Origin of the sequence: Duganella qianjiadongensis (genome assembly GCF_009857915.1) — a bacterium.
GTDB classification, from domain to species: domain Bacteria; phylum Pseudomonadota; class Gammaproteobacteria; order Burkholderiales; family Burkholderiaceae_D; genus Rugamonas; species Rugamonas qianjiadongensis.
On sequence record NZ_WWCM01000008.1, the window covers coordinates 169,727 to 227,103 of the forward strand.

Below are 57,377 nucleotides of genomic sequence, written 5' to 3' on the forward strand. Positions count from 1 at the left end.
TACTCGCAAGTGACGGCCCGCATCCTGCTGCACACCATCCGTAAGGAAGTCTTCGGCAAGGAAGTGGCACAGGCTGCCGCTGCCGCCGAGTACGTGAGCTACTTCCCGCAATACATCGCCAAAGGTATCGCTGCCGACCTGCTCGACACCAAACTGGCCGAATTCGACCTGGCCCGTCTGGCCAAGGCTCTGGTGGCCGACCGCGACCTGCAGTTCGGCTACATCGGCCTGCAGACCCTGTACGACCGCTACTTCCTCCACGTGCGCGACATCCGCATCGAAATGCCGCAGGCTTTCTATATGCGTGTCGCCATGGGTCTGGCCCTGAACGAAACCGACCGCGAAGCGCGCGCCATCGAGTTCTACAACCTGCTGTCGACCTTCGACTTCATGTCGTCCACCCCGACCCTGTTCAACTCGGGCACCCAGCGTTCGCAGCTGTCGTCGTGCTACCTGACCACCGTTTCCGACGATCTGGAAGGCATCTACGACGCCATCAAGGAAAACGCACTGCTGGCCAAATTCGCCGGCGGTCTGGGCAACGACTGGACGCCGGTACGTGCACTGGGCGCCCACATCAAGGGTACCAACGGCAAATCGCAGGGCGTGGTGCCGTTCCTGAAAGTGGTCAACGACACCGCTGTAGCGGTCAATCAGGGCGGCAAGCGTAAGGGTGCTGTCTGCGCTTACCTCGAAACCTGGCACATGGACATCGAGGAATTCCTCGACCTGCGCAAGAACACCGGCGACGACCGCCGCCGTACCCACGACATGAACACCGCCAACTGGATTCCGGACCTGTTCATGAAGCGTGTGATGGAAAAAGGCGACTGGACCCTGTTCTCGCCTTCGGACACCCCGGACCTGCACGATCTGGTCGGCAAAGCCTTCGAAAAAGCCTATCTGGCCTATGAAGCCAAGGCCGCTGCCGGCGAAATCCGCGTCTCCAAGAAAGTGGCTGCGCTGGACCTGTGGCGCAAGATGCTGTCCATGCTGTTCGAAACCGGCCACCCATGGATCACCTTCAAAGACCCATGCAACATCCGTTCGCCACAGCAGCACGTGGGCATGGTACACAGCTCCAACCTGTGCACCGAGATCACCCTGAATACCAATGCCGACGAAATCGCCGTCTGCAATCTGGGCTCGGTCAACATGCCAGCCCACATGAAAGAGGGCAAGCTCGATCACGTCAAGCTGAAGAAGACCATCCGCACCGCCATGCGCATGCTGGATAACGTGATCGACATCAATTACTACGCCGTCGACAAAGCCCGCAACGCCAATATGCGTCACCGTCCGGTCGGTCTGGGCGTGATGGGCTTCCAGGACTGCCTGCACATGATGCGCATTCCTTACTCGTCCAACGAAGCCGTGGCTTTTGCCGATACCTCGATGGAAGCGGTGTGCTACTACGCCTATCTGGCTTCGACCGAGCTGGCCGAAGAACGCGGCCAGTACCAGTCGTACAAAGGCTCGCTGTGGGACCGTGGCATCCTGCCACAGGATTCCGTCAAGCTGCTGGCCGAAGAGCGCGGCGGCTATCTGGAGCAGGATCTGTCGTCCAGCATGGACTGGGCACCGGTACGCGAACGCATCCAGAAATTCGGTATGCGTAACTCGAACTGCGTGGCGATTGCGCCAACCGCCACCATTTCGAATATTATCGGTGTGTCGGCCTGTATCGAGCCGACCTTCCAGAATCTGTACGTGAAGTCCAACCTGTCGGGCGAATTCACCGAGATCAACGCCTATCTGGTACGTGACCTGAAAGCACGCGACCTGTGGGATGAAGTGATGATCTCCGACCTGAAGTACTTCGACGGCTCGCTGGCCAAGATCGACCGCATCCCGCAAGATCTGCGTGATATTTATGCAACCGCCTTCGAAGTCTCGCCGACCTGGCTGGTGGAAGCGGCTTCGCGTCGTCAGAAATGGATCGATCAGGCGCAATCGCTGAATATCTACATGGCAGGCGCGTCCGGTAAGAAGCTCGATGAGACCTACAAGCTGGCATGGCTGCGTGGCCTGAAAACCACCTACTACCTGCGTACCATTGCAGCGACCCACCTGGAGAAATCCACCAGCCGTACCGGCGTGCTGAACGCCGTGGCGGTCGATGGCGGTATTTCGGCCAGCGCGGCAGCAGCAGCGCCGGCAGCACCGGCACCGGTGGTGGCTGAAGGCGCGGCTTGCTACCTGCGTCCGGGCGACGACGGTTTCGAGGAATGCGAAGCCTGCCAGTAAAAACTCTGCGGCCGGCCCATCGTGCGATGGCCGGCTGCTCCGATTTAATTAGAAACTTAATTAATCCAACCGAATTCTGAAGGAAAACACTATGTCGCTGTCCTGGGACGATGAGGCCACTACGGCCGTACCACAAGCTGTAGGTCAATCTGTAACTCAAGCTGCACTGGAGTCGGGCGAAGCGAGCGCCGAGCAGGTAGCCCTGCGCGTGAATGCCGACGACAAGCGCATCATCAACGGTAAAACCGACGTCAACCAGCTGGTACCGTTCAAATACAAATGGGCTTGGGATAAATACCTGGCCGGCTGCGCCAACCACTGGATGCCGCAGGAAGTGAATATGCAGCGCGATATCGAGCTGTGGAAGAACCCCAACGGCCTGACCGAAGACGAGCGCCGTCTGGTAAAACGCAATCTGGGCTTCTTCGTGACGGCCGATTCGCTGGCTGCCAACAACATCGTACTGGGCACCTACCGCCACATCACGGCACCGGAATGCCGCCAGTACCTGCTGCGTCAGGCCTTCGAAGAGGCGATTCACACCCACGCCTACCAGTACATCGTCGAGTCGCTGGGGCTGGACGAGGGCGAGATCTTCAATGCCTACAACGAGGTCAAGTCGATCCGCGACAAGGACGAGTTCCTGATCCCCTTCATCAACACCCTGACCGATCCTAAGTTCACCACCGGCACGGTGGAAAGCGACCAGACCCTGCTCAAGTCGCTGATCGTGTTCGCCTGCCTGATGGAAGGTCTGTTCTTCTACGTCGGCTTCACCCAGATTCTGGCGCTGGGCCGTCAGAACAAGATGATGGGCGCCGCCGAGCAGTATCAGTACATCCTGCGCGACGAATCGATGCATTGCAACTTCGGCATTGACCTGATCAACTCGATCAAGATGGAAAATCCGCTGCTGTGGACCCCAGCCTTCAAGGAAGAAATCAAGCAGCTGTTCCTGCGCGCCGTGGATCTGGAATACGCCTACGCCGAAGACACCATGCCACGCGGCGTGCTGGGTCTGAACGCTACCATGTTCAAAGGCTACCTGCGCTTCATCGCCAACCGTCGTGCTACCCAGATCGGTCTGGAGACGCTGTTCGATCAGGAAGACAATCCATTCCCATGGATGAGCGAGATGATCGACCTGAAGAAAGAGCGTAACTTCTTCGAGACCCGCGTCACCGAATACCAGACCGGTGGTGCGCTGAACTGGGACTAAATGTCCGGCCTTATGGTCACGCCGAAAAACGGATCCTGCGGGATCCGTTTTTTTTTGCGCGCGCGCTTCGATTGCGGCGCTTGCCATTCGCCGCGCTCTGTCTCATAATCGCGACGAATTTGAAAACGGTGTGCTGTACTTGCGTAGTGTCGCGGCGGTGGCGCTGCCGGAGCAGCAAACAGCAGCGAACGGAAACCGATCCGGCACCGGAGCTATACAAAGAAACCCTGATGGAATAAGGCGCGCTTTGAAGTGCGAAAATTCCGTCGGAGTTCTTCCGGCGCGCTTTCCGGCACGATGGAGTGCGCGTAGCGGCAAGCAGGCGAGGATGTGAAGCAGCAGTTTATGTGCCGGAAGGTGAGACGGATCGCAGTACGCAGAAAAAAATGCGCGTGATTCCGTATCGTGCCGGTTGCGCAACGACAAGGTTTTCGTGTACTTTACGAAATTGAAAAAGCGTGTTTGCAAATCGGCGGATTTTTTGATACGCGCGAGCTGCGAAACAGGACGCTAAACAGGATACAGAATCACTAAGATATGCTGACACCACACTGTTTTTGATCGACCGTCTTGCCTGAACCGGTTCAGGCCGGGCGGTTTTTTGTTTGAGAGTTAGACAGTAGTGGTCTGCGACGTAGGTCCCTGGAGCTGAGTACACGCCCGACCACCCGCAAAACGTCGCGACAAGATTTGTATCTGTACGCTGCGCCGGCCACGGACTGCGAACAGATCGATGGCTGAAGTGCTGCACTCGTGAGGAGGGGCAGCAGTTCAGCTAGTGCCGAATTCATTAGCGCAAACGGCTTTCGTTTGTGCCGATGAATAATTCGCCTAGCCTAATCCCGGGCTGGACGGGTTTAAATCTTGTAATGAATTTTCCCATCCCCGATGAAGGAGAACTAAAAATGGCAACCGCCGCAAAGAAACCAGCTGCCAAGAAGCCGGCAGCGAAAGCTGAAGCTCCAGCAAAAAAAGTCGCCGCCGCTAAACCGGCCGCAAAAGCCGCCGCCAAACCAGCTGCTAAACCAGCCGTGAAAAAAGCTGCTGCTAAACCAGCTGCCAAGCCAGCTGCAAAAGCTGCTGCAAAACCAGCCGTGAAAAAAGCCGCTGCTAAACCTGCCGCAAAACCAGTAGCGAAAAAAGCCGCTGCTAAACCAGCCGCTAAAGCAGCAGCTAAGCCAGCAGCAAAAGCCGCAGCCAAGCCAGCAGTGAAAAAAGCTGCAGCTAAACCAGCAGCCAAGCCAGCAGCAAAAGCCGCAGCTAAACCAGCCGTGAAAAAAGCTGCTGCCAAGCCAGCCGCTAAAAAAGCCGCTGCTAAACCAGCCGCCAAGAAAACCGTCGCTAAAGCCGCTGCTAAACCAGCTGCCAAAAAAGTCGCTGCCAAGCCAGCTGCTAAAAAGGCCGCCGCCAAGCCAGCCGCAAAAGTAGCCGCCAAGCCAGCAGCTAAAAAAGCTGCCGCCAAACCAGCTGCTAAACCAGCAGCCAAGAAAGCAGCTGCCAAGCCAGCCGCTAAAGCCGCCGCCAAACCAGCTGCTAAAGCCGCAGCCAAGCCAGCCGCCAAAAAAGCAGCTGCCAAAAAACCAGCGGTAAAAGCGGCAGCCAAACCGGCTGCAAAGGTGGCAGCTAAGCCTGCAGCAAAAAAGCCAGTTAAGGCTGCGGCTACCAAGCCAGCAGCCAAAGCAGCCGCTAAACCAGCTGCAGCAAAACCAGCCGCTAAGCCAGCAGCTAAGGCTGCAGCCAAGCCAGCCGCGAAAAAACCAGCTGCCAAGAAGGCTGCTCCAGCCGCTGCTCCGGTAGCTGCTGCGCCAGCTGCCGCACCAGCTGCTGCTGCCAAGCCAGCCGCTAAACCAGCTGCCAAAAAAGCTGCGCCGAAAAAAGCTGCTGCTAAACCAGCTGCCAAGCCTGCCGCTGCACCAGCCGCCGCTGCGCCTGCCGCTGCACCAGCTCCGGCACCAGCTGCTGCTCCGGCACCAGCTCCAGCCGCCGCTGCTCCAGCACCAGCACCAGCTGCTGCGCCAGCAGCAAAGACCGTGGTAGCTCCTGCAGCTGCCTGGCCTTTCCCGACCAGCACCCGTCCATCCTAAGCTTGATAAAAAGCTAGGTGGCCTGCTGAGGCAACCAGCCGCTGTGTGAGACAATCACACAGCGGTTTTTTTTTGGAGGAGTTCCGTGCTGAGTATCGTCATGTTGATCGTCGACGCCATCGCCACCTTGCTGGGCGGTGCGCTGCTGCTGCGCTTCTGGATGCAGGCTATTCGCGTGCGGCCACCGGCTTCGGTGGCGCAATTCACTTTCCAGTTGTCGGACTGGCTGGTGCGTCCGCTGCGCCGTATCGTGCCCGGTGTGGGCGGCTATGACTGGGCCAGCCTGATCGGCGCCTTCCTGATCGTGCTGCTGGCGACGTCGGTGCTGCTGCTGGCGGGCCTGACGCCGCAGATGGTGGCACTGGCGGCCCTGCAACGCTTTCTGAGCTGGATACTGTACGGCTTTATGGCCTTGCTGATCGTCGAAGCGATCTTCAGCTGGGTCAATCCCCACGCCCCGCTGGCGCCGTTCGTGCGCGCGCTTAACGAGCCGCTGCTGCGGCCTATCCGCCGCACCGTGCCGCTAGTCGGTAATCTCGATCTGTCGCTGCTGGTGGCCGTGATCCTGCTGCAGATCGCCCAGATTTTGCTGGGTATGCTGTTCAGCGGTCATTTCTAGAACTGAAAGGCGGCGCCGGACGCATGCCGGAGCCGCAGAGAACTATGCAGCGCACTGCGGCGCTGCATGTTAAACGACGGGGCGTGATTCTGCTTAGTAGCGGTAGCCGAAGGCAGCTTCGAAGCGGTCGGCGATTTGGGCCGGGGTGAACTTGTGGTTCTGCGCACCCTTGTGGGCGATCTTGATGGCGCCCAGCAGACTGGCCAGACGGCCCGTGGTTTCCCATTTCCAGCCCTGAGTAATCCCGTACAGCAGGCCGGCACGGTAGGCATCGCCGCAGCCGGTAGGATCGAGCACTGCTTCGGCCTGCACGGCCGGAATCACGATGCGTTCGCCCTTGGTGTAGATCTCGGAACCTTGCTCGCCACGGGTCACGATCAGCGCTTCCAGACGGCTGGCAATGTCCGGTATGGTCAGGCCGGTGCGCGACATCAGCAGTTCGATTTCGTAATCGTTGGCGGTGACGTAGGTGGCTTTGTTGATGAAATCGATGAGTTCATCGGCATTGAACATCGGTAGCTGCTGGCCCGGATCGAAGATGAACGGAATCTCCAGCTTGACCAGATCGGCGGCGTGTTTCTGCATGCCCAGATGGCCGTCCGGCGAAATGATGGCGATGCGGGCCGGACCAGCCTTGGCGATGTCGTTCTCGTGCGCGTACGACATGGCGCCCGGGTGGAAGGCGTTGATCTGGTTGTTGTCTTCGTCCGCCGTGACGAAGCACTGGGCGTTGTAGGCTTCCGGTTTGATCAGGATGTTCTCGGTCGACAGGCCCAGCTTGCGCAGGCGCTCGGTGTAGGCGCCGTGGTCCTGGCCCATCACGCCGACGATGCGCGGGTCGCCGCCAACCATCATCAGGTTGTAAGCGATGTTACCGGCGCAGCCACCGAATTCGGTGCGCATGGTCGGGGCGAGGAAGGACACATTCACCTTGTGCAGCTGGTCGGCCAGCAGCAGGCTGTCGAAACGGCCGGGGAATTGCAGGATGGTGTCGATTGCGATCGAGCCGCAAATCAGGGAAGTCTGGTTCATGGTGTGCTTTATGGGTAGAAGACGGCTATATGATAGCCGGAGGCTTTCAGCTGGTTCAGTTCGAAGAACAGTTTGACAGCTTGTTCGGTGTGCGGAGCGAAGCCCTTATCGAGCGGCACGTCGGGGCCGAGGTAGTCGCGCGGGCTGAATACGCGGCGCAGCACGGCCTTGTCGCTGGCATCGTCCAGCACCAGTTCTATGTGCGGCCAGCTTTGCGCGGTGGCGCTCTGGTTGCGCAGCAGGGTGTTGAACGAGAAGGTAGTGTCGCTCAGGGTTTGCAGCTCGCCCTGCTCGATATTCAGGTCGTCGATCTGGGCAGGCAGTTCGATCTTGCAGCCGAGCGCATTGCAGGCGGCCGTCAGCGCCGGTTTCAGCGGCGGCATGGCCGCTGCCAGCTGGTTGCGGAAAGTGGTGACGCCCTGTGCGCCCAGTGTTCCCACCAGTGCGACGCTGCCCAGCGCCATGGCGACGCTGATGGCTTTGCCGTACTTCTGGCGGCGCCGGTCGCGCTTGATGAAGCCCGGCTCTTCGCCCGCCGCTTGGTCGGCGTCGGCAGCGGCTTCCGTGGTGCGGGCCGGCTGCAGCAGCAGGTCGGTTTCGGCATCCGGCAGCGCAGACGCGCCGTTGCGGGCAGCCTGTTTGCTGGCCGAGGAGAGTTCGACCAGCGCATCGTCATCGTCGTCCAGCGCGTGCAGATCCGGCGCAGCACGGGCCGGCAGATTGAGGGCGGGCTCGGCATCCTGCGGGGCATCGAAGCTAGGTTCGATCCGCTCGCTGATGTCGGCGTTATCGGCAGGGGCGCCTATGCTGCGCTCCATCACGGCCAGTTCGGCGGCCAGCGCTGCTTCCAGCTCGGCGTCGGACATGGTTTCGATGGCCAGCTGCTCTTCCAGCGCGGGATCGGGCAGCGCCTCGGGAGCGGGGGCGGCCTGCGGCGCGGCAGGCGGCCAGTGGTCGGCCAACGCGGCGCTGGACTGTGCTGCCAGCGGCTCCGGCTCAGGTTCGAGCTCCGCTTCCAGCGCAGGCTCAGGCTCCAGATCGAGCATCAGTTCAGCTTCGGCAGGCGCAGGCGGCAGATCGTATTCTGCCGCTGCGTCCTGTGCCAGCGGCTGTGCGGCAGTGGTCGATTCGGACTCGATATCGAGATCGAGTTCTAGCGGCAGATCGATGGCGGCGGGCAGGCTGGCCGGTGCCGGTGGCAGTTCCAGCGGATCGGCTATCGCTGCGGACGTGTCGTCCGCACCAGCGCCATCCTCGCCACCATCGAGGTCGATAGCCGTGTCCAGTTCCAGCGCCGGCTCGGTATCGGCGATTTCGTCCTGCAAAACTTCTGCCGCATGCGAGTCGATCGCGTCCATCTTGGCATCGAACGGCGTTAGCTCCGGCAGCGGTGCAGGGCTAGGTTCCGGCTGATAGGTCGCCGGTGCGGCGGGTGTAGGTAGAACTTCAGGTTCCGGCTGGTACGGCGCCGCATGGTCATTCTCGGCCGGCAGAACGGGGAGATCGTCAAGGCCGCTCGCTGCCGGCGCGGCTGGCGCCGCAGAAGGCACAGGCGTAAACGCGGGAGCAGGAGCAGGAGCGGCAGGCAGGGGGGCGGCAGCGGGCGGCGCCAGTAGCGCCGCATTGCCGTCGAAGACTTCGTTACAGGAGCCGCAGCGTACTATGCCCCCACGTAATTTCAACTGGTCGTGCGCGACCCGAAATACCGTGTTGCAGTGGGGGCATTTAGTGGCGAGCGCCATTGCTGTGGTTAGCGTGCCGCAGGAACCACGTCACTGCCAAGGCGGCCATGCAGCGCCACCCAGCCATCCTGTTCTGCCCATACGCCCAGCTTGATGAACGGAGCGTAGGCAGCGGCCACTTCTTCGGCCTGACGTGCCAGCACGCCGGACAGAATCAGCGATCCGCCTTCCGCCACGCGGCCCGACAGCATAGGCGCCATCAGTTTCAGTGGGCTGGACAGAATGTTCGCCACCACGATATCGAAACGCTGCTGCGCATATTGCGAGGTAGCGAAGCTATCGGGCAGGAAGTAGTCGATTTCGCACTGGTTGCGCAGTGCGTTATCCTTGGCCGATTCGATGGCCTGCGGATCGATGTCCACACCGGCCACCGTGCCGGCACCGATCTTCTTGGCCACCATGGCCAGAATGCCGGAACCGCAACCGTAGTCGAGCACCGTTTTGCCCGGTGCCGGATGGGCTTCCAGCCATTCCATGCACAGACGGGTGGTGGGGTGGCTGCCCGTACCGAAAGCCAGACCGGGGTCCAGTTCCAGTATCAGGGCATCCGGATCCGGCGCTTCGTGCCAGCTAGGCACGACCCAGATGTTCTTGCCGATGTGGATAGGCGCAAACTGCGACTGGGTCAGACGCACCCAGTCCTGTTCCTCCACCTTGCGGGTGGTGAAGCGGGGCAGGGTTTGCAGGCCGATCTGCGCAGCGGCTGCGCCGACGATCAGGGCGTGATCATCGTCCTCGTTGGTCAGGGCGACCACGCGGCTGTGATCCCAGGCCGCTTCGGTCGGTTCCATGCCCGGCTCGCCGAACAGCGGTTTTTCCGCGTCGGTGCCTTCGTCTGCATCCTCGACGGAAACCGACAGGGCGCCGACATCCATCAGCGCTTCCGACAGGGTTTCCGCGTGGTCGCGGGCGATTTCGATGACGATTTCAGTCCAGCTCATGTTTATGCTTGTGCCTTGTTACTCAGACTCAGTTTGTGCAGATCAGGCATATCGGCCAGTTTCTGCTCCAGATAATGGATGTTGGTACCACCTTCGATGAAACGGGCATCGATCATCAGTTCGCGGTGCAGCGGGATGTTGGTCTGGATACCTTCAACCACCATTTCCGACAGCGCGATCTGCATGCGGCGGATCGCCTGTTCGCGGGTCGCGCCGTAGGTAATCACTTTGCCTATCATCGAATCGTAGTGCGGTGGTACATAATAACCTGCATACGAGTGCGAGTCGACGCGTACGCCCGGACCGCCCGGTACGTGCCAGGCTGTGATGCGGCCTGGCGACGGGGTGAACTTGAACGGATCTTCCGCGTTGATACGGCATTCTACCGCGTGACCGGACAGCATCACGTCGCGCTGACGGAAGCGCAGCTTCTCGCCGGCGGCAATACGGATCTGTTCCTGCACGATGTCGATGCCGGTAATCATTTCCGTCACAGGGTGTTCCACCTGCACGCGGGTATTCATTTCGATGAAGTAGAACTCGCCGTTTTCGTACAGGAACTCGAAAGTACCTGCGCCGCGGTAGCCGATCTTGCGGCAGGCTTCGGCGCAACGATCGCCGATTTTCTCGATCAGTTTGCGTGGAATGCCCGGTGCCGGTGCTTCCTCGATCACCTTCTGGTGGCGGCGCTGCATCGAGCAGTCGCGCTCGCCCAGCCAGACGGCGTTTTTGTGTTCGTCAGCCAGAATCTGGATTTCCACGTGACGGGGGTTTTCCAGATACTTCTCCATGTAGACTTCCGGATTGCCGAAAGCGCTACCGGCTTCTGCCTTGGTCATGGCCACGGCATTGATCAGGGCGGCTTCGGTGTGCACCACGCGCATACCGCGGCCACCACCACCACCGGCGGCCTTGATGATCACAGGGTAGCCCACTTTGCGGGCAATCTGCACGATCGTCTTGGGGTCGTCTGGCAAGGCGCCGTCCGAACCCGGCACGCAAGGCACCCCGGCGCGTATCATGGCCTGCTTGGCCGACACTTTGTCGCCCATCATGCGGATCGAATCCGAACGTGGACCGATGAAGACGAAGCCGGATTTTTCCACGCGCTCGGCGAAGTCGGCGTTTTCCGACAGGAAGCCGTAGCCCGGGTGGATAGCTTCCGCATCCGTTACTTCAGCGGCGCTGATAATCGCCGGCATGTTGAGGTAGCTCAGGGTCGATGGCGCGGGGCCGATACATACCGATTCATCGGCCAACTTCACGTATTTGGCGTCTTTGTCGGCTTCCGAGTGCACTACAACGGTTTTGATCCCCAGTTCGCGGCAAGCGCGCTGTATCCGGAGGGCGATTTCGCCACGATTGGCGATAAGGATTTTTTCAAACATGATAGGTTCGCTAGGTCTGTGAGTACCGGTCGCGCCGGTGACGTCAGGTAGAGGAGGGAGGGCGGACCAAGCCGGTCGGCCCGCCACCAGCAGGGGCGGGCAAGTACCGGTCTTAGCCTATCACAAACAGCGGTTGGCCGAATTCGACCGGTTGGCCGTTTTCGACCAGGATCTGGGTAATGGTGCCGGCTTTGTCGGCATCGATTTCGTTCAGCAGTTTCATCGCTTCGATGATGCACAGGGTGTCGCCTTCTTTGACCGTGGAACCCACTTCAACGTAGGCTGGCGAGCCCGGAGCGGAGGAACGGTAGAAGGTGCCGACCATAGGCGACTTGACCACGTGGCCAGTCGGTTCGGCGGCCACAGCGGCAACCGGTGCGGCGGCGGCAGCCGCCACCGGGGCAGCAGCAGGGGCAGCGTGGTATTGAGGCATGCTTTGCGGCTGCATCATGACCATCTGATTTTGTGGCATGGCGGACGACTTGACGATGCGAACTTTGCTTTCGCCTTCGGTCACTTCGAGCTCGGCGATGTCCGATTCTGCGACCAAATCAATCAAGGTCTTCAGCTTGCGTAGATCCATGTAACCCCCAGGAATGTCTTTGATTAGTGTAATGAGCGATCTGGCCTTGTGGGCTAAATCGCAGCGGTTGCGCGCAGATTGCGTAGGTTATCGCTTTTTAAGAACAAAGTCGATGGCAAACCGATATCCTTCGATACCCAGTCCGCAGATCGTACCTATTGCAATCGCGCTAAGAAAAGAGTGATGGCGGAACGATTCCCGCTGGTAGATATTCGAAATATGTACCTCAACAAACGGTATCGCCACGCCCGCCAGAGCGTCGCGCAAGGCCACGCTGGTATGTGTCAGTCCTCCCGGATTGATAACGATGGCATCCACCCCCTCGCTACGGGCCGCGTGGATACGGTCTATCAATGCGCCTTCGTGGTTGCTCTGAAAACAGGACAAGCTGGCACCGGCTGCCTGGGCCTGGGCCTGGGCAGCGCGTTCGATGTCGGCCAGCGTCTGCACGCCGTACACCTCAGGCTCGCGTGTGCCTAACAAATTCAGGTTAGGACCGTTGAGCAGTAACAGCTTTGTTGCCATGGTTTCAGGACCGTTTTCCGCGAAAGTTCCGCATTTTGCCGCCAACCGCCGGCAATGGCAAGAAAAAAAAACTCATGAAACTAGTTAAAGACTTGCTAAATCCTTGCGCAGCTCGTCGAATTTGAGGCGGCCCAGATAGGTCTTCTTGACCTGACCATCGGCCCCGATCAGCACCGTGTAGGGTAGCCCGCCAGCACCATTGCCGAACTGGCGCGACAGCTCGGTTCCGGCCATGCCGGCCACAAAGACCGGATAGCTGATTTTGAACTTGTTGCTAAAATCGGCGATATTTGTTGCCGAATCAATACCAATTCCGATAACTTGCAGCTTCTTGCCTTCTTCTCCCGCAGCCAGCGCCGACAGTTCCGGCATTTCCTGAACGCAAGGACCACACCATGGGGCCCAGAAATTCACCAGCATGGCCTTGCCCTGATACTCTGCCAGCGCATGGGTTTTACCGCCAGCATCAGGCAGGTTCTGTTTATATAGTTCTGCGACCGTACCGGAGACCCCGGCCGGCATGGTGGTGGTGATCGGCGGGGCCGGTTCTTTTTTATGCATGCCCACATAGGCACCGGAAGCACCAAATAACAAAGCAACAACGGTGTAGGCGGCGAGATGTTTTTGATTCATGATAAGTTTTATAGGTGAATGCTATTAATTAGTAGTCTGGTCGGTATCGGAACGGTCGTGGGTACTATTTATTAGCAGGGCACGCACGCTATCGAGGTCGGCACGCTGGATTTTGCCATCGGCACGGCTTTTCACGGCACCGCGCAAATCATCGAGCTCATACAATTGCGCGTGCACGCCTTCCTTGTGCCACATAAAGCTGACAGTTTCCACCATGCCGAAGCGGGGCCCTTTGAAGTGGGGCGTCTCGGAGATGTCAATTTGCAAATTTTTATTCAGCAGGAAGATTTCCACTTCCTTGGCGCTGTCGGCAAACAATTGCAGGTGGATATCGTCATGCGGGCCTGCCGTGCCATTTAATACAGCGCCGGTCAGGTGGGGCTGGTAGGCCGACAGCCTTTCCATGATTTCCACCGCCAGCGTGCGCAAACGGAATAGACGCGCCGGCTGGGTGTTGCTATGAAATAAAGAGTGGTAAAGCCGGACTTCGGCTTCGATCTGCGCGTGATCAGGTAATAAATTAGGCGGCGGCTGGGTATCGCCCAGAATCTGGCGCGCCGCCTTGCGTTTGGCGCTGTTGTAATCAGCGCCGTCCTGCGCGATCAGACGTGCTGCCGCAGCAGCAATCTCGGCACGCAAAAGCAGGACTTCGGGAATTCCATGTGCAGTCATGAACGTGATCATACTCTGAACCGGGAAAAGGGCGGCAGGTCGGGTAAAATCTCATCTTCTGTTCGCCTTCACATTAATTACTTTAGTTCCGGTTCTGGCTTTATGCACATTCACATACTTGGTATTTGCGGCACTTTCATGGGTGGTCTTGCCGTTCTGGCAAAAGAAGCGGGGCACCGCGTAACGGGCTGCGACGCCAACGTCTATCCGCCCATGAGTACCCAGCTCGAAGCGCAAGGCATAGAACTGATACAGGGCTTCGGTCCGGAACAGGTGGAACTCCAGCCCGATCTGTACGTCATCGGTAATGTGGTTTCGCGCGGTAATCCGCTGATCGAGGAAATCATGAACCGCGGCCTGCCCTTCGTTTCCGGCCCGCAGTGGATAGGCGAGCATATATTAAAGGACCGCTGGGTGCTGGCCGTGGCCGGTACGCACGGCAAAACCACCACCTCGTCCATGCTGACGTGGATACTGGAAGATGCCGGCTACGCGCCGGGCTTCCTGATCGGCGGCGTGCCGATGAACTTCGGCGTGTCTGCCCGTATGCAGGGCGATAAGGATTCCATCTTCTTCGTGATCGAAGCCGATGAATACGATACGGCCTTCTTCGACAAGCGCAGCAAGTTCGTGCACTACCGCGCCAAGACGGCCATTCTGAATAATCTGGAATACGACCACGCCGACATCTTCCCCGATCTGGCCGCCATCGAAACCCAGTTCCACCATCTGGTGCGCACCGTGCCCGGCATAGGCCGCGTCGTTGTGAATGCCGATCAGGACTCGCTGCAGCGCGTGATTCAGCGCGGCTGCTGGAGCGAGCGCGAAGGCTTTGGCGCCAGCGATGCGGCCGACTGGCGCATGAAGGAATACGACGACGGCAGTTTCGATGTGATCTTCCGTGGCGAAGTGGCGGGCCATGTACAGTGGCAGCTGACGGGGCAGCACAACCGCAACAATGCGCTGGCGGCCATCGCTGCAGCGCGCCATGTGGGCGTGCCGGTGGCGCAGGCTGCCGCTTCGCTGGCCCGCTTCGAAAACGTCAAACGCCGCATGGAAGTACGCGGTGTGGTGCATGGCGTGACCGTGTACGACGACTTTGCCCACCATCCTACGGCCATCGCAACGACGGTCGGCGGTCTGCGCCAGAAGGTGGGGCCGGTTACCCGCATCCTCGCCGTGCTGGAACCGCGTTCCAACACCATGAAACTGGGTGCCATGAAAGACGCGCTGCCGGGCAGCCTGCATGCGGCCGATCTGGTGTTCGGTTACGGTAGCGAAGCGGCGCTGGGCTGGAGTCTGGGCGAGACGCTGGCGCCGCTGGGCGAGAAAGCCAGCGCTTTTGACGACATCGACACGCTGGTGGCGGCCATCGTCAAGGCGGCCCGTCCCGGCGACCAGATACTGGTGATGAGTAACGGCGGCTTCGGCGGCATCCACGGCAAAATTCTCGCGGCGCTGCCTCAATGATGCTCTATCTGCACGGATTCCGTTCCTCGCCGCGCTCCATGAAAGCGCGCCTGATGGCCGAACGCATGGCGGCGCTGGGGCTGCAGCAGCAATGGCTATGCCCGCAATTGCCGGCTTCGCCCCGGCTGGCAATGGAGCAGGTGCTGGCGCTGATAGAGGGTGTGCCGGCCAGCGAACTGCGCATCGTCGGTTCTTCGCTGGGCGGTTATTACGCCACATGGCTGGCCGAGCGTCTGGGCTGCCCGGCCGTGCTGCTCAATCCTGCCGTGGTACCACTTAAGGATCTGGACAAACACGTGGGCGTGACCACGGCCTACCACTCGGACGAGCCGTTCGAGTTCAAGCGCGAATATATCGATGAACTGCGTGCGCTGGCGGTAGACAAGATCAGCCATCCGCAGCGCTATCTGCTGCTGGCCGCTACCGGCGACGAAGTGCTTGATTACCGCGATATGGTGGTCCACTATGCCGGCGCGCAGCAGCACATCATCGAAGGCAGCGACCATGGCATCAGCGAGTTTGCCGATTATCTGGATGAAGTACTGGCCTTCTGCGGCATCGGAGCACAGTCTTGAAGCATACCCTGACGCCTGCGCGCAGCGCCTCGCTGCGCCAGACCCGCTGGCAGCCGCATGTGCTGGCGCTGAACGCGCCGGCGGCGCTGCGCCCATGGCTGACGGAAGACGGCTCGCTCACGGCGCGCCTGAAAGCGCACAGCAGCAGCTTCCGCGTGCAGTGTCTGCACCAGCAGACGGCCCTGTGCCTGAACGACGAAGCAGCCAGCATAGGCATGCATAGAGCGGGGCGGGTGTGGGAGCGCGAGGTGCTGCTACGCTGCGATAATACGCCGGTGGTGTTTGCCCACACCGTGGTGCCGATGTCGGCCACGGCCAGCGACTGGCCTTTATTCAGTGCGCTGGGCGAACGCTCGCTGGGCACCACGCTGTTCGGCGATCCGCAGGTGCGCCGCGGCGAACTGGAATTTGCCCGTCTGCGCGCCGGCCATCCGCTGGCGCAGCGGGCCCGCAAGGCACTGGCGCTGGATGACCGCGCCGGCGCCGATGAACTGATACTGTATGCGCGGCGCTGCCTGTACCGGCGGCGCCAGGGCAGTCTGCTGGTGACGGAAGTGTTTCTGCCTTCCGTGCTGGCGCTGCTGCCGCAGCAGGCCGACAAGTAAGTCAATTAGTAACAACGAATTAACCCTACAGAAAAATAGCAATGAATTTATTCTTCGAAGAATCCGGCGATTTCAAGGTCGGCACCATGATGTCCCAAGCCGGCGAGGCCTATCAGGTTGAAATGGCCAGCGGCAAGCGCAACAAGGTCAAGGCCAAGGACGTGCTGCTGCAGTTCGAAAAGCCGGCACCGGCCGAACTGATGGAGCAGGCCAAAACCATCGCCGCCGAGATCGATCTCGATTTTCTGTGGGAAGTGGCCGGTGAAGAGGAATTCGGCTTTGCCGAGCTGGGCGCCGAGTACTTCGGCCATGCGCCGCTGGCAGCAGAAGCGGCAGGCCTGATCCTGTGCCTGCATTCCTCGCCCATCTATTTCTACAAAAAAGGCCGTGGCCGTTACAAGGCGGCGCCCGAGCAGTCGCTGCGCGCTGCACTGGCCGGCATCGAGAAGAAAAAGCAGCAGGCGCTGATACAGGCCGGCTATGTGGACCAGCTCAAAGCCCAGCAACTGCCGGAAGCCATGCAGAGCATGGTGTTGCAGCTGCTGTTCAAGCCGGACAAGAACACCATCGAATTCAAGGCGCTGGAAGCGGCTGCCAATGAACTGCACACCACGCCGCAGCGCCTGATGCTGGCCGTGGGCGGCGTGGCCTCGCCCAAAGCGCTGCATATGGCGCGCTTCCTGTTCGAGAACTTCCCCCGTGGCGCCGGTTTCCCTGAAGTGCCCGTGCCGCAGGCGCCAGCCGGTCTGCCGGTAGCCGATGTACAGGCCTTCTCGATCGACGACGTGACGACCACCGAAATCGACGATGCCTTCTCCGTCACCATGCTGGACGAGGGCAAAGTGAAGATCGGTATCCACATCGCGGCGCCGGGTCTGGGCATCAAGCCGGACGACGCAGTCGACAAGCTGGCACGTGCCCGCATGTCTACCGTGTATATGCCGGGCGATAAGATCACCATGCTGCCCGATGCCGTGGTGGAGGCGTTCACGCTGGCCGAAGGCAAAACCTGCCCGGCCCTGTCGCTGTATGCCACGCTGAATATGGCTGACTGGTCGGTGCTGGCGACGGAAACCCGCGCCGAGCTGGTGCCGATTGCGAACAATCTGCGCCACAACGATCTCGATGATCTGGTCAACGAAGAAACTCTGGCCAGCGGTGCGGGCGACTATCCGCACAAGGAATCGCTGTGCCTGATCTGGCAGTGGGCGCAGGTGCTGGAAGCTGCCCGCATGGTCAAGCGCGAAGCGTGGGGCCTGAAGCCTGAACAGAACAACCGCGTCGACTTTAACTTCTATGTGGAAGACGACGTCGTCACCGTGAGCCGCCGCAAGCGTGGCGCGCCGCTGGACAAGATCGTGGCCGAGCTGATGATCTTCGCCAATAGCACCTGGGGTAAGCTGATGCACGACCACGGCGTGCCCGGCATCTACCGCAGTCAGGGGCAGGGCGTGGGTGGCTGGGCTGCCAAGATGCAGGTGCGTATGCTGACCCATGCGGCACCCCATCAGGGTCTGGGCGTGGACCAGTATGCATGGAGCACTTCGCCGCTGCGCCGCTACACCGATCTGGTCAACCAGTGGCAGATACTGGCCTGCGCCGAGCATGGCGTGACGGCGCCGCTGGTGGCTAACTTCAAGCACAAGGATGCCAACCTGTTCGCCATCGTGTCGCAGTTCGACGCCGCCTATGCTGCCTACAACGATCACCAGTCCACTATGGAACGCTATTGGTGCTTGCGCTGGCTGGGACAGGAAAATGCCCGTCAGGTCGATGCCGTGGTGCTCAAGGACGAGGTGCTGCGTCTGGTCGATATTCCGCTGATTATCCGTCTGCCGGGCATGCCGCAGGTGGCGCGTGGCCTGCAGGTCAAGCTCGATATTCTGCGCTGGGATGAAGTGGACCTGAGCATCGAGGCGCGTATCCTCGAAATCCCGGCTGCCGATGCGGCACCGGCCGATGCCGATCTGGACTTCGAGGATGACGAAGCACCGGAAGAGGCGGTGGATGCGCCGGAGCTGGCAGTGGAAGCGCAGGCCGAAGCTGGTGCCGAGACCCCAGCCGATGGCGCGGGCGCCGCTGACGACAATGGCGCGAGCGATAGCGAGGGGACTACGCCAGCGGCCTAAAAAGCCGTTGCCGCCCGCCCGCTTTCACGTAAAATCAGTTTAAAACGTCAGCCCCAACCCTAGCTACCGGCCCTGTGTGAAGTCCTACCGAGAAAATCGCCTTCTGTATCTGGCCTGCGGCATTTCGCTGCTGGCCCATGGTGCATTGCTGGCTGTGCGGCTGGTGGCGCCGGTAGCGGCGCCCGTCAAACCGACCGATCCCGGGCTGGAAGTGATCCTGGTGAATGCCAAGCATAGCAAGGCGCCACTCAAGGCCGACGCGCTGGCGCAGGCCAATCTCGATGGCGGCGGCACGGTCGATCAGGGCCGCTCCAGGTCGCCCTTGCCCGATATGCGCAAGATGGAAACGGGCGACAGCATCAAAGCGGCCAGACGCCGCATCGCCCAGCTGGAAGAGCTGCAGCAAAAGCTGCTGACACAGGCAACTGCGGCGACCCCGTTCACGGCGCCGCCCGTGACGGAAAAGAACAAGCCCGATCCCACGCCGACGGGCGCCGACCTGCTCGACGCCAGCAAGGCGATTGCCCGCCGCGCTGCCGAAATCAGCGAGAGCATCGAAGACCAGAACAAGCGTCCCAGGAAGACCTTCATCACGCCCAGCACGCGCGGGGTGGGTTACGCCATGTACTACAAGGCGATCCAGAAGCGCATCGAGGATATCGGTACGCTTAACTTTCCCCAGTCGCACGGGCGCAAGCTGTATGGCCAGCTGGTGTTGTCCATTCCGGTTTTCCAGGATGGCACCATCTATATGGCGGATGGCGGCATCAAGGTAGACCGCAGTTCCGGCAATCCCGAGCTCGACGCCGCTGCCGTCAACATCGTGCGCCGCGCTGCGCCGTTCGGCAAATTCCCGCCGAATATGCTGTCGAATGAAAAAGACGATCTGTGGGTGATCGTCACCACTTTCAAATTTACCCGCGACGACAAATTACAAGCCGATTTAAGCGGCGGAGGACACTGATGGATCGCTACTGCGTGTTTGGCAACCCTATCGCTCACAGCAAATCGCCCGATATACACGCTGCGTTCGCCGCGCAGACCGGGCAAGAGCTCAGCTATGAACGCCGGCTGGCGCCGCTCGACGGTTTTGCCAACGCCGTGCAGGCCTTCATCGCCGAAGGCGGCAAGGGCGCCAATGTTACCGTGCCGTTCAAGCTGGAAGCCGTCAAGGTGGCGCAGGCACTGACCATACGTGCGCGCGCTGCCGGTGCCGTCAACACGCTGCACTTTACCGATGAAGGCATCATCGGCGACAACACCGACGGCGCAGGGCTGGTGGCCGACATCGTGCGCAATGCCGGTGTGCCGATTACCGGCAAGCGTGTGCTGCTGCTGGGCGCAGGCGGTGCCGCGCGCGGCGTGGTGCTGCCGATACTGGAGCACCGTCCGGCCCAGCTGGTAATCGCCAACCGTACCGTGGCCACCGCCGAGGCGCTGGTGGAGCAGTTTGCCGCGCTGGGCGGCGCGGGCGTGGTATCGGCCTGCGGCTATGCCGAAATTCAGGGCGCTTACGACATTATTATTAACGCCACTTCGGCCAGCCTGAGTGCGGAACTGCCGCCGGTAGCGGCCACTGTCTTCGCGCCCGGTGCGCTGGCGCTGGACATGATGTACGGCGCCCAGCCTACCGTGTTCCTGCAGTTCGCCGCCCAGCATGGTGCGCAACTGCGCGACGGGCTGGGCATGCTGGTGGAGCAGGCGGCCGAGGCGTTCAGCCTGTGGCGCGGCGTGCAGCCGGCAACGGCCGCCGTGCTGAAGACTTTGCGGGAGCAGCTGTGAGCACGGCCAGGCGTGGCGTGTGGCGCTGGCTGAAGTGGCTGATACTGGCGCCACTGCTGCTGTTCACGCTGATACAGCTGTATTTCTTCGTGCAGATCTGGTGGTGGGTCGACCATAACCCCGGCACTACCAGCTTTATGCGCGCCCAGCAGGCCGCCCTGCGCGAGAAAAATCCCTCGGCGAATATCCAGCAGCTGTGGGTGCCGTATGCGCGCATCTCGAATAATCTCAAGCGCGCCATTATCGCGTCGGAAGATGCCAACTTCTCCGATCACGACGGGGTGGACTGGGAAGCTCTGCAGAAGGCTTATGACAAGAACGCCAAAAAGCACAAGGTGGTGTCGGGCGGTTCCACCATCACCCAGCAGCTGGCCAAGAATCTGTTCCTGTCCGGCTCGCGCAGCTATCTGCGCAAGGGGCAGGAGCTGATCATCACCTATATGCTGGAAACCCTGATGGAAAAGGAGCGGATATTCGAAATCTACCTGAATGTGGTGGAATTCGGCACCGGCACCTTCGGCGCCGAGGCGGCGGCGCGCCATTACTACGGCGTGAGTGCGGCCAATCTGGGGCCGGCACAGGCGGCCAGGCTGGCCGTGATGCTGCCTAACCCGCGCTTTTTTGACAAGCACCGCGACTCCAACTATCTGGCCAAGCGCACGGAAGTGATTTTGCGCCGTATGAATTCGGCCGAGCTGCCCTAGTCAGGCGCCGGTCCGCCGGCATGAAACTAGTTGAAAACGGCCCGCCCCCTGCGGCGGGCTGCCCTATCGCCGAAAAAAAGCACGCTGCGTGCGGAAATTAGCCTATACAGGCTGGCTTAGGCAGGGGCTTTGCGGGTACACTTGCGCTGTTTCCAGAAGGCTCGCGCACCCATGATCAATGTTTTCGTACTCCAGAACGGCCGGCTCAACCAGGTACCTATCGACACGCGCGCCGATCTGGAGCATGCCGACCCGGTCTGGGTGGATCTGACCGACCCGACGGATGACGAGCGCACCTGGGTCAAGACCATCTACGGCGTGACGCTGCCGGGCGAAGACGAAGTCAAGGACATCGAAGCGTCGGCCCGCTACTACGAAGCGGAAAACGGCGATCTGCACCTGCGCACCGACTTCCTGCTAGAGGAAGAGGATGGCCCTTCGCGCATCGTGACGGTAGCCTTCATCCTCGCGCGCAAAATGCTGTTCTCCGTGCATACCGACGATCTGCCCGTGTTCCGGCTGGTGCGCATGCGCGCCCGTTCGCGGCCCGGTTCGATTGCCGACTACATGGACGTGCTGCTCGACCTGTACGCCACCGATGCCGAATATTCGGCCGATGCGCTGGAAGGCATCTACCAGAATCTGGAAGAGGTCAGCGGCCGCGTGCTGCAGGAAGAATTCACCGACCAGGACGCAGCGTCCGCGCTGAACGCCATCGCCCACGAGGAAGACCTGAACGGCCGTATCCGCCGCAATATGATGGATACCCGCCGCGCGGTCAGCTTCCTGATGCGTGGCCGCCTGCTCAATTCCGAGCAGTTCGAAGAGGCGCGCCAGATTCTGCGCGATATCGAATCGCTGGACGGCCACACTTCTTTCCTGTTCGATAAGATCAACTTCCTGATGGATGCCACCGTCGGTTTCATCAACATCAACCAGAACAAGATCATCAAGATCTTCTCGGTGGCCAGCGTGGCCTTCCTGCCGCCTACCCTGATTGCTTCGATCTACGGCATGAACTTCAAGTGGCTGCCGGAACTGGAATGGCCGCTCGGCTATCCGTTTGCCCTGCTGCTGATGGTCATTAGCGCGATTGCGCCGTTCTGGTACTTCCGCCGGCGCGGCTGGCTGAAATAAGCTCTCTGTTCGAACTTTCAGCATCGTAATAGAGTTAGCCGGTTTTATCGCTTAAAATCGCGCCAGTGTCACTTTCCGGTCAAACGCATCGGGTATGCTGGCGCCAGAAAGTGCGAATATGAACAAAAAACGGCAATTTTTCCCACGCCAGGTCGTGGAAGCTGGCGGTAACCGCTGGGACTGGGCTTTACTGCCCATCGTATTGGCAGTCTTTGTGCTGATGGCCTATGGCAGCCAGCAGATGTCGCGCCCCTTTGAACTGGGGCAGGCGCTGCCGCTGTCGCTAGATCCCAGTTATCTGCCTTATTATCTGCTGCGCACCACGCTGCGCATGTTTATCGCGCTGGGCGCCTCGATGGTGTTCAGCTGCGTGTTCGCGGCCCTCACTACCAAATACCGGCTGGCGGAAAAAGTGCTGGTGCCGCTGCTCGACATTCTGCAGTCGATCCCGATTCTGGGTTTCCTGTCGATTACCGTGACGGCCTTCATCGCCATGTTCCCCGGTAATCTGCTGGGAGTGGAGTGCGCGGCAATCTTCGCCATTTTCACTTCGCAGGCGTGGAATATGGCTTTCTCGGCCTATCAGGGCTTCCGCACCGTGCCGGCCGAGCTGTCCGAGGCGGCCATGGTGTACCAGCTGTCGGGCTGGCAGCGCTTCTGGCGGCTGGAGCTGCCGTTCGCCATGCCCGGCCTGCTGTGGAATATGATGATGTCGATGTCCGGCGGCTGGTTCTTCGTGGTGGCTTCGGAAGCGATCTCCGTGTCGGGGCAGGATATCAAGCTGCCCGGCATCGGCTCCTATATCGCGCTGGCGATTGCGCAAAGCGATATGCACGCCATCGGCTGGGCCATCGCTGCCATGTTCGTGGCCGTGCTGATGTACGACCAGCTGTTCTTCCGCCCCCTGCTGGCATGGGCCGACCGCTTCCGTTTCGAGGAAACCGGCAGCGACACGGCGCAGCAATCGTGGCTGCTGACGTGGCTGCGCCGTACCGAGCGTACCCAGGCTATCGTGGCATGGTTCGGCGATCTGCTGGGCCGTTCGATTGCCCTGTTCCGTCTCAGTCATGACGGCACCTCGATCCGCGCGCGGCGCGACCAGCCTTCGCTGGTGCCGCAGCGGGTGTGGGATGCGGTGATTGCCGCCGTGGTGTTCTATGCTCTGTGGAGTCTGGGCCACTTTATCAGCACCGAAGTGGGCTGGAGCGAAGTGGGCCATGTGTTCGTACTGGGACTATATACGCTGGCGCGGGTGGTATTGCTGCTGGCGCTAGCTGCGCTGATCTGGGTGCCGGTGGGCGTGTGGATAGGCATGAACCCGCGCTGGGCTTCGCGCACCCAGGCCGTGGCGCAGTTCCTGGCTGCCTTCCCCACCAATCTGGTGTTTCCGGTGGCTGTGGTGGCCATCGTGCGGTTCCACCTCAACCCGGATATCTGGCTGTCGCCGCTGATGATACTCGGCACCCAGTGGTATCTGCTGTTTAACGTGATTGCCGGCGCCTCCACCATCCCCACCGAATTGCGCCACGCGGCGCAGAATTTCGGCCTGTCGGGCTGGCTCAAATGGCGCCGCTATCTGTTGCCCGCCATCTTCCCCAGCTTTGTGACGGGGGCGATTACGGCTACCGGCGGTTCGTGGAATGCCAGCATCGTGGCCGAGTATGTGAGCTGGGGCCCGACTACGCTCAAAGCGCACGGCATCGGCAGCTATATCCAGGAGATGACCACCGCCGGCGACTTCCCGCGCATCGCGCTGGGCATAGGCGTGATGTGTATCTTCGTCATGGGCTTCAACCATTTTGTCTGGCGCCGCCTGTACACGCTGGCCGAGAGCCGCCTGCACTTCTAGTGCGCTAACAGTATCAGTATCGGAATCGAATTATGAGCACTCCTATCGTCGAATTGAAAGCCGTCGGCAAGCACTTCCGTGGCGCCGATGGTTCTGCCCGTGCGGTGCTGGAAGGCGTGGACTTTACCCTGCACGAAGGCGAGATCGTCGCGCTGCTGGGCCAGTCCGGCTCCGGCAAATCCACCATGCTGCGGATTATGGCGGGGCTGATACAGGCCGATGCCGGTCAGGTGCTGTATCGCGGCATGCCGCTGTATGGCACGGCGCGCGGTATCCGCATGGTGTTCCAGTCGTTCGCCCTGTTCCCTTGGCTGACGGTGCAGAAGAACGTGGAACTGGGAATGGAAGCGCAGGGCATGCCGGCCGAAGAACGGGCCCGCCGCGCGGAAAAAGTGATCGAACTGATAGGCCTGTCCGGCTTCGAAGGCGCGCTGCCGCGCGAGCTGTCCGGCGGCATGCGCCAGCGGGTCGGTATCGCCCGCGCGCTGGTGATGGAACCGGAAGTGCTGCTGATGGACGAAGCGTTTTCCGCGCTTGACGTGCTGACGGGCGAGCGCCTGCGCGAAGAAATTCTGGAACTGTGGCAGTCCGGCCAGATCCCCACCAAGGCCATACTGGTGGTATCGCATAACATCGAAGAAGCGGTGATGATGGCCGACCGTGTGCTGATTTTTGCCAGCGACCCGGGCCGCGTGCGTGCCGAACTGCCGATTTCGCTGTCGCAGCCGCGCAAGGCCGAGAGCAATGAAGTGCGTCAGCTGATCGACAAGGTTTACGAGCTGATGACGGCCGGTGCGGGACGCCGTGGCCTGATCAGCGAGAAGGAAGTCAAGCTGCAACTGGGCGACCGTCTGCCGCAAGCCGGCATCGCCCACATGGAAGGGATACTGGAGCTGCTGGCGGAAGAGCCGTTCCATGGCCGCGCCGACCTGCCGCAGCTGGCCGAAGAAACCGAGCTGACCGACGCCGAACTGCTGGAAGTGCTGAATGGCCTGATCCTGCTGGGCTTTGCCTACCTGACCAACGGCGACATCCTGCTCACCGATCTGGGCAGTAAGTATGCGGCGGCCAGCAATACCGAGCGGCAGGAACTGTTCGGTATACAGCTGCTGGAACACATCCCGCTGATCGCCTACATCTGCCACGGTCTGGAGCAGGACAAGTCGGGCGATCTGCCGGAGGATCTGTTCCTCAAGCTGCTGCGCTTTACCCTGAGTGCGGAAGAAGCGGAAAAGGCCTTGCGGGTGGCGATCGAATGGGGCCGTTACGGCGATCTGTTCGAATACAACTTCAACACCGGCGTGATCCAGATGGCCAAGGAAGACGAAGAGGACGAAATCTAGGCGCAGTAGCGCGCCTGTCAACGCCGGCGGGCAGTTGCAGCAAACCAGCGATGCACGCTATGCATCGCCGGTATTGCGCAACTGCCCGCCGTTTTTTTACGCCAGTTTTTTGAAGACGCGGGCGGCGGCGGCGATGGTTTCGTCGATCACGGCGTCGCTGTGCTGGGCCGAGACGAAGCCGGCCTCGAAGGCGGCCGGGGCGAAGTACACGCCTTCGTCCAGCATGGCGTGGAAGAATACGTTGAAGCGTTCGCGGTTACCGGCCATCATTTCGGCATAGTTGTTGGGCGGGGTAGCGCTGAAGTACAGGCCGAACATGCCGCCGATGGCGTCAGCGCAGAATTCGATGCCGGCGGCGCGGGCCGCTTCGGTCAGACCGGCAGCCAGACGGCTGGCCGTTGCGCTCAGCCGCTGGTAGAAGCCTTCTTCCTGAATCAGGCGCAGCGTGGTCATGCCGGCCGCCACCGCCACCGGATTGCCCGACAGCGTGCCGGCCTGATACACCGCGCCCAGCGGCGCCATTTTGCTCATCAGCTCTGCGCTACCGCCGAAGGCTGCCACCGGCAGGCCGCCGCCGATGACTTTGCCCAGTGCCGTCAGGTCCGGCTTGATGCCGTACAGCTGCTGGGCGCCGCCCAGCGCGACGCGGAAGCCGCACATCACTTCGTCGAAGATCAGGATGGCGCCGTGCTTGGTGCACAGATTGCGCAGCGCCTGCAGGAACTCCGGCGTGGCCTTGATCAGGTTCATATTGCCGGCGACCGGTTCGACGATCACGCAGGCGATTTCGTCGCCGTAGGAAGCGAAAGCGTCTTCGATCTGCTGCACGTTGTTATAGTCGAGCACCAGCGTGTGCTTGACGAAGTCTTCCGGCACGCCGGCCGAAGTGGGGTTGCCGAAGGTGAGCAGGCCGCTGCCCGCTTTGACCAGCAGGGCGTCGGCGTGGCCGTGGTAGCAGCCTTCGAATTTGATGATCTTGTCGCGTCCCGTGGCGCCGCGTGCCAGACGCAGGGCGCTCATGGTGGCTTCCGTGCCGGACGATACCAGACGTACCTGTTCGATCGATGGCATCAGACGGCAGATTTCTTCTGCCATCAGGATTTCGCCTTCGGTCGGTGCGCCGAACGACAGGCCGCGCGTGGCCGCTTCCTGTACCGCCTTGATGACTACCGGATGGGCGTGGCCGACGATGGCCGGACCCCACGAACCGATGTAGTCGATATAGCGCTTGTCGTCGGCATCCCAGAAGTACGGGCCTTCGGCGCGGGTGATGAAGCGCGGCGTGCCGCCCACCGAGCGGAAGGCGCGCACTGGCGAGTTGACACCGCCGGGCGTGGTTTTCTGGGCGCGTTCGAACAGCTGATCGTTCTTGGAAGTGGTAGTCATAGTGGCGTCGTCAAGGTCAAATGGGTAATGCTTGCTGGAGATGGAAAAAACGGTTGGGCACCAGTTTGCCCATACCGTAGCGCTGGGCATGGGCCAGCGCGCCGACAGTATATTCCTGCGCCGTGGCCACGGCGTCAACCGCGTCGGCGCCGCGCGCCATGAAGGCGGCGATGGCTGCCGACAGTGTGCCGCCGGCGCCGATGAAGGGCCCCGCCATGTGCTGCCAGGCGTCGTGGCTGAGCAGTCCTTCGCCGCCGTACAGAGTGTTGGCCAGCGTGTTCGGCACCGCGCTCTCGCCCTGTGTTGCGGCAGCGCTGGTGCCGGTGACCAGCACGAATTCGCAGCCCAGAGCCAGCAGATGGTCGACGTCCGATTCCATGCTGTCTTCGGCGCCTTCGCGCCAGGTTTCGGCTAGCCGGCCCAGTTCCACCTGCGACAGCATCAGCAGGGTAGCCTGCGGCACCAGCAGCTGGCGCACCGCTGTCATGACTTCTTCGGCATCGTCGTCGGACAGGGCGGGCAGGCGCGAGCTGAAAGGATCGAGGATCAGCGGCGCGTCGGGATAGTCGGACAGGATTTCCGCAATCGCGGCCACCTGTTCCACATTGGTCAGCGCGCCCACCTTGAAGGCGGCCACGGTCATATCTTCCAGCAGCACGCGGGCCTGATCGGAAACCCAGTCAGGATCGACTTCCTGCACGTCTTCGATGCGGGCACTGTCGCCGATCAGCAACGCGGTGGTGGTGCTCAGACCAGTGCAGGCCAGTGCGGAAAAAACCGCCAGATCGGCCTGCACGCCGGTGGCGCCAGCCGGATCGGCGGCGCCAAAGCTTAATATCAAGGGAGAAGTTTGGATTTGCACGGCGGGTAGATTAAGATACCTGATTCAGCATTTTACTAGATTGAAGGGTAAGCCAACGTGAGTAGCAATGAAACAACGCAGCCATACAAAACGTGGATGTGCCTGATCTGCGGCTGGATCTATGACGAGCAGGCCGGCCTGCCGGAAGAGGGCATTGCGCCCGGCACCCGCTGGGCCGATGTGCCGATGAACTGGAGCTGCCCGGAATGCGGCGCGCGCAAGGACGATTTCGAGATGGTTGCCATCTGATGCCGTGCGGCTGGCGCTCGCGCGATTTACGCCCATGGCGCCCTGCCTATGCTATGGTATGGCTATCCGTCCAGCGTATAGCGTGTAGCGTATGACAGCCCCTCCGTCTGCCCACAATCTGACCATTATGGTGATCGACGATAGCAACACGATCCGCCGGTCGGCCGAGATGTTTCTGACCCAGGCAGGCTATCAGGTGGTGCTAGCCGAAGACGGTTTCGATGCCCTCGCCAAAATCGCCGATCATCAGCCTGCGCTGGTGTTCTGCGACATCCTGATGCCGCGGCTGGATGGCTATCAGACCTGTGCGCTGATTAAGAAAAGTACAAAATTCCACGCTACGCCGGTGCTGCTGCTGTCCTCCAGGGACGGCCTGTTCGACCGCGCCCGCGGCAGCATGGTGGGCGCCGCCGCCTACCTGACCAAACCCTTTACCAAGGACAGCCTGCTGGCCGCAGTGCGCGAGCACAGCGGTGTTGCGCCTGCCGCCGGACCGACTGCCGGATAAACTGCCGAGAACCCAGCATGGCCATACATAACGTTCTGATTGTTGATGACTCGCCCACCGAGCGCTACTACCTGAGCGATATCCTGATCCGACAGGGTTATAGCGTCAGCACGGCGGAAACGGGCGAGGAAGCCATGCTGAAAATCCGTGCCAGCAAGCCGGACCTGATCCTGATGGATGTGGTGATGCCGGGTGCGAACGGCTTTCAGGTCACCCGCTCCATCGCTCGTGACCCGGAGTTGAAAGATGTGCCGGTCATTATCTGCTCAAGCAAGAATCAGGAAACCGACAAGATCTGGGGCCTGCGTCAGGGCGCCTGCGCGTATCTGGTCAAACCGGTGGCAGCGGGTGATCTGCTGGCACGGATCGCCGAACTGGGCTAGGCATGGACGCAACGACGCCGGAACGCCGCAGCCGTTTGCGCCAGTATCAGGTGCAGCTGCTCGAGCGCATGCAGGCGGCGAAAACGGGGCCGGCCAGCGGCGGCCGCGAACTGGGGGTAATGATAGGCGGCCGTCACTGTCTGCTGGACTTGACCCAGATCAGTGAAATCGTGCCGCTGCAGGCGCTGACGCCGGTGCCGCTCACGCAGCCGTGGTATCTGGGGCTGGCCAATATCCGCGGCCAGCTGACCGGCGTGGTGGAACTGGCCAGCTACCTGCATGGCCAGCCGCCTGCGCCGGCTGCGCCCGGCCAGCGCGATATTACGCTGGCACCGGCGCTGAAGCTGCATTGCGCGCTGCGGGTGGAGGCGCTGCTGGGGTTGCGCTATCTGGCCGACATGGAGGAGCGCGCGGCGGTAGCGGATGCGCCGCCATGGTGCCGCCAGCAGTATGACGATAGCGCGGGATGCCGCTGGCACCGGCTCGATCTGGCGCAGCTGGTGCGCGAGCCCGGTTTTCTGCAAGTGGGTTTATAGGGATATTCAGGGATCAGGGACGCCGTAGCGTCGCTGATGTGGAATGCAAGGAAAGGCGACCAAGATGGGGATATTCTCGCGCGGCACCCGGCCAGTCCAGCCAGAGGCGGAGCACGCTGATGGCGACACGCTGATGATGGGGCAGGAGCCGGCCGCGGCCAGCGAGGGCGATGCGCCGCTGCGTCTGCGCGATGCGCTGGTGCTGCGCGCACCGGCGGCCGCCGCGCCGCTCGATGCGGCGGGCGGTTTCCGTCTGCCGCTGATCGGCCATCTGCCGGCCCAGCGTCAGCTCAGCATACTATCGACTACGCTGGCCGTGAGCCTGCTGCTGAGTGCCGGCGCGGTGGCGCTGAACACCATCCACGGCGGCTACCGTTCGACCCAGACCCAGGTGGCCAGCGATGCGCTGATGCATTCGCAGCGTATCGGCAAGGCGGCGTCGAATGCGGTGCAGGGCAGCGAGGAGGGTTTCCGCCAGCTGGAACAGAGCCGCAGGGAACTCAATGGCGCTTTCAATCTCATGCTGCGTGGCGGCAGCTATCAGGGACGCGGACTGGGGGAGCCCATCGAAGCGCTGGCGCCCACGGTAGCGGCGGCACGCAGGCAGTGGCAGCCGTCCGATCTGGCGGCCGGCACTATCCTGCTGCTGAAAAAAGATCTGAGCGGAGTCGAAAAGACGCTCAAGGAACTCAATGCCATGTCGCCTGATCTGTTGCTGCACACCGAGGAAGTGCTGGCGCTGAAGGTGCAGCAGGGCGGTACGCCACGCGAGATCGCGGCACTGGGCAAACTCACCATGCTGACCCAGCGTATGAGCCGCAATGCCAGCGAATTCCTCACTATGGGCGGCGTCAGTTCGGAAACGGCGTTCCAGCTGGGGCGCGACACCACGGTCTTCCGCAATACGCTAGATGGCTTCCTGAATGGCAGTGCCACGCTGGGGCTGGGCGCCGTGCGGGCGCCGGAACTGCGCGAGAAGATCACCGGCCTGAAAGCCGACTTCGAAGATTACCAGAAGCTGGTCTCGGGCATCCTCGACAAGCTGGATAAATTCAGCGCAGCCAAGAATGCCGAACAGCTGATCTTCAACGACAACGAAGCATTGCGCCAGCGCCTGAGCGCTTTGCAGCAGGCCTACCGCGCCGAACAGGATGCACTGGGTCTGCCGTTCTGGCTGATGGTGGCGTGCGGTAGCATGACGCTGCTGCTGGCTGCCGCCATAGGCCGGGTACTGCTGCTCGATTCCTTGCAGCGCACGCGCGCTGCCGAACGGCGCCGGCGCGAAGCGGAAACCATGCGCCAGCAATCGCAGCAGCAGGAAGAACAGGCCAAGGCCGCCAATGCGCAGAATCAGGCCGCCATTCTGCGCCTGATGAACGAACTGCAGGAAGTGGCAGACGGCGACCTGACCGTGCAGGCCACGGTCTCGGAAGACATCACCGGCGCGATTGCCGATTCCGTCAACTATACGGTGGAAGAATTGCGCGGGCTGGTGGGGCGGGTGACGGAAACGGCGGAGCAGGTAACGCAGGCTTCCAGTCAGGCACAGAACATTTCCAGCGGCCTGCTGGCCGCTTCGCAGCAGCAGTCGCGTGAAATCATCGATGCTTCGGCGACGGTGGTGCAGATGGCCGACCAGATTAACGACGTGTCGCGTTCGGCCAGTGTATCGGCCGAGGTGGCGCGCCAGTCGGTGGCGGCGGCCCAGCAGGGGGCTACCGCGGTGGCCAATGCCATCAAGGGCATGCACGAAATCCGCGAGCAGATACAGGACACGTCCAAGCGCATCAAGCGGCTGGGTGAATCGTCGCAGGAAATCGGCGAGATTACCGAGCTGATCTCCGACATCACCGAGCAGACCAATGTGCTGGCGCTGAATGCGGCCATACAGGCGGCATCGGCGGGGGAAGCGGGGCGCGGTTTCTCGGTGGTGGCGGAAGAAGTGCAGCGGCTGGCGGAACGCTCGGCAGGAGCGGCCAAGCAGATTGGTGCGCTGGTGCGGGCGATCCAGACCGACACCCATGATGCCGTCGCGGCGATGGAAAAATCCACCCAGGGCGTGGTAGAAGGTGCGCGCCTGTCCGATGCCGCTGGCGCTGCACTGAACGATATCTCGCAAGTGTCGGACCGGCTGGCCGAACTGATCTCCGGCATCGCACTCGCTACCAGCCAGCAGGCTACTTCGGCCAGCGGCGTGGCGCAGAATATCCAGCATATCCTGATGGTGACCGAGCAGACCCAGGACGGCACCCAGCAAACCACTTTATCCATTCACAAGCTCTCAGTGCTGGCGCAGGAACTGAAAAATTCCGTTGCGCGTTTCCGCATCGCGAACTGATGCGCCAGAATTGAAAGACCGAGGCAAGTATGACCACAGCAGATTTCCCTACTCTTCCGCAGTTCGATACCGGCCCGCTGTCGTGGGTGATGGTGGAGATACGCGAAGCGCTGGCGCGCTCGAAAACGGCATTGTTCGAGGCAGGCGGACGCGCGGCAGAAGATCAGGCCACCCAGTTGCAGCATGCGCGTTCGCACCTGCATCAGGCGCACGGCGCGCTGCAGATGGTGGATCTGGACGGCCCGACCCAGCTGACCCGGCTGGCCGAAACGGCACTGGACCGCTTCAAGGACGGTAGCCTGAAATGCAGCACCGACCATGCGCAGGTGGTGGCCGACGTTTATCAGGCGCTGGTGGAATATCTGCAGGAGCTGCTCGATGGCTCGCAGGTGCAGCCGCTGCGCCTGTTCCCTTACTATCAGGCTTTGCAGCAGATGCTGGGCGCGGAGCGCATCCATCCGGCCGATCTGTTCTATCCGTCCTTGCAGCCGGCGCAGGCGCTGGGTGCAGCAAAGACGGCGGCCAGCGAAGCAGCAGCGGAGGGGGTAGCTGCGGCCGACTATGCCACCCACCGGGCCAGTTTCGAAAAATCGCTGCTGCCGTATCTGCGCAGTAGCGATCTGGAACAGCAGCAGGAACATGCCGAAGGTTTGCTAGCCGCCGTGCAGGCCATCGCCAGCATGCAGACGGCGGCGCAGGCGCAGACCTTCTGGCTGGCCATGCAGGCCTTTGCCGAACTGGTAGCCACCGGCAAGCTGGCGGGCAGCCTGTATGTGAAGCAGCTTTTCGGCCTGATCAATCTGCAGATACGCCGTCTCGCACAAGGCAATCCGTCGCAGCCGGAGACCATGCTGCGCGATGCGCTGTTCTTCGTCGCTTCGGCCGATACCACGCTGGCTTCCGATACGGTGCAGCAGATCCGCAAGGGCTTTGCGCTGGACGGGCAGGTGCCTGCCAACTTCGAGCAGAAGCGCTATGGCCGCATCGACAACGGTGCGCTGGCTCATGCGCAGGCCGGCATGACCAAGGCCAAGGCAGCGTGGGACCGGCTGGCTGCAGCCGAGCATGATCCGGCGCTGGAAGCTGGCTTTAGTGCCGCCTTGTCCGATGTGGCGCGCGCTTCCGAGCAATTGAACCTGCCTGCGCTGGGTACGCTGATGCGCGAGCTGTCCAGCGTGGCCGACCACACTGCGCATGCGGGGCGCAGCGATGCGCTGGCGCTGGAAATCGCGTCGACGCTGCTGTTTGCCGAGCACGGACTGGCACAGATCCGCCATCTGCCCGGCGATTTTGCGGCCCATGCCGATACGCTGGGCGCACGCCTGCATGCGCTGGCCAGCGGCGCCACGCCACCGCCGACAGGGCAGTGGCAGGACGGTATCGCCGAGCATATGCAGCAGGACGATACGGTCGTGGCGCTGGCGCATGAGCTGAAAAACAGCCTGCGTCAGGTGGAGCAGACATTGGACGAATTCTATGCCGACGCCGGCACGCGGGATAAGCTGCTGGAGCTCGATCCGGTGCTGCACCAGTTGCAGGGTGCGCTGGCCGTGCTGGATCAGGACGATGCAACGCAGGCTGCACAGCATGTGCAGGCGACGGTGGCCGCGCTGGCGCAAGGGTGCAGCACGGGGAGTGATGCCGCCACGCTGGAAGAGGTGGCGCAGAATGTGGGGGCACTGGGCTTCTTCCTCGACATGCTGGGCCAGAATGCTGCTGCGGCACGCCAGCGCTTTGCTTTTGATGCCACGCTTGGGCGTTTCCGTTCCGTGCCATTCCGCAAACTGGCGGCGGTGGGCAGTGTGCCTGTGCTCGATCAGGCGGTAGCGGCGGCGCCAGCACCGGCACCGTTGCAACTGGTGCCGCCAGCCGCTGCGCCAGAAGTGCAGACCGAGGCATCGCAGGCGGAACTGCTGGAGATTTTTGTCGATGAGGCGCATGAAGTGCTGCGCACGGTAGGTGCAGCACTGGGGCAGGCGCACGATGGCGGCGAGGCGGCGCTGGCTACTTTGCGCCGTTCCTTCCATACGCTCAAAGGCAGTGCGCGCATGGTGGCGTTGTTCCAGTTCGCCGATGCTGCCCATGCGGTGGAACGGGTATTGAACGGCTGGCTGGCCGAAGCCCGGCCTGCCAGTGCTGCGCTGCTGGCGCTGCTGGAACTGGCGCAGCAGGAAATGACGGTATGGGTGGGCGAGCTTCAGGCTGGCGGCGCGTCGGCGCTGGATGGTGCAGCCATCATCGCGGCAGCGGCGCGCTTGCAGCAAGGGGCGCCCGGGCAGGACGGGGCGGCGCAGCCAGAAACGCAAGAAATTCCGCTCGCTGCGACGGCAGATGCGGTGGCGCCGGAGCCTGCTGCACCGGCCCGACCGGCGCCCGTCGTTAGCGGGAATGTGATCGAGTTCCCCACTATCGCTGCTGCCGCTGCGCGTGACGATAATGTGAAGCAGGTGGGCGAGCTGGAAATCCCTCTGCCGCTGTACAACATCTATCTGCACGAAACGGATGAACTGGTGCGCCTGCTGGCGCAGGATTTTGGCGAGTGGCGCCACGAGCCGCGCCGTCCGGTCAATCCGCAGGCACTGCAGGCGGCGCACACGCTGGCCGGCACCTCCGGCACGGTGGGTTTTGCCGCCCTGCGCGAGCTGGCAATGGCGCTGGAGGCGACGCTGGAAGCCTTGCTGCCACCGGCGCCGCATCTCGATCAGGTACAGCATGATCTGCTCGACTTTACGATAGCCCGTATCCGCCAGATGCTGCAGAGTTTTGCTGCGGCAGAACTGCCTGCGGCGCAGCCGGAATTGATCGCTGCCTTGCGTGATCTGGCAGCGCAGCTGGCAGCCACGCCGCCCGCGGCCAGCCCCGACATCGAAGCGCGGCTAGATGATCTGGTGGCCGACACCATGGACAGCCTGAATGCGCAGAAACCCATGGATGCCGCGCTGGATAAGCTATTCCGTGACACTTTTGCCGAGATTAGCGCCAGTGCGAGCGAGGCTGATGCAGATAATACCGCTGCGGTGCCGGAGATGGTGAAAGCGCGCGGCGAAGATAGTATCGACGACCTGTTTAACGCTGCCTTCGATGACACTTTTGCCGAGCCGCCGCTGCGCATGGCCGAGCCGATCGCGCTGGCGCCCGAGCTGGCGCCGATTCCGCAGGCCGAACCGGAGCCGGTGGCAACGCAGGAATCCGGACCCGCCACCGAGCCAGCCATCGAGCCAGAAAAGGAAGCAGACGCCGAGACCGAGTCCACGGAAGAAATCCTACTGGAAGCAGTTCCCGCTCCTGCCTCCATGCAGGTGGCGGCCGCTACGGATATGGAGTCTGTCGAACCTCCGGCACCGGCGGTGTACACCGATGAACTGGATGCTGACCTGCTGCCGGTGTTCCTGGAAGAAGGCGCGGATCTGCTGCCGCAGGTAGGGGCCGCGTTGCGCGCATGGCAGCACGAGCCGGAAGACAGGGAACCGGCGCAATCGCTTACCCGTCTGCTGCATACGCTCAAAGGCAGCGCGCGTATGGCCGGCGCCATGCGCCTCGGCCAGCATGTGCACGAAATGGAAACCCATATCGAGAACATGTTGCGCGCCGGCGCCGCGACTCCCCATGCTTTCGAAGAACTGCTCACCCAGTATGACTATGCACTGCTGCTGCTAGAGCAGTTGCATCAGCCAGCGCTAGCGGAAGCAAGCAGCCCTGCCGCTACGGATGCTCCGGCCGAGGAAGAGGCGCAAGCCAGCGGCAAAGCGCCGATGGTGCGGGTACGTGCCGACATTCTGGACCGGCTGGTGAATCAGGCTGGCGAAGTGTCGATATCGCGCTCGCGGCTGGAAAACGAAGTGACGACGCTGCGCACTTCGCTTGGCGATTTCTCGGAAAACCTGCAGCGCCTGCAGCGTCAGTTGCGCGAAGTGGAAATGCAGGCGGAATCGCAGATCGCTTCGCGCATGTCGATCTCGGGCGAGCGTGAATTCGATCCGCTCGAATTCGACCGCTTCACCCGCCTGCATGAGCTTACCCGCATGATGGCCGAGAGCGTGAACGACGTGGCGGCCTTCCACGAAGGGCTGGAACGCAGCGTAGACAGTGCCGCTGATGATCTGCTCCAGCAGGCCCGCTTAACCCGCGAGCTCCAGCACGACCTGATGCGCGTGCGCATGGTGCCATTCTCCAGCATCGCCGAGCGCCTGTTCCGCGTTGCCCGCCAGAGCGCCAAGGAAGTGGATAAGCGCGTCAATCTGGATATCCGTGGCGGCGAGGTCGAGATAGACCGCAGCGTGCTGGAACGCATGGCCGCACCGTTCGAACATCTGGTGCGTAATGCGATTGCTCACGGCGTGGAGAGCCGCAGCGCGCGCAGCGCCGCCGGCAAGCAGGAGGTAGGCGAATTGCTGGTGCAGGTCAGCCAGCAAGGCAATGAAGTGGTGCTGGAATTCTGTGACGACGGCGCCGGCCTCGATCTGGCGCGCATCCGTGCCAAAGGCATAGAAAACGGTCTGCTGGCAGCCGATGCCACGCCGAGCGAAGACCAGATAGCCCAGCTGATTTTCACCCCCGGCTTTTCTACCGCCAGCGAGCTGACCGAATTGTCTGGCCGCGGTGTGGGCATGGACGTGGTGCAGTCGGAAGCGCAGTCGCTTGGTGGCCGCGTCGAACTGGCAACGGAAGCGGGCAAGGGCGCGCGGGTGACCGTGCATCTGCCGATCACGCTGGCGGTTTCGCAAGTGGTGCTGGTGCGCGCGGGCGGCAAATCGTATGCGGTCCCTGCCGTGATGGTGGAGCAGGTGGCGCAGCTGAAGGAAGCGCTGCTGGCGCAAGGGCAGAGCCACGGCAGCATCAGCCTGCAAGGGCAGCAGATGGCGTTCGACTATCTGCCTGCCCTGCTGGGTCATGCCGGCCCGCCGGCTGCGCTGCGCTCGGCGCCGGTGCTGATGCTGCGCCATGGCGCCGAGCGGCTGGCGCTGGTGGTGGACGAAGTGCAGGGCAATCGTGAGGTGGTGGTGAAGAACCTGGGCCCGCAGCTGGCGCGCATGGTGGGTATCTCCGGCGCCACGGTGCTGGGCTCGGGCGAGATCGTACTGATTCTGAATCCTTTGGCGCTGGTACAGCATCTGGCCCAGCATCCCGAACTGCGCGAGCGCTATGCCCAGGCCACGCAGGAAAGCGCCCTGCCGCAAGTGGCTGCGCCTAGCGTCATGGTGGTGGATGATTCGCTCACGGTGCGCCGTGTCACTCAGCGGCTGCTGGAGCGCGAGGGCTATCAGGTCATGCTGGCCAAGGATGGGGTGGATGCGCTCGAACAGATGCAGGCCGCTGTGCCGGACCTGATGCTGGTGGATATCGAGATGCCGCGCATGGATGGTTTCGATCTGACCCGCAATGTGCGTGGCGATGAGCGCAGCCGCCATGTGCCCATCATCATGATCACTTCGCGCAGCGCCGACAAGCACCGCAATCTGGCGCTGGAACTGGGTGTGAATGCCTACTTCGGTAAGCCGTATCAGGAAGAAGTGCTGCTGCAGGCGATAGCCGGCCTGCTGGAACAGCGTACCCAGCAGGCGCAGGACTGATGGCTTAGTCGGTCTTTTTGACCACGGCGTAGCGTTCCAGCGTGCGTTTGCGCGCTTCGTCATGCATCACGATAGGCTCGGGGTAATCGGGCCGCAGCATGCGCGGCACCAGCCATGGCGCATGGATTTCCTTGTCGCTCAGGCTTTTCAGTTGCGGCAGGTAGCGGCGGATGAATTTGCCGCTGGCGTCGAATTTTTCCGACTGCGTGATCGGGTTGAAGATGCGGAAGTAGGGCTGGGCGTCGCAGCCGGACGACGACGCCCACTGCCAGCCGCCGTTGTTGGAAGCCAGATCGAAGTCGTTCAGATGCAGGGCGAAATAGGCTTCGCCCCGGCGCCAGTCTATGCCCAGATCCTTGATCAGGAAGCAGGCCGTCACCATGCGCAGGCGGTTGTGCATATAGCCGGTCTGGTTCAGCTGGGCCATGGCGGCATCCACCAGCGGATAGCCGGTACGCCCTGCACACCATGCAGCAAACAGTTCGTCGGCGTGCGGCCCCTGTTCCCATTCGATGGCGTCATAGGCCGGCTTGAACGAGCCGCCCACCACATACGGATGGTGGTACAGGATCATGGCGTAGAACTCGCGCCAGATCAGCTCCGCCAGCCATACGGCAGCGCCTTCGCCGCCGGCGCCGCGCTCCATCAGATCGACCACCGTGCGCACCAGATGGCGCACCGACAGCGTGCCGAAACGGAAATGCAGCGACAGGTAGGACGGGCCTTTCACGGCCGGGAAATCGCGCGCATCCTTGTACTGGGCGATACGGGGCAGGAACTGCTCGAACAGGCTGGCCGCGCCGGACATGCCGGTGGGGATCTGCAGGCTGGCCAGATTGCTAGGCTCGAAGCCCAGTTCGGCCAGCGTCGGCAGCTGCCTATCGGGCGAGGGCGAGGGCGGTGGCGCCAGCCGCGCTGCGTGCGGCTCGATATGATAGGGCGCCAGCACACTAGGATCGGCCGCCAGCTTTTTCAGCCAGGCGTTTTTATACGGCGTGAAGACGGAGAACACCCCGCCCGTCTGCGACAGCACTTCGCTTTTCTCGAAGATCACCTGATCCTTGTAGCTGAAGAACTGGCGGCCAGCGGCCTGCAAAGCCTGCTGCACCGCTGCGTCGCGGGCGATGGCCTGCGGTTCGTAATCGTGGTTGCAGAACACCGCATCGACGCCCAGTTCGGCCGCCAGTTGCGGAATGGCCTGCAGCGGATCGGCATGGCGGGTGATCAGATAGCCGCCCAGCTGGCGTAGCTCGGCATCCACTTCGGCGATGCTGGCGTGGATGAAGTCAACCCGGCGGTCTTGGCGCGGCAGCACGGACAGGATGGTGCTGTCGTAGATAAAAACACAATACACACGTTCGCTGTGCTGCAAAGCCTGATGCAGGGCCACGTGATCGAAGGCGCGCAGGTCGCGGCGCAGCCAGACCAGGGTAGATTTCAGTTTCATTCTGTCTGTCTCAAAGAGTTCGGGTGGGGTCAAACATGGTTGTTGGCGCAATTCAGTGTAAACTAGCGCTTAATGATGGCTGTACACAGAAAGAGTTGCTCACCGGCAGAAAATTTCCGTGTGAATACTACAGGAATTGTTGGCAGCTCAGAAAGATCACGATTATGACGAAAAGCAAACTCGGCACTACCACGTCGGCGCCCGGCTTATTGCCAGAGGCCGCCGATCCGCTGGCCGCCGTCGCTCAGGGCGCGCCAGCCGCGCTGAATCTGGCGGATAATTTCCTAATTGCAATGCCATCCATGCAGGATCCGGTGTTTGGCGGCACGGTGGTCTACGTTTGCGAGCACAATGAAAATGGCGTGCTGGGCGTAGTCATCAACAAGCCCACCGACATGACGATGGAAACCCTGTTCGAGCGCATCGACCTGAAGCCGGTCGATAGCGTGGACATCGACGAGCCCATCATGTTCGGCGGCCCCGTGCAGGATGACCGCGGCTTCGTGCTGCACACTCCGGGCAAGCGTTATTCGTCCTCGCTGACGGTGACCAAGGACGTGGCCTTCACCACCTCGATCGACGTGCTGGAAGCTGTCGCCGCGGGCGAAGGCCCGCGCCGCATGCTGGTCTCTATCGGTTATGCAGGCTGGAGCCCCGGCCAGCTGGAAGGCGAAATCAGCCGCAATGGCTGGCTGACCGTCAGCGCCGACCCCGAAATTCTGTTCAGTCTGCCCATCGAGCAGCGCTACACGGCAGCCATGCGCCTGCTCGGTATCGATCCGCTGATGCTCACCTCCGAGGCGGGCCATGCATAAGGATGCCCTGCCACTGTGAGCGCTGAAACCATTTTCGCCTTCGATTTCGGCGTCAAACGCATCGGCATCGCCATGGGCAATACCCTGATCCGTCAGGCCCAGCCCGTCAAAGTCATCAACGCGGTGGACAATGCCACCCGCTTCGCCGCTATTGGTGCGCTGCTGGAAGAATGGCAGCCCGGCCTGCTGGTGGTAGGCCTGCCGCTGCATCCCGATGGCGCCGAACACGAGATGACGGCGCGCTGCCGCAAGTTTGCCAACCAGCTGCATGGCCGCTTCAATCTGCCGGTGCAACTGGTGGACGAACGCTATTCCTCCGCCGTGATCGGCGGCCAGCGCGGCGAAGTAATCGACGACCGCGCCGCTGCCATCATCCTGCAGCAGTATTTTGATACCCACTGATTTCTAAAACGAGAACGCGCCCTAAGCAGGTGCTAGCCACCCCATGACCTTACTCAACCCTCAACAACTCGACGCCGAAGCGCTGTACGCCACGCTGCTGGCCGACGTGCGCGCCGGTCTGGCCGGTGTGGCCGACGTGGCCATCGTCGGTATCCACTCTGGCGGCGCTTGGCTGGCCGAGCGTCTGGCCGCCGATCTGGGCCTGACCGAACGCTGCGGCGTGCTCGATGTGTCGTTTTACCGCGACGACTACGCCAAGAAAGGCCTGCCGGCCGACGTCAAGCCCACCCGCATCCATTTCGATGTCAACGCCGCCACCATCCTGCTGGTGGACGACGTGCTGTACACGGGCCGCACCACCCGCGCCGCGCTGAACGAACTGTTCGACTATGGCCGTCCGGCCCGCATCATGCTGGCCGCGCTGGTGGACCGTGGCGAGCGCCAGCTGCCGGTGGCAGCCGATTTCGTCGCCGCCCACGTCAAGGTGGAAGCGGGCAAGGCGCTGGTGCTGCAGCAGTCCGACGACGGCAAATTCACGCTAACCATAGACCAGGCTTAAATCATCATGCTCAATCCGCAACTTAACAAACACGGCGAACTACAGCACCTGCTGTCGATCGAAGGGCTGCCCAAGTCTATCCTCAACCACATTCTCGATACCGCATCGTCCTTCGTCGGCATTTCCGACCGCGACGTGAAGAAGGTGCCGCTGATGCGCGGCAAATCGGTGTTCAACCTGTTCTTCGAGAACTCTACCCGTACCCGTACCACCTTCGAAATCGCCGCCAAGCGCCTGTCGGCGGACGTGATCAATCTGAACATCCAGGCTTCCTCGGCCAGCAAGGGCGAATCGCTGCTCGACACCATCGACAACCTGTCGGCCATGCATGCCGATATGTTCGTGGTACGCCACGCGCAATCGGGCGCGCCCTATCTGATCGCCAAGCACCTGCAGGACTCCGGCCAGTCGCACGTGCACGTGGTGAACGCCGGTGACGGCCGCCACGCCCACCCGACCCAGGGTCTGCTGGACATGTACACCATCCGCCACTACAAGAAGGACTTCACCAATCTGACGGTGGCCATCGTGGGCGACATTCTGCATAGCCGGGTGGCCCGTTCCGATATCCACGCGCTGACCACGCTGGGCGTGCCGGAAGTGCGCGCCATCGGCCCGCACACGCTGCTGCCGGGCGGTCTGGAGCAGATGGGCGTGCGCACCTTTACCAATATGGATGAAGGCCTGAAAGGCGTGGACGTGATCATCATGCTGCGTCTGCAGAACGAGCGCATGAGCGGCGCGCTGCTGCCGTCGGCACAGGAATACTTCAAGAGCTACGGTCTGACGCCGGAACGACTGGCGCTGGCCAAGCCGGACGCCATCGTGATGCACCCGGGGCCGATGAACCGCGGCGTGGAAATCGACTCGGCCGTGGCCGACGGCCCGCAGGCCGTGATTCTGCCGCAGGTCACTTTCGGTATCGCAGTACGGATGGCAGTAATGAGCATAGTCGCAGGGACGCAAGCATGAAACTACACATTAAAAACGGCCATCTGATCGATCCGGCCAATGGTATCGACGCCCAGCAGGATCTGTTTATCGACGCCGGCAAAGTGCTTGCCGTAGGCGCGGCGCCAGCCGGCTTCAGCGCGGATCAGACCATCGATGCCAGCGGTCTGGTGGTGGCACCGGGGCTGGTGGACCTGTCGGTCCGTCTGCGCGAGCCCGGTTACGAATACAAGGCCACGCTGGAATCGGAACTGCAGGCCGCCATGCAGGGCGGCGTGACCAGTCTGGTATGCCCGCCCGATACCGATCCCGTGCTGGACGAATCGGGTCTGGTAGAGATGCTCAAATACCGCGCCAAAACGCGTAATCAGGCCCATGTGCACCCGCTGGGCGCATTGACGGTGGGCCTGAAGGGCAAGGCGCTGACGGAAATGGCGGAACTGACGGAAGCGGGCTGCATCGGTTTCTCGCAGGCGGAAGAGCCGATCGAAGACACCACCGTGCTGCTGCGCGCACTGCAGTATGCCAAGACCTTCGACTACACCGTGTGGCTGCGTCCGCAGGACGCCCATATCGGCCGTGGCGGTATCGCGGCCAGCGGCGCCTTCGCTTCGCGTCTGGGTCTGTCCGGCGTGCCGGTGATGGCCGAGACCATCGCCCTGCACACCATTTTCGAGCTGATGCGCGCAACCGGCGCCCGCGTCCACCTGTGCCGTCTGTCCTCGGCTGCCGGCATCGAGCTGGTACGTCAGGCCAAGCGCGAAGGCCTGCCGGTCAGCTGCGACGTCGGTGCCCACCATGTGCACCTGACCGATGCCGACATCGGCTTCTTCGATTCGAATGCCCGTTTGACGCCGCCGCTGCGCAGCCAGCGCGACCGCGACGCCATCCGTCTCGGTCTGCTCGATGGCACCATCGATGCGCTGTGTTCCGATCACACGCCGGTGGACGACGATGAAAAACTGCTGCCTTTCGGCGAAGCCTCGGCCGGCGCCACCGGTCTGGAGCTGCTGCTGTCGCTGACGCTGAAGTGGGCCAACGACTACGCCGCCACCCAGGCAGCTGGCGGCCCCCGTCCGCTGGCGCGCGCACTGGCGCTGATTACCTCGCAAGCTGCCCGGGTGGCCGGGCTGTCGGCCGGTACGCTGTCGGTGGGGGCGAATGCCGATGTCTGCATTTTCGATCCGCAGGCGCACTGGACGGTGCAAGCCGCTGCGCTGGCCAGCCAGGGCAAGCACACGCCTTTCCTCGGCTACAACCTGGCAGCACAGGTGCAAACCACCATCGTGGCGGGACGCGTGGCTTACCAGCGCAATGCTGCCTGACTGAGTGGGCGGCATGAAACTGCTGACGTTTATCCGCATCGTGCGGGTGCTGCTGCACGTCCTCAAGGGCATGCTGATCTGCGCTGTGGTGTTTCCGTGGCTGGGCCATGGAGCCCGCAACGCGCATATCCGCCGCTGGTCTACCCATTTGCTGGGCCTGTTCAATGTGACAGTGCGCCAGTCGGTGGGTAGTGCTCCCGTGCTCGACACGGCGATGGTGGTGGCCAATCACATTTCGTGGCTGGACATCTTCGTGATCCACAGCCTGCACCCCAGCCATTTTGTCGCCAAGGCCGAGATCCGTTCGTGGCCGCTGGCGGGCTGGCTGGCGCAGAAGGCTGGCACGGTGTTCATTGCGCGCGGCAGCCGGCGCGATCTGCGGCATATCTTCAAAGGGCTGGTGCACAGCCTGCAGAGTGGCGAACGGGTAGCCTTCTTCCCTGAGGGGACCACGGCGGCGCAGGGCACGCTGCTGCCTTTCCATGCCAATCTGTTTGAAGCGGCCATCGATGCCCACGTGCCGGTGCAGCCGTTTGCGCTGTCGTATCAGGGCAGCGACGGCGGCCACCATCCGTCGGTGGACTTTATCGGCGAGATGACCTTCGCCGAGAGCATCGTGCTGATCCTGAATGGCCCGCCCGTGGTGGCCACGCTCGACATTCTGCCGCCGTTGAGCAATGAGGGGGCGCACCGGCGCGAGCTGGCGCAGGCCGCCGAGCAGGCGGTGGCGGCTGCACTGGGCGTTGCGCTGCCCGGCGCAGCCGCGACGGGCACCGACTAGGCCGGTCCGGCAGGGCCGGGCCCCAAGTCCGGCCTGTCCCTAGTTTGCGGCCTGCTTGCCGCTATGCTGCTGGAATTCGGGGCACTGGGCCTGCAGCAGGCTGCGGTCCTGCAGGCACACGGCCGATAGCTGGCCACCCCAGACGCAGCCGCTATCGAGACCGATGACGTCGGGCCGCATGATCAGGCCCAGTGCCGACCAGTGGCCGAACACCACCGTCTGGCCGGCGCTGCGGCGCTGCGGCACATCGAACCACGGCATCAGGCCGGAGGCCGGATCCGCCGTGCCGCTATCCTTGATCTTGAAGTCCATCACGCCATCGGCCGTGCAGAAGCGCAGCCGCGTCATGGCGTTGATGATGCAGCGCAGCCGCTCGGCACCCTGCAGGCCGTCATGCCAGCGGTCGGGCTGGTTGCCATACATATCGGCCAGAAAATCCGCCAGCCCGTCACTACGCAGCATCTGCTCTACTTCTGCCGACAGGGCTAGCGCCTGTGCGCCATCCCACTGGGGCAGCAGCCCCGCATGCACCAGCAGGTGGCCGTCCGCTGCCAGTGCCAGCGGGCGCTGGCGCAGCCAGGCGATCAGTTCGTCGCGGTCGGGCGCGGCCAGTATCTCGTCCAGCGTGTCGGCGGCGTGGGCCGGACGGATGCCGTAGGCCACCGCCAGCAGATGCAGATCATGGTTGCCCAGCACGCTATCGATGCGACCGTTGCTTTCCTGCGCCAGCTGGCGCACATAGCGCAGAGTGGCGAGGGAGTCGGGGCCACGGTTGATCAGGTCACCCGCGAACAGGATGCGTACATCAGGCGTAGCGGCGTGGGCCTGTATGCGCGCGACCATGTCGCGGGCCTGCTGGTGGCAGCCCTGTAAATCACCGATTACGTAGGTTTTCATGGGGGTACTCTCGGATTCGTGGCGGGTCAAACTGGTTTAATCTGTTATTCGGGTGCAGAGTATCGATAATTGCCCGATACGGCGTGGCTTTCACATAAAATGATGGCTACTCCTCTTTTGACTCTTGCTGCGGGATACTAAATGATTTTTGTGACTGGTGGGGCGGGTTTCATAGGCTCGAACTTCGTGCTGGACTGGCTGGCCCAGTCGGATGAGCCGGTGATTAACTACGACAAGCTGACCTATGCCGGCAATCTGAACAATCTGGCGTCGCTCAAGAATGACAGCCGGCATATCTTTGTGCGCGGCGATATCTGCGATCAGGCGCAGGTGCTGGCGCTGTTCCGCGAACACAAGCCGCGCGCCATCGTGCACTTTGCTGCCGAGAGCCATGTGGACCGTTCCATCCTCGGTCCCGGCGAATTCATCCAGACCAATATCAACGGCACTTTCAGCCTGCTGGAAGCGGCGCGTGCCTACTGGTCGGAACTGGCGGAAGCCGAGAAAACCGCGTTCCGCTTCCTGCACGTTTCCACCGACGAGGTGTACGGCACGCTGGGACCGGACGACGCGCCGTTCAGCGAAACCACCGCGTTTGCACCCAACAGCCCGTACTCGGCGTCGAAAGCGGCCTCCGACCATCTGGTGCGTTCCTACCACCATACTTACGGACTGCCGACGCTGACCACCAACTGCTCGAATAATTACGGCCCGTATCACTTCCCGGAGAAGCTGATCCCGCTGATCATCGCCAATGCGCAGGCCGGCAAGCCGCTGCCTATCTATGGCGACGGCCAGCAGATCCGCGACTGGCTGTACGTGAGCGACCACTGCGCCGCCATCCGCCGCGTGCTGGAAGCGGGCCGTCTGGGCGAGACCTATAACGTGGGCGGCTGGAACGAAATGGCCAACCTCGACGTGGTGCACACCCTGTGCGATATGCTGGACCAGCAGAAGCCCAAGGCCGACGGCAGCAGCTATCGCGCCCAGATTACCTACGTCAAGGACCGTCCCGGCCACGACCGCCGCTACGCCATCGATGCGCGCAAGCTGGAACGCGAACTGGGCTGGAAACCGGCCGAAACCTTCCAGACCGGCATCGCCAAGACGGTGCAGTGGTATCTGACGCATCAGGACTGGGTGACCGATGTGCAGTCCGGCAGTTATGCCAAGTGGGTAGAAACCAATTACTTTAATCGCGAAGGCTAGCCATGAGTACGACCACTCCTCGCCGCAAAGGCATTATCCTCGCCGGTGGTTCGGGCACCCGTCTGTATCCGATCACCATGAGCGTGTCCAAGCAGTTGCTGCCGATTTACGACAAGCCCATGATCTACCACCCGCTGACGGTGCTGATGCTGGCCGGGATTACGGAAATTCTGCTGATCTCCACCCCGCAGGACACGCCGCGCTTCCGCGATCTGCTGGGCGATGGCAGCCAGTGGGGCTTGCAGCTCAGCTATGCAGTGCAGCCTTCGCCTGACGGCCTGGCCCAGGCCTTCATCATCGGCCGCGAATTCGTCGGCGACGCGCCGTCGGCCCTCATCCTGGGCGACAATATCTACTACGGCAACGACCTCGATGCGCTGCTGCGCCATGCCACCGAGCAGACCGATGGCGCCACGGTGTTTGCCTACCACGTGCAGGACCCCGAGCGTTATGGCGTGGTGGAGTTCGACGCCAGCCATCAGGCCGTGTCCATCGAGGAAAAACCGCTCAAACCGAAGTCCAACTATGCCGTTACGGGGCTGTATTTCTACGACAATCAGGTATGCGATATCGCTGCCGGCATCCAGCCGTCGGCACGGGGCGAACTGGAAATTACCGACGTCAACCGCGTGTATCTGGAACAGCAGCAGCTCAATGTGGAAGTGATGGGGCGCGGCATGGCGTGGCTGGACACTGGCACCCATGAATCGCTGCTCGATGCTTCGCAGTTTATTGCGACCATAGAAAAACGGCAGGGCCTGAAAGTGGCTTGCCCGGAAGAGATCGCCTATCGCAAGGGCTATATCGATGCCGAGCAGTTGCGCAAGCTGGCCGAGCCGCTGAAAAAGAACAACTACGGTCAGTACCTGCTGCAAATTCTTGAAGATAAGGTTGTACCGCGATGAAAGTGACGACGACGCCGCTGGAGGGCGTGCTGCTGCTGGAGCCGAAAGTATTCGGCGACGAGCGCGGTTTTTTCTACGAAAGCTACAACGGCCGCCGTTTTGCCGAACTGACGGGGGTGGAAACGGCTTTCGTGCAGGATAACCATTCGCGCTCGCTCAAAGGCGTATTGCGCGGCATGCACTACCAGATCCGTCAGCCGCAGGGCAAACTGGTGCGCGCCAGTTCCGGCAGCGTGTTCGATGTGGTGGTGGATCTGCGCAAGAGTTCGCCTACCTTCGGCCAGTGGTTCGGCGCCGAGCTGTCGGCCGAGAACAAGCTGCAGATGTGGATACCACCGGGCTTTGCGCACGGCTTCATGGTCACCAGCGATGCTGCCGAGTTCCTTTACAAAACCACGGATTACTGGGCGCCGGAACATGAACGCTCGATTCTGTGGAACGATCCGGCGATCGGCATCGAGTGGCCAGAGCTGGGTATGGCACCGCTGCTGTCCGGCAAAGATCAGGCCGCAGCCCTGCTGGCCGACGCCGAGGTGTTCGCATGAAAATCCTGCTGACGGGTAGCTCCGGGCAGGTTGGTTATGAACTGGCCCGCAGCCTGCAAGGCGTGGGCGAAGTGGTGGCGCTGGACCGCCAGCAGATGGATCTGGCTGATCTGGATCAGGTCCGCAGCGTGATCCGCACGGTGCAGCCGCAGATGATCGTCAATCCGGCGGCCTACACGGCAGTCGATAAGGCCGAGAGCGAGCCGGAGCTGGCATTCCGCGTGAACGCCGAAGCACCGGCCCTGATGGCCGAGGAAGCCCGTTTGCTCGGCGCGTCCATGGTGCATTATTCGACCGATTATGTGTTTGATGGCGCGGTGGCGGTGGCGCGGGTGGAAGATGATCCCACCGGCCCCCTCAACGTGTATGGCGCCAGCAAACTGGCCGGCGAGCAGGCCATTGCGGCTGCCGGCATTCCGCACCTGATCTTCCGCACCAGCTGGGTGTACGGCATGCGCGGCAAGAACTTCCTGCTGACCATGCTGCGGCTGGCGCGCGAGCGCGACGAGCTGCGCGTGGTGGCCGATCAGCATGGCGCCCCCACGTGGAGCCGCACCATCGCCGACGTGACGGCGCAAGTGCTGGCGCAAGCCCATGCGGGCGGGCGCGAATGGTGGGTGCAGAACCGTGGCGTGTATCACCTGACGGCGCAAGGCCAGACCACGTGGTATGAGTTTACCCGCGCCATCCTGGCCGAAGCGGGCATCAACTGCCGTGTCTTGCCGATTACCAGCGCCGAGTATCCGGTGCCGGCCCGCCGGCCCGAACATTCCGTGCTATCGAGCGAAAAGCTGATGGCGCGCTTCTGTCATTTGCCTGACTGGCAACATGCGCTGCAGCTGTGCATGCGCTGAGTCATTCCTGTTTTCCTTCCAGTTGTATCCTTTGGTAAGCAAGCCTGCCGGTTTCATGGCAGGCTGCTATCATGCGGCCGCCCGTTTTCAGCCTGTGGGCGGGCTGTCCCGGTCTGGCTGCCTGCCGTCGTGCTGCTGCAGCATGGTGGCCCGTTGCAAAAGCGCGGCGGGTAGCAGGGTTTCACGCCCTGTTGCAGCGTAAATGCCGGTCTGAACGGCTGAATCCGGTACAATCGCGTGTCAGTCTGGCGGCACAGGGCACGGGGCACACGGGGCCCTGCCGGGGCCGCTAGTCTTTTTACTATAAAAATATGTTTTCCTTCCTCCTGAGCTTTGTTGCTTCCGCATTGCTAACCCTGCTGGTGATCAAAGAGGCGCGTTTGCACGGTCCGGCGCTGGACACCGATTTCATGGGTGTGCAGAAAGTTCACGCCCACCATGTGGCGCGCATAGGGGGCTTGTCGATTTTTCTGGCGGTGGCGCTCAGTTCCGTGATCTCGCTGTGGCGCGTACCGGCCATGACTTACTGGCTGCTGGGGCTGCTGGGCTGTTCCTTCTTCGCCTTCGTGGGCGGCATCGTGGAAGATTACACGGGCAAGGTCAGCGCAGGCCGGCGGCTGGTGCTGACCATGATCGCTGCAGGCATGGGCTATTTCCTGCTTGATGCGCGGGTGGACCGGCTGGACTGGATGTTTTCCTCGTGGATGCTGCCGTATATGTGGCTGACCCTGCCGCTGACGGTGCTGGCCGTGGCCGGCATCGCCAATGCCGTCAATATTATCGACGGCTTCAATGGTCTGGCCAGCGTGGTGGTGATCTGCATGCTGCTCTCGCTCGGCTACGTGGCGCTGCAGGTGAACGATATGTTCGTGCTGATTGCAGCCCTGATGGTGGCTGGCGCCACGGCCGGTTTCCTGATCTGGAATTATCCCGTCGGCATGATCTTCCTCGGCGACGGCGGGGCCTATTTCATCGGCTTCATGCTGGGCGAACTGGCCCTGCTGCTGGTGATGCGCAATCCGCAGGTCTCGACCTGGTATGCGGCGCTGCTGCTGATCTACCCGACCTTCGAAACCCTGTTCTCGGTGTATCGCCGCATGTTTGTGCGCGGTAAGTCGCCGGCCATGCCGGACGGCATACACCTGCACAGCCTGATATTCCGCCGCATCGTCCAGTGGGCCGTGGGGCGCAAGGAAGCGCGTGCCCTGATCCGGCGTAATTCCATGACTTCGCCCTACCTGTGGCTGTTCTCGCTGATGGCGGTGATCCCGGCCACCGTGTTCTGGCGCCATACGTGGATCTTGATGCTTTCCTGTATATTGTTTATTGTCAGTTATGTATGGATCTACGTGCGCATCGTGCGCTTCAAGGCGCCGCGCTGGATGATCCGGCACAAGAAAACCTGAGTGGCTGACACTTTCCCATCTACCCTTTAATCCGATCGATACATCATGGTTCCTATTTCCCCGTCTATTTTCAAAGCTTACGACATCCGCGGCATCATCGATAAAACGCTGGACGCCGGCGTGGCCCATAAAATAGGTCAGGCCTTCGGCCAGGCCGCGCTGGCCAAAGGCGAGCGCACGGTGGTGATAGGCCGCGACGGCCGTCTGTCCGGCCCGGCGCTGGCGGCGGCACTGGCGCAGGGCCTGCAGGCGGCTGGCGTGAACGTGATCGATCTGGGCGTGGTGGCGACCCCTATGGTGTACTTCGGCACCAATGTGCTGGGCGCTGCGTCCGGCATCATGGTCACCGGCAGCCACAACCCGCCGGACTACAATGGTTTCAAGATGGTGCTCGCTGGCGAAGCCATCCACGGCACGGCGATTACCGCCCTGTACGACGCCATCGTGGCGCATGACGGCAGCAGCGCCGCCACGCCGGGCAACTACAGCACTTACGATATCCGCGCCCAGTACCTCGAACGCATTATCGGCGACGTCAAGCTGGCACGCCCGATCAAGATCGCGGTCGATTGCGGCAACGGCGTGGCCGGTGCGTTTGCGCCCGATCTGTTCCGCGGCATGGGCTGCGAAGTGATCGAGATGTTCTGCGAAGTCGATGGCAACTTCCCTAACCACCACCCTGATCCGGCCCATCCGGAAAACCTGCAGGATCTGATCCGCATGTTGCAGGAAACCGATGCCGAGCTGGGTATCGCGTTTGATGGCGACGGCGACCGTCTGGGCGTGGTGACCAAAGATGGCCAGATCATCTTCCCGGACCGCCAGATGATGCTGTTCGCGGCCGATGTGCTGACCCGCCATCCGGGCGAGCAGATACTGTATGACGTCAAGTGCACGCGCCATCTGGCACCGTGGATCAGCAAGCACGGCGGCGTACCGCTGATGTACAAGACCGGCCACTCGCTGGTGAAAGCCAAGCTGCGCGAAACGGGCGCTCCGCTGGGCGGCGAAATGAGCGGCCACATCTTCTTCAAGGACCGCTGGTACGGTTTCGACGATGGCCTGTATTCCGGTGCCCGTCTGCTGGAAATCCTGACGCGTGTAAGCGATCCTTCGGCGCTGCTCAATGCGCTGCCGCAGTCGGACAGCACACCGGAACTGCACCTGCATCTGAACGAAGGCGAAAACGTCAAACTGATGGATCAGCTGCGCAGCAATGCCGAGTTCCCCGGCAACCAGCAGATCATCACCATCGACGGCCTGCGCGTGGAGTACGAAGACGGCTTCGGTCTGGCCCGTTCGTCCAATACCACGCCGGTCATCGTGATGCGTTTTGAGGCGGAAACGCCGGCTGCGCTGGCGCGCATACAGGGCCAGTTCAAAAGCGTGATTCTGGCGGCCAAGCCGGACGCCGACCTGCCATTCTGACGCCATGACGCTAGCAACCACCGGCAGCAAGCCGTTAAACATTCTGCTGGTGCGCGTTTCCTCGCTGGGCGACGTGCTGCACAACCTGCCGATGGTGGCCGACATTGCCCGCCACTACCCCGATGCGAATATCGACTGGGTAGTGGAGGAGGGCTATGTCAGTCTGGTGCGGCTCAATGCGCGGGTACGCAACATCATCCCGTTTGCGCTGCGGCGCTGGCGCAAGAGTCTGGGCAAGCCGGAAACCCGCGCCGAAATCAAGGCTTTCTGGCGCACCCTGCGCCAGCAGCAGTACGACTATGTATTCGATACCCAGGGCCTGCTCAAGACCGGCGTCATCATGGGCGCGGCGCGCATCGTGCCCGCTGGCCGCAAAGTGGGCCTGGCCAACGGTAGCGAAGGTTCGGGCTACGAAGGCATCTCACGCATTTTTCATAACCTCAGCGTGCCGACCGACCCGCGCACCCACGCGGTGGCGCGCGGCCGCATCGTGGCCGGTGCAGCGCTGGGCTATGCCGTCGATACGCCGGCCGATTTCGGCCTGCCCGACGTGTCGCCCGATGAGCCGCGTCCGGACTGGATGCCGGCCGAGCCGTATGCCGTGTACTTCCACGGCACGGCGCGCGACGCCAAGAAATGGGCGCCGGAGAACTGGATTGCGCTGGGGCGCGCACTGGCGCCTATGCCTATCCTGCTGCCATGGGGTTCGCCGAAGGAACTGGCAGAAGCGCAGGCGCTGGCCGCTGGCCTGCCGAACGCGCGCGTACTGCCGAAATTATCCATGGCCGACGCCATGCTGCTGGCGCGGCACGCCGGGCTGGTGATAGGCGTCGATACGGGGCTGACCCACATCGCGGCGGCTTTCGTGCGGCCGACGGTGGAAATCTATGCCGATTCGCCGCGCTGGAAGACCGAAGGCAACTGGTCGCCGCGCATCATCAATCTGGGCGATCAGGGCACGCCGCCTGCCGTGGCCGAAGTGCTGGCTGCAGCCCGCAGCCTGCTGGGGCAGAGTTAAGAGCAGCAGGCATTACTATGCGATTGATCTATTCCTTACTCTGGTGGCTGGCTTTGCCGCTGGTGCTGGCCCGTCTGTGGCTGCGTGGCCGTAAAGAGCCCGGCTACCGCCAGCACTGGGGTGAACGGCTGGGCTTTTATGGCGCGCCCATGGCGGGCGCAGGGCCGGTACTGTGGGTGCACGCCGTGTCGGTGGGCGAAACCCGCGCCGCCGAGCCGCTGGTGGATGCCCTGCTGGCTGCCTATCCGGCCAGCCGCATCATTCTCACCCACATGACGCCGACCGGTCGCGCCACCGGCAAAGCCCTGTTTGCGCGCCATGGCGAGCGTTTGCAGCAAGCCTATCTGCCGTACGATACGGCCAGCATGGTGGGACGGTTTATCCGTCACTTCCGCCCGGCTATCTGCATTCTGATGGAGACGGAGGTGTGGCCTAACCTGATCGCTGTCTGCGCTGCACGTAGTGTGCCGGTAGTACTGGCCAATGCCCGATTGTCCGAGCGTTCGCTGCGCAAATCGCGCCGCCTTGGTACGCTGCTGCTCGATGCGGCGCGCGGCATAACACTGGTGGCGGCACAGACCCAGGGCGACGCCGAGCGGGTGCGCTCGCTCGGTGTGGCGCGGGTTGCGGTTACGGGCAGCATCAAGTTCGATGTCGTGGTGGCGCCAGCGGCGCTGGAAACCGGTGCACGCCTGCGCAGCGCCATCGGCGCGCGTCCCGTGCTGCTGTGCGCCAGCACGCGCGAAGGCGAAGAAGAGCTGATACTGGCGGCCTTCCAGCAGGCGCGTGCTAGCTTGCCGTCCGATGTGCTGCTGCTGATCGTGCCGCGTCATCCGCAGCGCTTCGCCGATGTGGAAGCGATGGTCGCTGGCAGGGGTTTGCGCGTGCAGCGCCGCAGCACGCTGGCGCTGGCGCCGGCTGGCGCTGCGCAGCAGGGCGCTGATGCAGCCGGCCGCGCCACGCTGCCAGCCGATACTGATGTGCTGCTGGGCGACTCGATGGGTGAAATGTTCGCCTATTACGCAGCCTGCGATTGCGCTTTTGTGGGCGGCAGCCTGCTGCCGCTGGGCGGGCAGAATCTGATAGAACCGGCAGCGCTGGGCAAGCCCGTGCTGATCGGCCCGCACACCTTCAACTTTGCGCTGGTGACGGAAGATGCGCTGACCGCCGGCGGTGCCGTGCGGGTAGCTGATGCCGCGCAGCTGATGCAGACGGCAGCGCGCCTGCTGAACGACGCCACTGCACGCGACAGCATGGGCCAGCAGGCGCTAGCCTTCGCCAACCAGCACCGCGGCGCCACCGCCCGCACGCTGGCTTTGTTGCCGGACTTAATCGTAGTTCCGCACCCGTAAAATTCCGCTATTGCTACCGGTGACTACCGACGTCTGCATCAGATTAAGGAGACGCGCCGATATCGGCCTATAATTTCGGCATGACTAAGCTAACTTTCCCTATTAGTCGGCAGCAAGCTTCTCTGTCGGAGAGAGTGTTTGCTGGCCCGCAAAATGAGGCGGAACAGCGACTACAGGCCCTAATTCTGGATGGCGTGAACAGTGGCCCTGAGCTTGAGCTCAGTATTGCCGAACTCATCACCGAATTGCGCAAGCACCTAGGCCTCGCGTGAGATCAGGGGAAGAGTACGGGCAGCTCCTGCGCGCGCTTGCGCAGCAGGTTGCGGGCTTCTTCGTATTCGGGATAGATCTGGCCTACCGTGTTCCAGAAGCGGGCGCTGTGGTTCATTTCGAGGATGTGCGCCAGTTCGTGCGCGATCACGTAGTCGATCAGCGGCAGCGAGAAGTGGATCAGTTTCCAGTTCAGGCGGATTTTGCGTTCAGCCGTACACGAGCCCCAGCGCGTGCCGGCCGACGACAGGCCGAAAGCGCTGTAGCGCACGCCCAGCCGCTCGGCATACAGGTCTAGCCGCTGCACGAATAGCTGCTTGGCTTCCTGCTGGTACCACGCCTTGACGCGCTCCTTGAGCAGTTCTTCCGTCGCGCCGGGCACCAGTATCATGGTCAGGGTGCGGGTGGCGGCATCATAGCTGGCCCGGTTGCGGCCACCTACCAGCAGGCGCAGGCTGATGTCGGCCCCCAGATAGGGTATCCTGGCGCCGTCTATCCATTCCACCGGCGGCTTTTCCAGCCGTGCCGCACGGCGCTCGCGCCGCTCCTTGAGTTTGCTTAGTATCCAGTGCTGCTTGGCGTTGATTGCGTTATCGATTTCGGCAATGCTGACGCGCTTGGGCGCGGTGATGCGCAAACCCTCATCGTCGATCATGAAGCCTATCGAGCGGCGGGTAGAGCGGCGCAGCGAATATTCGAGTACGAAGTCGCCCACCATGAGCTGGCGTTTGGGTGGCTGCTCCGCCGTGGGCGGCTTAGCGCTGCGCGGCTTGAGGGGAACCGCAGTTTGCGGTGGTGCGACGTAGGGAGAAACCGGTGGCGGCTGGCGTGGTGTGCCGCCGGATGGAGTAGTCCATACCGCTTCGGTATAGACGGGCCGCGCAGGCGCTGCTTCGCGGCCGAACAGATCGAGCTGGCTGGTGTCCGGCTTGGCCGGTTGCACCAGCGTCGCCAGATCGTCTAGCCAGCGTTGTAGACGTGGGGCGAAATGACGCGCATTTCTGATTCTATCCAATTTTCCACCTGTTGCATCATCGATTCCGGGGTCTGGCCCTCCGGAGAAATCGGTTTGCCTATCGATACTGTAACAAGACCGGGGCGTTTGATGAAAGAGTTTTTTGGCCAGCATTCGCCGGAATTATGCGCGATCGGTACGACCACGGCGCCCGTTTCGATAGCGAGGCGGGTGCCGCCGCTTTTGTATTTGCCTGCCTGCCCAACAGGGATGCGGGTCCCTTCCGGGAACATGATGATCCACTGGCCGTCGGCGAGGCGGCGCTTGCCGTGCCGGACCACGTGCTGGAAGGCGTTCTTGCCCTGCGAGCGGTCAATCGGGATCATGCGCAGCAGCGCCATGGCCCAGCCGAAGAAGGGAATGTAGAGGATCTCTTTTTTGAACACGAACACCAGCGGGCGTGGCAGGTTAGGCAGCAGGAAGATGGTTTCCCATGCCGACTGGTGCTTGGCCAGCACCACGGCCGGTGCGTCCGGGAAGTTCTCGGCGCCTTTGATTTCGTAGCGGATGCCGCAGATGACCTTGAGGCACCAGATCATGAATACGTTCCAGCGGGCGGTGACGTAGAAGCGCTGGTTGTAGGGCAGCGGCGCCGCGAGGAAGCACACGCAGGCCCAGACGATGGTGGAGATCACCATGATGATGGTGAAAATCAGGGAACGCAGAAACAGTACGGGATGACCCAATGCAGACTCCAAAAACAGTTTAGCTGGCCGAGGACGAGGCAGCTGCTTCGTTACTCTTGAGCAGATGGTTGACCATGGCGGCGAGGTCGGGGAAGACCATGGTGCCGGGCGGCAGACCGCCCGTGGCCTGGGTCTTTTCGCCTTTGCCGGTCAACACCAGATAAGGGATGCAGCCGCTGACAAAGCCGGCCTGCAGATCGCGCAGCGAATCGCCCACGGTGGGCACGCCTTTCAGGCTGATCTTGTAGCGCTGCGAGATTTCCGTGAACATGCCCGGCTTCGGTTTGCGGCAATCGCAGTTGTCGGCGCCGGCGTGCGGACAGAAGAAAATGGCATCGATGCTGGCGCCTACCTGCTGGGCCAGATTGTGCAGCTTCTGGTGGATGGCGTTGAGGGTGGCCATGTCGAACAGCTCGCGCGCAATGCCGGACTGGTTGGAGGCCACCACCACCTTGTAGCCCGCCTGATTCAGCCGGGCGATCGCTTCCAGCGAACCGGGTACAGGGATCCACTCGGCCGGCGATTTGATGAAATCCGGCGAGTCGTGGTTGATAACGCCGTCGCGATCAAGAATGATCAGTTTCATGGACGGCGTTCCCATTTAGGCCGCCAGCTTGGAAATGTCGGCCACGCGGTTCAGCATGCCGTGCAGCGACGACAGCAGCGCCAGACGGTTGTTGCGCAGTGCTACATCCTCGGCCATCACCATCACGTCGTTGAAGAAGGCGTCGACGTCGTCACGCAGCTGGGCCAGCGTTTTCAGCGTGCCGGTGAAGTCGCCCTGGGCGAAGGCCGCATCGACCTGCGGCAGTACGCGTACCACGGCGGCATGCAGATTTTTCTCGGCCACGTCCTGCAGCAGCGCGCTGTTCACGCCTGCGCCGCCAGTGGCAGCCAGCGCTTCTTCGTTCTTCTTCAGGATGTTGGTGATGCGCTTGTTGGCAGCAGCCAGCGAGGCGGACTCCGGCAGCGCGGCGAAAGCCTGTACCGCTTCCAGACGCTGCACGATGTCGTCCAGACGGTCCGGATTCTGCGCCACGACGGCTTCGATCTCGTTAGGCGAGAAGCCACGTTCGCGCAGGATGCCGCGCAGACGGTCGATCATGAACACGGTCACTTCGGCCGACGGGTCTTTGAAGCCGGCCACGTCGCCGAACAGCGCAGCAGCTTGCGCCAGCAGGGTGCTGATGGCCAGCGGCAGACGTTTTTCGATCAGCATGCGCAGCACGCCCAGCGCGTGGCGGCGCAGTGCGAACGGGTCTTTGTCGCCGGTCGGCGCCAGACCGATGGCCCAGATGCCAACCAGCGTTTCCAGTTTGTCGGCCAGTGCCACGGCGGTGCCGGTCACGGTGGTAGGCAGAGCATCGCCGGCGAAGCGCGGCTGGTAGTGCTCGGAGGCGGCCAGCGCCACATCTTCGTGCTCGCCGTCGTTGCGGGCGTAATAGGTGCCCATGATGCCTTGCAGCTCGGGGAATTCACCCACCATTTCCGTCACCAGATCGGCCTTGGACAGTTTGGCAGCGCGGGTCGCCAGTGCCGCATCGCCGCCGATGGCTGCAGCGATGAAGGCAGCCAGTTTGGCCACGCGCTCGCCGCGTGCGGCTTGCGTGCCGAGCTTGTTGTGATAGACGATTTTTTCCAGCAGCGGCAGACGCGATTCCAGCGTCTTCTTGCGGTCCTGCTCGAAGAAGAACTTGGCGTCGGACAGGCGCGGACGCACCACGCGCTCGTTACCGTCGATGATGGCTGCCGGGGTATCGGTGGCGATGTTGGAAACGATCAGGAAGCGCGAGCGCAGCTTGCCCTTGCTGTCGGTCAGCGCGAAGTATTTCTGGTTGGTCTGCATGGTCAGGATCAGGCATTCCTGCGGCACCGCCAGATATTCTTCTTCGAATTTGCATTCATAGACCACCGGCCATTCGACCAGCGCAGCCACTTCGTCCAGCAGGGCTTCCGGCATCAGCACGGTGTCGCTGCCCGCTTTGGCCAGCAGTTCGGCGCGGATTTTTTCCTTGCGCTGTTCGACGCTGGCCAGCACCTTACCGGCGCCTTCCAGCGTGGCGGCGTAGCTGTCGGCATCGGCGATGGTGACCATCCGCTGGCCCGGCGCGGTCAGGAAGCGGTGGCCTTCGCTGACGTTGGAAGCGGTCAGCCCCAGCAGAGTCAGCGGAATCACGGTAGCGCCATGCAGGGCGATCAGGCTGTGGGCCGGACGCACGAACTGCACGGTGCTGCCATCGGGACGCTGGTAGCTCATCACTTTTGGAATCGGCAGCTTGGCGACGGATTCTTCCAGTGCCGCCTGCAGGCCGCTTTGCAGCGCGCTACCGGCTGCCGTGTAGGTGTAGAAGAAGCTTTCGGCCTTGCCGTCCTGGGCGCGTTCCAGATCGGCCACTTGCAG

Annotated in this window: 51 protein-coding genes (2 of these 51 running past the window's edge); 33 read left to right on the plus strand and 18 right to left on the minus strand. The window is 62.1% G+C overall.

Going from position 1 to position 57,377, the window contains the following annotated elements; all coding sequences use genetic code 11:
• Together GTP27_RS13415 and GTP27_RS13420 are read left to right on the plus strand one after the other, a co-directional pair.
• Positions 1–2,247, plus strand: the 3' portion of a protein-coding gene (locus GTP27_RS13415; RefSeq protein WP_161039675.1) for a ribonucleoside-diphosphate reductase subunit alpha. It extends 666 nt beyond the left edge of the window; only the last 2,247 of its 2,913 coding nucleotides appear in the window; its start codon lies beyond the left edge, outside the window; it ends in the stop codon at positions 2,245–2,247.
• A gap of 91 nt (positions 2,248–2,338) precedes the next feature.
• Entirely contained in the window at positions 2,339–3,466 is a 1,128-nt protein-coding gene (locus GTP27_RS13420) for a ribonucleotide-diphosphate reductase subunit beta (RefSeq protein ID WP_161039676.1), read from the plus strand.
• Between the two features lie 790 nt (positions 3,467–4,256).
• On the opposite strand, the gene GTP27_RS13425 is transcribed toward GTP27_RS13420, so the two are convergent.
• Positions 4,257–5,234, minus strand: a complete 978-nt coding sequence (locus GTP27_RS13425; RefSeq protein WP_161039677.1) for a hypothetical protein — start codon at positions 5,232–5,234, stop codon at positions 4,257–4,259.
• Positions 5,235–5,350: 116 nt separating this feature from the next.
• Positions 5,351–5,491 carry a hypothetical protein gene (locus tag GTP27_RS13430; protein WP_161039678.1) on the minus strand — a complete coding sequence of 47 codons (141 nt, stop codon included), beginning with the start codon at positions 5,489–5,491 and terminating at the stop codon, positions 5,351–5,353.
• A gap of 159 nt (positions 5,492–5,650) precedes the next feature.
• Here GTP27_RS13430 and GTP27_RS13435 point away from each other — a divergent pair, with 159 nt between their 5' ends.
• Complete coding sequence (locus tag GTP27_RS13435; protein WP_161039742.1) at positions 5,651–6,169, plus strand: YggT family protein; 519 nt, start codon at positions 5,651–5,653, stop codon at positions 6,167–6,169.
• Positions 6,170–6,262: 93 nt separating this feature from the next.
• Here GTP27_RS13435 and GTP27_RS13440 read toward each other — a convergent pair whose 3' ends face one another.
• The 8 genes from GTP27_RS13440 to GTP27_RS13480 form a co-directional block, all read right to left on the minus strand.
• Positions 6,263–7,201, minus strand: coding sequence for a carbohydrate kinase family protein (locus GTP27_RS13440; RefSeq protein ID WP_161039679.1), 939 nt, complete (start codon positions 7,199–7,201; stop codon positions 6,263–6,265).
• Positions 7,202–7,209: 8 nt separating this feature from the next.
• The gene (locus GTP27_RS13445; protein ID WP_229633812.1) at positions 7,210–8,943 is read right to left on the minus strand and encodes a DUF3426 domain-containing protein; all 1,734 of its coding nucleotides are present in this window, start codon (positions 8,941–8,943) and stop codon (positions 7,210–7,212) included.
• Positions 8,944–8,951: 8 nt separating this feature from the next.
• Positions 8,952–9,884, minus strand: coding sequence for a 50S ribosomal protein L11 methyltransferase (prmA, locus tag GTP27_RS13455; RefSeq protein ID WP_161039680.1), 933 nt, complete (start codon positions 9,882–9,884; stop codon positions 8,952–8,954).
• Between the two features lie 2 nt (positions 9,885–9,886).
• On the minus strand, positions 9,887–11,272 hold the full coding sequence (accC, locus tag GTP27_RS13460) for an acetyl-CoA carboxylase biotin carboxylase subunit (RefSeq protein WP_161039681.1): 1,386 nt from the start codon (positions 11,270–11,272) through the stop codon (positions 9,887–9,889).
• A 112-nt stretch (positions 11,273–11,384) separates the two neighbouring features.
• Positions 11,385–11,855, minus strand: coding sequence for an acetyl-CoA carboxylase biotin carboxyl carrier protein (gene accB / locus GTP27_RS13465; RefSeq protein WP_161039682.1), 471 nt, complete (start codon positions 11,853–11,855; stop codon positions 11,385–11,387).
• An 87-nt stretch (positions 11,856–11,942) separates the two neighbouring features.
• Positions 11,943–12,380: a type II 3-dehydroquinate dehydratase gene (gene aroQ / locus GTP27_RS13470; protein ID WP_161039683.1), complete on the minus strand. Its 438-nt coding sequence runs from the start codon at positions 12,378–12,380 to the stop codon at positions 11,943–11,945.
• Positions 12,381–12,464: 84 nt separating this feature from the next.
• Entirely contained in the window at positions 12,465–13,013 is a 549-nt protein-coding gene (locus tag GTP27_RS13475; protein ID WP_161039684.1) for a TlpA family protein disulfide reductase, read from the minus strand.
• A gap of 24 nt (positions 13,014–13,037) precedes the next feature.
• Positions 13,038–13,685: a hypothetical protein gene (locus GTP27_RS13480; RefSeq protein WP_161039685.1), complete on the minus strand. Its 648-nt coding sequence runs from the start codon at positions 13,683–13,685 to the stop codon at positions 13,038–13,040.
• A gap of 138 nt (positions 13,686–13,823) precedes the next feature.
• On the opposite strand from GTP27_RS13480, the gene mpl reads away from it, so the two are divergent.
• The 10 genes from mpl (at position 13,824) to GTP27_RS13530 (ending at position 25,279) form a co-directional block, all read left to right on the plus strand.
• Complete coding sequence (gene mpl, locus GTP27_RS13485) at positions 13,824–15,155, plus strand: UDP-N-acetylmuramate:L-alanyl-gamma-D-glutamyl-meso-diaminopimelate ligase (protein WP_229633820.1); 1,332 nt, start codon at positions 13,824–13,826, stop codon at positions 15,153–15,155.
• Positions 15,152–15,730: a YqiA/YcfP family alpha/beta fold hydrolase gene (locus GTP27_RS13490; RefSeq protein WP_161039687.1), complete on the plus strand. Its 579-nt coding sequence runs from the start codon at positions 15,152–15,154 to the stop codon at positions 15,728–15,730. Before mpl ends, GTP27_RS13490 begins: the two co-directional genes overlap by 4 nt.
• Positions 15,727–16,335, plus strand: coding sequence for a chorismate--pyruvate lyase family protein (locus tag GTP27_RS13495; protein ID WP_371865924.1), 609 nt, complete (start codon positions 15,727–15,729; stop codon positions 16,333–16,335). The genes GTP27_RS13490 and GTP27_RS13495 overlap by 4 nt, the downstream gene beginning before the upstream one ends.
• A gap of 41 nt (positions 16,336–16,376) precedes the next feature.
• Entirely contained in the window at positions 16,377–18,464 is a 2,088-nt protein-coding gene (locus tag GTP27_RS13500) for a ribonuclease catalytic domain-containing protein (RefSeq protein WP_161039688.1), read from the plus strand.
• A gap of 76 nt (positions 18,465–18,540) precedes the next feature.
• A complete protein-coding gene (locus tag GTP27_RS13505) occupies positions 18,541–19,428 on the plus strand; it encodes an energy transducer TonB family protein (RefSeq protein WP_161039689.1) in 888 nt (295 codons plus the stop codon).
• Positions 19,428–20,246: a shikimate dehydrogenase gene (aroE, locus tag GTP27_RS13510; RefSeq protein WP_161039690.1), complete on the plus strand. Its 819-nt coding sequence runs from the start codon at positions 19,428–19,430 to the stop codon at positions 20,244–20,246. Before GTP27_RS13505 ends, aroE begins: the two co-directional genes overlap by 1 nt.
• Positions 20,243–20,950, plus strand: coding sequence for a monofunctional biosynthetic peptidoglycan transglycosylase (gene mtgA, locus GTP27_RS13515; protein ID WP_161039691.1), 708 nt, complete (start codon positions 20,243–20,245; stop codon positions 20,948–20,950). Before aroE ends, mtgA begins: the two co-directional genes overlap by 4 nt.
• Positions 20,951–21,121: 171 nt before the next feature.
• On the plus strand, positions 21,122–22,087 hold the full coding sequence (gene corA / locus GTP27_RS13520) for a magnesium/cobalt transporter CorA (protein ID WP_161039692.1): 966 nt from the start codon (positions 21,122–21,124) through the stop codon (positions 22,085–22,087).
• Positions 22,088–22,205: 118 nt separating this feature from the next.
• Positions 22,206–23,936, plus strand: a complete 1,731-nt coding sequence (locus tag GTP27_RS13525) for an ABC transporter permease (RefSeq protein WP_161039693.1) — start codon at positions 22,206–22,208, stop codon at positions 23,934–23,936.
• 32 nt (positions 23,937–23,968) lie between these two features.
• Positions 23,969–25,279 (plus strand): ABC transporter ATP-binding protein, encoded by a 1,311-nt coding sequence (locus tag GTP27_RS13530; protein WP_161039694.1) that lies wholly within the window; start codon positions 23,969–23,971, stop codon positions 25,277–25,279.
• 96 nt (positions 25,280–25,375) lie between these two features.
• On the opposite strand, the gene hemL is transcribed toward GTP27_RS13530, so the two are convergent.
• A complete protein-coding gene (hemL, locus tag GTP27_RS13535; protein WP_161039695.1) occupies positions 25,376–26,665 on the minus strand; it encodes a glutamate-1-semialdehyde 2,1-aminomutase in 1,290 nt (429 codons plus the stop codon).
• 16 nt (positions 26,666–26,681) lie between these two features.
• Positions 26,682–27,527 (minus strand): bifunctional hydroxymethylpyrimidine kinase/phosphomethylpyrimidine kinase, encoded by an 846-nt coding sequence (thiD, locus tag GTP27_RS13540; RefSeq protein ID WP_161039696.1) that lies wholly within the window; start codon positions 27,525–27,527, stop codon positions 26,682–26,684.
• Between the two features lie 96 nt (positions 27,528–27,623).
• On the opposite strand from thiD, the gene GTP27_RS13545 reads away from it, so the two are divergent.
• The 6 genes from GTP27_RS13545 to GTP27_RS13570 all read left to right on the plus strand — a co-directional run bounded on the left by GTP27_RS13545 (position 27,624) and on the right by GTP27_RS13570 (position 37,111).
• Positions 27,624–27,776: a rubredoxin gene (locus GTP27_RS13545; protein ID WP_161039745.1), complete on the plus strand. Its 153-nt coding sequence runs from the start codon at positions 27,624–27,626 to the stop codon at positions 27,774–27,776.
• Positions 27,777–27,867: 91 nt separating this feature from the next.
• Positions 27,868–28,284 (plus strand): response regulator, encoded by a 417-nt coding sequence (locus GTP27_RS13550; RefSeq protein ID WP_161039697.1) that lies wholly within the window; start codon positions 27,868–27,870, stop codon positions 28,282–28,284.
• Positions 28,285–28,301: 17 nt separating this feature from the next.
• Entirely contained in the window at positions 28,302–28,667 is a 366-nt protein-coding gene (locus tag GTP27_RS13555) for a response regulator transcription factor (RefSeq protein ID WP_161039698.1), read from the plus strand.
• A gap of 2 nt (positions 28,668–28,669) precedes the next feature.
• Positions 28,670–29,203 (plus strand): chemotaxis protein CheW, encoded by a 534-nt coding sequence (locus tag GTP27_RS13560; protein WP_161039699.1) that lies wholly within the window; start codon positions 28,670–28,672, stop codon positions 29,201–29,203.
• 133 nt (positions 29,204–29,336) lie between these two features.
• Positions 29,337–31,541 carry a methyl-accepting chemotaxis protein gene (locus GTP27_RS13565; protein WP_229633864.1) on the plus strand — a complete coding sequence of 735 codons (2,205 nt, stop codon included), beginning with the start codon at positions 29,337–29,339 and terminating at the stop codon, positions 31,539–31,541.
• A 29-nt stretch (positions 31,542–31,570) separates the two neighbouring features.
• On the plus strand, positions 31,571–37,111 hold the full coding sequence (locus GTP27_RS13570; protein ID WP_161039701.1) for an Hpt domain-containing protein: 5,541 nt from the start codon (positions 31,571–31,573) through the stop codon (positions 37,109–37,111).
• A 4-nt stretch (positions 37,112–37,115) separates the two neighbouring features.
• Here GTP27_RS13570 and GTP27_RS13575 read toward each other — a convergent pair whose 3' ends face one another.
• A complete protein-coding gene (locus tag GTP27_RS13575; RefSeq protein WP_161039702.1) occupies positions 37,116–38,558 on the minus strand; it encodes a cryptochrome/photolyase family protein in 1,443 nt (480 codons plus the stop codon).
• Between the two features lie 164 nt (positions 38,559–38,722).
• Between GTP27_RS13575 and GTP27_RS13580 the strand changes: the two genes are divergently transcribed.
• Genes GTP27_RS13580 through GTP27_RS13605 form a run of 6 tightly spaced genes read left to right on the plus strand, consistent with a single transcriptional unit; the run spans position 38,723 to position 43,391 of the window.
• Positions 38,723–39,373 (plus strand): YqgE/AlgH family protein, encoded by a 651-nt coding sequence (locus GTP27_RS13580; protein WP_161039703.1) that lies wholly within the window; start codon positions 38,723–38,725, stop codon positions 39,371–39,373.
• A gap of 15 nt (positions 39,374–39,388) precedes the next feature.
• Positions 39,389–39,775, plus strand: coding sequence for a Holliday junction resolvase RuvX (gene ruvX, locus GTP27_RS13585; RefSeq protein WP_161039704.1), 387 nt, complete (start codon positions 39,389–39,391; stop codon positions 39,773–39,775).
• 43 nt (positions 39,776–39,818) lie between these two features.
• Positions 39,819–40,334, plus strand: a complete 516-nt coding sequence (gene pyrR, locus GTP27_RS13590; protein ID WP_161039705.1) for a bifunctional pyr operon transcriptional regulator/uracil phosphoribosyltransferase PyrR — start codon at positions 39,819–39,821, stop codon at positions 40,332–40,334.
• Positions 40,335–40,340: 6 nt separating this feature from the next.
• Entirely contained in the window at positions 40,341–41,306 is a 966-nt protein-coding gene (locus GTP27_RS13595) for an aspartate carbamoyltransferase catalytic subunit (protein ID WP_155432900.1), read from the plus strand.
• On the plus strand, positions 41,303–42,610 hold the full coding sequence (locus tag GTP27_RS13600; protein ID WP_161039706.1) for a dihydroorotase: 1,308 nt from the start codon (positions 41,303–41,305) through the stop codon (positions 42,608–42,610). Before GTP27_RS13595 ends, GTP27_RS13600 begins: the two co-directional genes overlap by 4 nt.
• Before the next feature lie 13 nt (positions 42,611–42,623).
• The gene (locus tag GTP27_RS13605; RefSeq protein WP_161039707.1) at positions 42,624–43,391 is read left to right on the plus strand and encodes a lysophospholipid acyltransferase family protein; all 768 of its coding nucleotides are present in this window, start codon (positions 42,624–42,626) and stop codon (positions 43,389–43,391) included.
• Positions 43,392–43,430: 39 nt separating this feature from the next.
• Here GTP27_RS13605 and GTP27_RS13610 read toward each other — a convergent pair whose 3' ends face one another.
• Positions 43,431–44,288, minus strand: coding sequence for a symmetrical bis(5'-nucleosyl)-tetraphosphatase (locus tag GTP27_RS13610; protein ID WP_161039708.1), 858 nt, complete (start codon positions 44,286–44,288; stop codon positions 43,431–43,433).
• A gap of 141 nt (positions 44,289–44,429) precedes the next feature.
• Here GTP27_RS13610 and rfbB point away from each other — a divergent pair, with 141 nt between their 5' ends.
• The 8 genes from rfbB to waaA all read left to right on the plus strand — a co-directional run bounded on the left by rfbB (position 44,430) and on the right by waaA (position 53,005).
• Entirely contained in the window at positions 44,430–45,497 is a 1,068-nt protein-coding gene (gene rfbB / locus GTP27_RS13615) for a dTDP-glucose 4,6-dehydratase (protein WP_161039709.1), read from the plus strand.
• 2 nt (positions 45,498–45,499) lie between these two features.
• Complete coding sequence (gene rfbA, locus GTP27_RS13620) at positions 45,500–46,402, plus strand: glucose-1-phosphate thymidylyltransferase RfbA (RefSeq protein ID WP_161039710.1); 903 nt, start codon at positions 45,500–45,502, stop codon at positions 46,400–46,402.
• Positions 46,399–46,947, plus strand: a complete 549-nt coding sequence (gene rfbC, locus GTP27_RS13625) for a dTDP-4-dehydrorhamnose 3,5-epimerase (protein ID WP_161039711.1) — start codon at positions 46,399–46,401, stop codon at positions 46,945–46,947. Before rfbA ends, rfbC begins: the two co-directional genes overlap by 4 nt.
• The gene (gene rfbD, locus GTP27_RS13630) at positions 46,944–47,801 is read left to right on the plus strand and encodes a dTDP-4-dehydrorhamnose reductase (protein WP_161039712.1); all 858 of its coding nucleotides are present in this window, start codon (positions 46,944–46,946) and stop codon (positions 47,799–47,801) included. Before rfbC ends, rfbD begins: the two co-directional genes overlap by 4 nt.
• Before the next feature lie 311 nt (positions 47,802–48,112).
• Positions 48,113–49,207, plus strand: a complete 1,095-nt coding sequence (locus GTP27_RS13635) for a glycosyltransferase family 4 protein (protein WP_161039713.1) — start codon at positions 48,113–48,115, stop codon at positions 49,205–49,207.
• 45 nt (positions 49,208–49,252) lie between these two features.
• Complete coding sequence (locus GTP27_RS13640; RefSeq protein ID WP_161039714.1) at positions 49,253–50,635, plus strand: phosphomannomutase/phosphoglucomutase; 1,383 nt, start codon at positions 49,253–49,255, stop codon at positions 50,633–50,635.
• A gap of 4 nt (positions 50,636–50,639) precedes the next feature.
• Complete coding sequence (gene waaC / locus GTP27_RS13645; protein WP_161039715.1) at positions 50,640–51,653, plus strand: lipopolysaccharide heptosyltransferase I; 1,014 nt, start codon at positions 50,640–50,642, stop codon at positions 51,651–51,653.
• A 17-nt stretch (positions 51,654–51,670) separates the two neighbouring features.
• Complete coding sequence (gene waaA, locus GTP27_RS13650) at positions 51,671–53,005, plus strand: lipid IV(A) 3-deoxy-D-manno-octulosonic acid transferase (RefSeq protein ID WP_161039716.1); 1,335 nt, start codon at positions 51,671–51,673, stop codon at positions 53,003–53,005.
• 274 nt (positions 53,006–53,279) lie between these two features.
• Here waaA and GTP27_RS13655 read toward each other — a convergent pair whose 3' ends face one another.
• The 4 genes from GTP27_RS13655 to glyS all read right to left on the minus strand — a co-directional run.
• Positions 53,280–54,218, minus strand: a complete 939-nt coding sequence (locus tag GTP27_RS13655; RefSeq protein WP_161039746.1) for a M48 family metallopeptidase — start codon at positions 54,216–54,218, stop codon at positions 53,280–53,282.
• Positions 54,219–54,235: 17 nt separating this feature from the next.
• Positions 54,236–54,928: a lysophospholipid acyltransferase family protein gene (locus tag GTP27_RS13660; protein WP_371865927.1), complete on the minus strand. Its 693-nt coding sequence runs from the start codon at positions 54,926–54,928 to the stop codon at positions 54,236–54,238.
• A gap of 67 nt (positions 54,929–54,995) precedes the next feature.
• Positions 54,996–55,562: a D-glycero-beta-D-manno-heptose 1,7-bisphosphate 7-phosphatase gene (gene gmhB, locus GTP27_RS13665; protein WP_161039718.1), complete on the minus strand. Its 567-nt coding sequence runs from the start codon at positions 55,560–55,562 to the stop codon at positions 54,996–54,998.
• 15 nt (positions 55,563–55,577) lie between these two features.
• A protein-coding gene (gene glyS / locus GTP27_RS13670; protein ID WP_161039719.1) for a glycine--tRNA ligase subunit beta crosses the window boundary here: on the minus strand, positions 55,578–57,377 show its 3' portion. It continues 309 nt past the right edge of the window; 1,800 of the gene's 2,109 nt are visible here — the last part of the coding sequence; the start codon falls outside the window, past its right edge; it ends in the stop codon at positions 55,578–55,580.

Excerpts from the sequence above, each read along its gene's own strand:
- GTP27_RS13420 (WP_161039676.1), top strand. The coding sequence starts at position 2,339 with ATGTCGCTGTCCTGGGACGATGAGGCCACTACGGCCGTACCACAAGCT.
- GTP27_RS13435 (WP_161039742.1), top strand. The coding sequence starts at position 5,651 with ATGTTGATCGTCGACGCCATCGCCACCTTGCTGGGCGGTGCGCTGCTG.
- GTP27_RS13440 (WP_161039679.1), bottom strand. The coding sequence starts at position 7,201 with ATGAACCAGACTTCCCTGATTTGCGGCTCGATCGCAATCGACACCATC.
- GTP27_RS13445 (WP_229633812.1), bottom strand. The coding sequence starts at position 8,943 with ATGGCGCTCGCCACTAAATGCCCCCACTGCAACACGGTATTTCGGGTC.
- prmA (WP_161039680.1), bottom strand. The coding sequence starts at position 9,884 with ATGAGCTGGACTGAAATCGTCATCGAAATCGCCCGCGACCACGCGGAA.
- accC (WP_161039681.1), bottom strand. The coding sequence starts at position 11,272 with ATGTTTGAAAAAATCCTTATCGCCAATCGTGGCGAAATCGCCCTCCGG.
- accB (WP_161039682.1), bottom strand. The coding sequence starts at position 11,855 with ATGGATCTACGCAAGCTGAAGACCTTGATTGATTTGGTCGCAGAATCG.
- aroQ (WP_161039683.1), bottom strand. The coding sequence starts at position 12,380 with ATGGCAACAAAGCTGTTACTGCTCAACGGTCCTAACCTGAATTTGTTA.
- GTP27_RS13475 (WP_161039684.1), bottom strand. The coding sequence starts at position 13,013 with ATGAATCAAAAACATCTCGCCGCCTACACCGTTGTTGCTTTGTTATTT.
- GTP27_RS13480 (WP_161039685.1), bottom strand. The coding sequence starts at position 13,685 with ATGACTGCACATGGAATTCCCGAAGTCCTGCTTTTGCGTGCCGAGATT.
- mpl (WP_229633820.1), top strand. The coding sequence starts at position 13,824 with ATGGGTGGTCTTGCCGTTCTGGCAAAAGAAGCGGGGCACCGCGTAACG.
- GTP27_RS13490 (WP_161039687.1), top strand. The coding sequence starts at position 15,152 with ATGATGCTCTATCTGCACGGATTCCGTTCCTCGCCGCGCTCCATGAAA.
- GTP27_RS13500 (WP_161039688.1), top strand. The coding sequence starts at position 16,377 with ATGAATTTATTCTTCGAAGAATCCGGCGATTTCAAGGTCGGCACCATG.
- aroE (WP_161039690.1), top strand. The coding sequence starts at position 19,428 with ATGGATCGCTACTGCGTGTTTGGCAACCCTATCGCTCACAGCAAATCG.
- corA (WP_161039692.1), top strand. The coding sequence starts at position 21,122 with ATGATCAATGTTTTCGTACTCCAGAACGGCCGGCTCAACCAGGTACCT.
- GTP27_RS13525 (WP_161039693.1), top strand. The coding sequence starts at position 22,206 with ATGAACAAAAAACGGCAATTTTTCCCACGCCAGGTCGTGGAAGCTGGC.
- GTP27_RS13530 (WP_161039694.1), top strand. The coding sequence starts at position 23,969 with ATGAGCACTCCTATCGTCGAATTGAAAGCCGTCGGCAAGCACTTCCGT.
- hemL (WP_161039695.1), bottom strand. The coding sequence starts at position 26,665 with ATGACTACCACTTCCAAGAACGATCAGCTGTTCGAACGCGCCCAGAAA.
- GTP27_RS13545 (WP_161039745.1), top strand. The coding sequence starts at position 27,624 with ATGTGCCTGATCTGCGGCTGGATCTATGACGAGCAGGCCGGCCTGCCG.
- GTP27_RS13550 (WP_161039697.1), top strand. The coding sequence starts at position 27,868 with ATGACAGCCCCTCCGTCTGCCCACAATCTGACCATTATGGTGATCGAC.
- GTP27_RS13555 (WP_161039698.1), top strand. The coding sequence starts at position 28,302 with ATGGCCATACATAACGTTCTGATTGTTGATGACTCGCCCACCGAGCGC.
- GTP27_RS13560 (WP_161039699.1), top strand. The coding sequence starts at position 28,670 with ATGGACGCAACGACGCCGGAACGCCGCAGCCGTTTGCGCCAGTATCAG.
- GTP27_RS13565 (WP_229633864.1), top strand. The coding sequence starts at position 29,337 with ATGATGGGGCAGGAGCCGGCCGCGGCCAGCGAGGGCGATGCGCCGCTG.
- GTP27_RS13570 (WP_161039701.1), top strand. The coding sequence starts at position 31,571 with ATGACCACAGCAGATTTCCCTACTCTTCCGCAGTTCGATACCGGCCCG.
- GTP27_RS13575 (WP_161039702.1), bottom strand. The coding sequence starts at position 38,558 with ATGAAACTGAAATCTACCCTGGTCTGGCTGCGCCGCGACCTGCGCGCC.
- GTP27_RS13580 (WP_161039703.1), top strand. The coding sequence starts at position 38,723 with ATGACGAAAAGCAAACTCGGCACTACCACGTCGGCGCCCGGCTTATTG.
- pyrR (WP_161039705.1), top strand. The coding sequence starts at position 39,819 with ATGACCTTACTCAACCCTCAACAACTCGACGCCGAAGCGCTGTACGCC.
- GTP27_RS13595 (WP_155432900.1), top strand. The coding sequence starts at position 40,341 with ATGCTCAATCCGCAACTTAACAAACACGGCGAACTACAGCACCTGCTG.
- GTP27_RS13600 (WP_161039706.1), top strand. The coding sequence starts at position 41,303 with ATGAAACTACACATTAAAAACGGCCATCTGATCGATCCGGCCAATGGT.
- GTP27_RS13605 (WP_161039707.1), top strand. The coding sequence starts at position 42,624 with ATGAAACTGCTGACGTTTATCCGCATCGTGCGGGTGCTGCTGCACGTC.
- GTP27_RS13610 (WP_161039708.1), bottom strand. The coding sequence starts at position 44,288 with ATGAAAACCTACGTAATCGGTGATTTACAGGGCTGCCACCAGCAGGCC.
- rfbB (WP_161039709.1), top strand. The coding sequence starts at position 44,430 with ATGATTTTTGTGACTGGTGGGGCGGGTTTCATAGGCTCGAACTTCGTG.
- rfbA (WP_161039710.1), top strand. The coding sequence starts at position 45,500 with ATGAGTACGACCACTCCTCGCCGCAAAGGCATTATCCTCGCCGGTGGT.
- rfbC (WP_161039711.1), top strand. The coding sequence starts at position 46,399 with ATGAAAGTGACGACGACGCCGCTGGAGGGCGTGCTGCTGCTGGAGCCG.
- rfbD (WP_161039712.1), top strand. The coding sequence starts at position 46,944 with ATGAAAATCCTGCTGACGGGTAGCTCCGGGCAGGTTGGTTATGAACTG.
- GTP27_RS13635 (WP_161039713.1), top strand. The coding sequence starts at position 48,113 with ATGTTTTCCTTCCTCCTGAGCTTTGTTGCTTCCGCATTGCTAACCCTG.
- GTP27_RS13640 (WP_161039714.1), top strand. The coding sequence starts at position 49,253 with ATGGTTCCTATTTCCCCGTCTATTTTCAAAGCTTACGACATCCGCGGC.
- waaC (WP_161039715.1), top strand. The coding sequence starts at position 50,640 with ATGACGCTAGCAACCACCGGCAGCAAGCCGTTAAACATTCTGCTGGTG.
- waaA (WP_161039716.1), top strand. The coding sequence starts at position 51,671 with ATGCGATTGATCTATTCCTTACTCTGGTGGCTGGCTTTGCCGCTGGTG.
- GTP27_RS13660 (WP_371865927.1), bottom strand. The coding sequence starts at position 54,928 with ATGGTGATCTCCACCATCGTCTGGGCCTGCGTGTGCTTCCTCGCGGCG.
- gmhB (WP_161039718.1), bottom strand. The coding sequence starts at position 55,562 with ATGAAACTGATCATTCTTGATCGCGACGGCGTTATCAACCACGACTCG.